Genomic DNA, 57,671 nt, shown 5'->3' with positions numbered 1-57,671 from the left:
CGGCATTGCGGGCGGCCACCGTGTGACGCCAGAGGTAGGACGGGAAGGGCGGGCCCGCCCAGACCGCGCCGGCGACCGGTTCATCCAGCATCTGGAACACATTGAAGGAGTACATCGACGACCACGCGCCGAGACTGATTCCATGCATGTAGAGTTCCGGACGGCTGTCTTCCGGCAGGGTCCGCCAGTAGCGATAGACCTCTTCCATGGTCGCGGTGGCCTGCCTGAGGCCGGTATCGGTCTCGAAGATCAGCGCCAGCGGCGATTGCAGGAAGGAGTACTGAACCGCGACCGTCGCGACATCGCCATTATGCATGTATTCGAACGTATCGTGGGCGCCGGGATCAAGCCAGCCGGTGCCGGTCGGGCTCGCGATCATGAGGTAGGCGCGATCGAAGGCCCCGAGGCGCTGCATTTCCTCAAGCGCGATCTTCGCCCGCTCATGCGGCTCGTCGGCCTGCGACCGGCCGACATAGACGCGGATCGGCCGTTCGGCCGGGCGGCCGGTGAAGGTCTCGATATCCTCGGCCGACGGCGCGCTGGTGACGAAGTTGCGGCCGGGCTGGCCCATCGCCTCCCAGCTCGCCAGCGAGCCGGGGCCGCCCGCGATGAAGGAATCGGTCGGCGGCGGCGGGGCGGTTTCGAACAGGTCCTGCGCGGTCTCGTAGCTTTCGTCGAGGAAGTCGAAGATCGCGGGCACCACCCAGTCGCGGCTGGCCACGAGCACGACCAGCAGCACGATGACGACGCCGGCCAGATTGGCCGCGCGCGGCGACATCACCCGGTAAAGCCGCAGCCGGACGATATCGAACGCCTTCTGAAACAGGGCGCCGATCAGGAACAGCACGATGAAGACGGCAAGCCCGACGGCTAGGATGCCGAGCACCGTGCCGCCTTCCAGCAGCTCCATATTGACGCGGGAGCGCACCGAATTCTGCCATTCGGTCATCATCGACAGGCAATAGACGAGAAGGATGAGCGCCGCGGCGTTCACCACCGCGAGGCTGATGGCGCGCCAGCGACCGCGCGGCTCGGGGATCTGCAATCCGCGCCACAGCGCCACGAAGAACCGCCCGATCATGTAGCCAAGCGCCATCACGAGGCCGGCCAGCACGGCCTGCAGCGGCCATGCCCGCGGGATCAGCGATGGTGTCAGGGACGCGGCGAAGAATGCCAAGCCGAGCGCCAGGGAAAAAAGGCTGATTGAGAACCAGCGCGCGGTTGTTGGCGTTTCCGTCTGCATTGCGGCTGACCCGTCCTTATCTGTTCTGCTCTGAGAGCTCTTCCATCTGCCGCTTGAAGGCATCCTGATCCTTGTCAACGGTCGAAAGGATCGTCTCGATATTGAAGAAATCCAGAGGCTGATAACGCCCGACATTCGGCGCCACGAAAAGGTCCGGCGCCGCGTTTTTGAGTTTTTCCACCACGATCGAGTGCTCGGTGATCGAAAACGACCCGGCCCAGGTCTCGAAAGACCCCGGAATGCTGCCGTCATTCTCGATCGTCGATCCGGTCACGTCGATGCCGATGGTGATGTAGCGGTCGGCGTCGAGAAGGTCGAAGGGCGTCGGGTTCACGAAGCCGCCATCGATCAGCACCCGGCCGTCGCGTTTGACCGGCGTCAGCAGAACGGGCAGGGCGGAGGACGCGGCGATCGCCGACAGCAGCGGACCGTCCCGCATCACATATTCGTTCTGTTCGTAGAAGTCGGTCGCGACGATTGCAAGCGGTATCTCCAGCCCGGCGAAATCGGCGGGCAGGTCTGCCGGAAGAAGCGCCGCAAACAGCACCTCCGGCTCGATCACCGCCGGCCGGAACAGGTTGAACAGCGAGCCCCAGGTCTCACCGGTATCGATCAGCAGGCGCTTCAGCAGCGACTGGCGCTGGGTCAGCAAGTCGACGGCATATTCCCGGATTTCGTCGCCGCTCATACCGCTGGCGTAGAGCGCGCCGATGATAGAACCCATCGATGTGCCGGTCATCTCTCTCGGCTTGATGCCGAGTTCATCCAGGCTTTGGAGATAGGGGATATGGGCGAAGGCCTTGGCCGCGCCGCCGCCGAGCGCCAGCGCAAAGCCATCGCGACCGACAGGCTCAGCCTCCAGCGCGACGCCGGGCAGATTGCGGGTAATCGTTCCCGGTCGGGTTTCGGCCCTGGCAAGACCGGTCGCGCCGGCCAGACCGGCGGCAGAGGCGATGATGAAGTTTCGGCGCGAAGTCATTGTTTCACAGAGCTTTTCTTTTTTGTCAGGCACAGACTATAGAGAGCGTATCCATGCCCGACAAGCGCGGAAACCGGCTCATTCGTGGTGTTTGCGGAGAAACTGGTTTAAGTCGTTGTTACCATGGATTGAGTTTCTTCCGTAACGCCATGTTTATTAAAGATATAATTAACCTTAACACCAGCTTTTTCGCAACCCGAGCGGGGCCGCGTTTCACGGTGACGCGGCCCCGCCTCATCAATTCGGCCAGCGCCGTCTCAGCGGTTCAGACCGGGCAGGCTTTCGATCCTGAAAGCCAGGAACTGGGTCTTCTGTTCGGCATTGAAATTGTTGTCGGAGGCCAGCAGCAGGAGCGGCGATCCGTCTTCGGCGCGGCCGATCGTCATTGCCTCGATATTGTCCGGCTCAAGGCCGATGGCGCCGAGATCGAGGATCTGGGTCTTGGCGACCGGCACGATGGTCTCGTCGCTTTCGGCAAGCGAGGGGATGGCCGAAACATCGGTCGCGCCATCGAGATCGATCATGAAGATCCGTATGGTAAAGCCGCGGTTTTCGGCGAAGCTGCGCTCGGAAACCAGAAGGCGGGTGTCGTCGAGCGGCATCATGTCGGAGAGGCCGTTATCGTTCCATGCGCCGCCATCGACCGGTGCGTGGGGAATCGGGTCGATCATGTAGATGTACTGCGCCGTCGGCTCGCCGGTTTGGGCATCGTAGCGCACGATCCGGGCGGGGCTCGCCGTGGTCAGAGATGAGGCGGGGCCGTCCTGATAGAGCGCTGCCTCATTGGCCACCAGCACGTCGCCTTCGGGCAGCACAGCAATGCTCTCGAAGGCATTGTTGTTGCGGATGCCGGTGGCATGATCCTCGCTCGGCGCGAAGCCGTCCGGCAGGGCGAATTCACGCACGAAATCGCCGTCGGCCGATGTGACGCGCACGAACGGCGCGATCATCGCCTTGCCGTCGCCCTCGCTGGACCAGATCAGATTGTCGCCGAACAGGCGGATCTGCTCCGGGTCGACCGTCTTTTCCGCGAAGGGCGATCCGTCCTTGTCCTTCAGCGTAACGGTCCGCACGACGGAGACATCCTGGATACCGTCGGCACCGGATTTGATGTCGAGTTCGTAGAACCGGGCGGGGGCCTTTTGCGAACGGTCGTCGGAGATCGCGATGTAACGGCCGGTTGCGGCATCGTAATCGATCCCGGAAATCCCGCCGAACTCGACGCCGTCGACCATGGTCCCGGTATCGATGGCGAATTCACCGGCGAATATCAGGTTGACGGGGGCGGCGCAGTCGTTGATCGGGCAATCGACGGCAATTGTCTTGCCGATATCGGCGGCATGGGCGCCGGCGGCGAGCACGGCGATAAGGGCAGTGGCGGAAAGCAGGGATTTCATGGCAGCACCTCGTTTCAGACGGCGGGAGTTGACCGTCATGGAGGTAGTGCCCTCGCTCGTTATCAGGTGTATGACACCGGCCCCGTGAGAACGTCTCCGGGCCGGCGCTCCTCGTCAGATATCCAGATTTTCCGCAAACGCCGCGTTTTCCTGGATGAAGCGGAAGCGGGCTTCCGCCTTGGTGCCCATCAGGTCTTCGACGGCGGCTTTGGTGCCTTCGAAATCGACGTCGTCGATGTCGACGCGCAGAATCGTGCGCTTCTTCGGGTCCATCGTGGTTTCCTTGAGCTGGGCCGGCAGCATTTCCCCAAGCCCCTTGAAGCGGCTGATCTCGACCTTGCCGCGGCCTGAAAACATGGTCTTCATCAGCTCTTCGCGGTGGGCGTCGTCGCGGGCATAGGCCGTCTTGCCGCCCTGGGAAAGCTTGTAGAGCGGGGGCACCGCCAGATAGAGGTGGCCCTGGCGGATCAGCTCCGGCATCTCGGTATAGAAGAAGGTGATCAGCAGCGAGGCGATGTGCGCGCCGTCGACATCCGCATCGGTCATGATCACGATGCGTTCGTAGCGCAGGTCTTCCTCGCGGTATTTGGTGCGCGTGCCGCAGCCGAGCGCCTGGATCAGGTCGGCGAGCAACTGGTTCGAGGTGAACTTGTCGCGCCCGGCGCTCGCCACGTTCAGGATCTTGCCCCGAAGCGGCAGGATCGCCTGATTGGCGCGGTTGCGCGCCTGCTTGGCGGAGCCGCCAGCCGAATCGCCCTCGACCAGAAACAGTTCCGCGCCGGCGGCGGTGTTCTGCGAACAGTCGGCGAGCTTGCCGGGCAGGCGCAGTTTCTTGACTGCGGTCTTGCGGTTGACCTCGCGCTCCTTGCGCCGGCGCAGCCGCTCCTCGGAGCGTTCGACCACCCAGTCGAGCAGCTTTTCGGCTTCGGCGGGATTGGCCGAGAGGTAAAGGTCGAAGGGGTCGCGCAGTGCGTTTTCGACAATCCTCTGCGCCTCGACGGTGGCGAGCCTGTCCTTGGTCTGGCCGACGAATTCCGGCTCGCGGATGAACACGGAGAGCATGCCGACGGCCGATATCATCACATCGTCGGTGGTGATCTGCGCGCCGCGCTTGTTGCCGATCATCTCGGCATAGTTCTTCAGCCCGCGCATCAGCGCCTGGCGCAGGCCGGCCTCATGGGTGCCGCCCTCGGGCGTAGGGATGGTGTTGCAGTAGGAATGGACATTCGGGTCGCCGCCATACCAGGCGACCGCCCATTCGACAGCGCCGTGGCCGCCGGTCTTCTCGTTCTTGCCTGCGAAAATCTCGCGGGTGACGGTGAAGTCCTTGCCGATGGTGGCGGCGAGGTAATCCTTCAGCCCGCCGGGGAAATGGAACTCTGCCTTTTCCGGCAGATCCTCCTTGCCTTCCACCAGCGAGGGGTCGCAGGACCAGCGGATTTTCACGCCGCCGAACAGGTAAGCCTTGGAGCGCGACATCCGGAAGATGCGGGCCGGATCGAATTTCGCGCGCGGCCCGAAGATTTCGGCATCGGGATGGAAGCGGATTTTGGTGCCGCGCCGGTTCTGGGTCGGGCCGCAATCCTCGAGTTCGCCCTGCGGCACGCCGCGCGAGAAGGAAAGCCGGTAGAGCCGCCGGTCACGGGCAATCTCGACCTCCAGCACATCGGACAGCGCATTGACCACCGAGACGCCGACGCCGTGCAGGCCGCCGGAGGTCTCATAGGCCTTGCCGTCGAACTTACCGCCGGCATGCAGCTTGGTCATGATCACTTCGAGCGTCGACTTGCCGGGCACCTGCGGATGGTTTTCCACCGGAATGCCACGACCGTTGTCGGTAACCGTCAGGAAGCCCTCGGCGTCGAGATGGACGTCGATGAAATCGGCATGGCCGGCGACCGCCTCGTCCATGGAGTTGTCGATGACTTCCGCAAACAGATGATGCAGCGCCTTTTCATCGGTGCCGCCGATATACATGCCAGGGCGCATGCGCACCGGCTCCAGCCCTTCGAGCACGCGGATCGAGGATGCGCCGTAGTCGGCGTTTTCCACGGAGGCGGGGGCGGATGCTCGCGGCTTGGCCGCGCTCTTCCGCTCGGGCGGCGTGGTATCGGTTTCGGCCTTGCTGCCGCCAAGATCGGCGAAGAGGTCTTTGCTGTTGTCCATAGGGTCGGGCAGCCTGTAAAGATCGATTTGCGCTGGTGCCGGCGCTTTGCGGCGAATCACCCTGCTATTCTGGCAAAGTTTTGGTCGCGAAGCGATGCCGCGCCAAATTCTCGCTATAAGGGTGTGGATAGCATGGTGCGCCTTATAAAGCCGTGATTGCGCCTGCTGTCAAACTGCGGGCGGCAAAACGCCCTTTGACGGCGCGCGCAAAACGGACGACAAGGGAGAACCTTTGCCGGCCGGGCCGGCCTTGAAATAATGAACGGGAGAAAGACGAAGATGACTGCCGCAATACGCCCCATGGTCGCCGGTAACTGGAAGATGAACGGCACCCGCGACTCGCTGGCTCAGATCCGGGCCATCGCCGAAGGGGTGAGCGGCGGGCTCGCCGACAAGGTCGACGCGCTGATCTGCCCGCCGGCCACGCTGCTCTACGTCGCGACCACGCTGACGGAGGACACAAACCTCATGATTGGCGGTCAGGACTGCCATGAAAAGGCGCGCTCCGGGGCCCATACAGGCGATATCTCGGCGGAGATGATCAAGGACTGCCTCGCCACCCATGTCATCGTCGGCCATTCGGAACGGCGCGCCGAGCACCATGAAACCAACCGCACGGTCTGCACCAAGGCGCGCGCGGCCTACGACCAGGGCCTGACGGCGATCGTGTGCATTGGCGAGACCCGCGAGGAGCACGCCGCCGGGCTGACGATGGAGGTGCTGAAGACCCAGCTCTTCCAGTCGATGCCGGACGACGCCACCGCCGAAAACACGATCATCGCCTATGAGCCGATCTGGGCGATCGGGACCGGTCAGACGCCGGGCCCGGAACAGGTCGCCGAGGTCCACGCCGCCATGCGCGCGGATCTGGTCGAGCGTTTCGGCGAGGCGGGCGAAAAGATCCGGCTTCTCTATGGCGGTTCGGTGAAGCCGGCAAACGCCCGCGAACTGCTGAGTGTCGCCAATGTCAACGGCGCGCTGATCGGCGGCGCCAGCTTGAAAGCGGCCGATTTCCTCGCCATCTATCAGGCCTATGAGGATATCCTGTCCTCGACAAAGTAGGAATCGACGGCGGATCGGGCCGAAAACGGCCAGAAAAAGGGGTTGGATTGCTGGCCGGCCTCATGTAGAGAGACGCCAGTTATTCTAGCGGGCCCGGACCTTCAAGGCGGGGCCGGATTGGACATTCATGCAGACGGTATTGATCGTAATTCACCTGATAATCGTCGTTGCGCTGGCCGGTGTGATCCTCATCCAGAGGTCTGAAGGCGGCGGGCTCGGCATCGGCGGTGGTTCCGGTTTCATGACCGCGCGCGGCACGGCCAATGCGCTGACGCGCACCACGGCCATTCTCGCAACGCTGTTTTTCGTGACCTCGCTCGGTCTCGGCATTCTCGCCCGCTACCAGGGCAATCCGTCGGATATTCTCGACCGGATCGAGCAGAACGCCGAAACGGACGGGCAGGGCATTCTCGACCAGCTCGGCGGTTCCGTGACCACCACGACGCCGGCCGCGCCCAATGAGAGCGGCGTTCCGAGCGGCAGCGAAGGTTCTTCGGCTCCGGCCGTCAGCACGCCGGCGCAGAACTCGAACGCCACCGGCGTTCCCACCGGCGACTGATCGCCGCACTCGAACTGACATCAGCCGGCGGGCCATCCCGCCGGTATTTCTTTGGGCCGCTCGTCGCGCGCAAGCGTCGGCGATGCGGCATTGTTGTGACAATCGACCGGGGATGCATGGGCTTTTTTGCGCAAAGGCTCTGGCAGAATCGGTTTGAAAACGGTATCGGAATAAGCCCATGGCGCGATATATTTTCATCACAGGCGGCGTGGTTTCCTCCCTCGGAAAAGGCATTGCCGCGGCAGCACTCGGTGCATTGCTGCAGTCACGGGGCTATCGGGTCCGGCTCAGGAAGCTCGATCCCTATCTCAACGTTGATCCGGGCACGATGAGCCCGACCCAGCACGGCGAGGTGTTCGTCACCGATGACGGGGCGGAGACCGATCTCGACCTCGGCCATTACGAGCGCTTCACCGGCCGCTCGGCGACCAAGACCGACAACATCACCACCGGCCGCATCTACAAGAACATTCTCGACAAGGAGCGCCGCGGCGACTACCTCGGGGCGACGGTGCAGGTCATTCCGCACGTCACCAACGAGATCAAGGACTTCGTGCTCGAGGGCAATGAGGATTTCGATTTCGTGCTGTGCGAGATCGGCGGCACGGTCGGCGATATCGAGGCGATGCCGTTCATGGAGGCGATCCGCCAGCTCGGCAACGACCTGCCGCGCGGCAATGCCGTATATGTTCACCTGACGCTGATGCCCTATATTCCGGCGGCAGGCGAATTGAAGACCAAGCCGACCCAGCATTCCGTCAAGGAATTGCAGGCGCTCGGCATTCATCCCGATATCCTGCTGGTGCGCGCCGACCGGGAAATTCCCGAGGCCGAGCGTCGCAAGCTCTCGCTGTTCTGCAATGTGCGCGAATCCGCCGTCATCCAGGCGCTCGATGTCGCCAATATCTATGACGTGCCGCTCGCCTATCACCACGAAGGGCTTGACGACGAGGTGCTTCACGCCTTCGGCATCGATCCCGCTCCGGTGCCGCGCATGGATGCGTGGAAAAAGGTCAGCGAGCGCATCCGCACTCCCGAAGGCGAGGTAACGATCGCCATCGTCGGCAAATATACCGGGTTGAAGGACGCCTATAAATCGCTGATCGAGGCGCTGCATCACGGCGGCGTTGCCAATCGGGTCAAGGTCAATCTCGAATGGATCGAGTCGGAGATTTTCGAGAAGGAGGACCCGTCCCCCTATCTCGAAAAGGTCCATGGCATTCTGGTGCCGGGCGGCTTCGGCGAGCGCGGTTCGGAAGGCAAGATCCAGGCGGCCCGCTTTGCCCGCACCCATAAGGTGCCGTATTTCGGCATCTGCTTCGGCATGCAGATGGCCGTGATCGAGGCGGCGCGCAATCTGGCCGGCATCAAGGATGCCTCGTCCACGGAATTCGACCGCAATGCCAGCGAGCCGGTCGTCGGCCTGATGACCGAATGGGTCAAGGGCAACACGCTGGAGAAGCGGTCCGACACCGATGATCTTGGCGGCACGATGCGGCTCGGCGCCTACAAGGCCCATCTTGGCGCGGAGACCAAGATTGCCGAGATCTACGGCTCGACCGAAATCTCGGAACGTCATCGGCACCGCTACGAGGTGAATTTCGGCTATCGCGACAAGCTCGAGGCCTGCGGGCTGGTGTTCTCCGGCACCTCGCCGGATGGCGTTCTGCCGGAAACGATCGAATATGCCGACCATCCCTGGTTCATCGGCGTGCAGTATCATCCGGAACTGAAGAGCCGGCCGCTGGAGCCGCATCCGCTGTTTGCAAGCTTCATCGAGGCCGCTCTGGAGCAGAGCCGGCTGGTATAGGCTTACATTCAAAGCGGACGCTGCCGCTGGATCTATACCAGTTCGGTTTGCTCGCGCAGCACCTTCTCGAACTCGGCGGCCGGCATTGGCCGGCCCAGCCAGTAGCCCTGAAGAACGTCGCAGCCAAGCTTGGTCACGATCTCGGCGTGCCGTTTGGTTTCCACGCCCTCGGCGATCACCTTGATCTTCAGCGTCTTGGCGATGTCGATGATCGATTTGACGATCGCGCGCTGATCGGGCGAGTGCGGCAGCGGCAGGACCAGTTCGCGGGCGATCTTGAGACCGTTGGGCGCGACCTTCAAGAGGCCGCTGATCGATGTATATCCCGTGCCGAAATCGTCCACGTCGATCCCGATGCCGAGCCTTCTGAGCTGCTTCAGATTGTAGGCGCTGATGTCGTCGGGCTCGTCCAGAAAGATCGATTCCAGGAGCTCGAAGGTCAGCTTGCCCGCCGGAAGCTCGAATTCCTCCAGCGCGGAAACCAGCGCCGGATCGCTCAGACGGCGTGGCGAAAGGTTGAGCGATATGCCCGGCGGATCGAGCCCGAGATCGCTCCAGCGCCGGAAATCGCTGGTCGCCTGGGCGAGGATGCTGGTATCGATCATGTTCATCAGGTTCAGCGTTTCCGCCAGTGGCATGAATTCCGAAGGCTGGCCGAAACTGCCATCGGCGTGGCGCCAGCGCGCCAGCGTCTCGATGCCGGTCAGCCTCAGCGTCTTCGCGTCAAACTGCGGCTGGTAGAACGGGATGAAGTCGCATTGCTCCACTGCCTGCATCAGCCGGTCGGTGGGCGTGCGGTTGGCGGCAACCGCGCTTTTCAGATCGGGTGAGTAGAAGGCGATCCGGTTCTTGCCCTGCTGTTTTGCCAGCTTGAGGGCGAGGTCGCTGTTCTTCATGAGGCTGCCGGCGGACAGGTCTTCGCAGGCGTCCGCGGTGACGATGCCGACGCAGGCGCCAATGCGGATGCGATGCTCGCCCAATTCGACCGGTTTGGAAAGTTCCAGAAGCATGCGCTTTGCGACCTGTTCCAGACTGGTCGCGCCATTGCCATAGCTGCAGATGAAGGCGAATTCGTCGCCGCCCACGCGCGCGACGAAATCATTGTGCCGGCTGACGCTCAGCAGAACCTGCGCGGCATGGCGCAGCACCGCATCGCCGGCGCCATGTCCATAGCTGTCGTTGACGGCCTTGAAGTCATCGATATCGATCTGCATCAGCGCGAGCTTGCCGGCCGTTGTCGGCACCATCTCGACGCGGCGCGACAATTCATCGTCCAGAAAGCGCCGGTTGGGCAGGCTGGTCAGATAGTCGTGCAGGGCCGCCTGCTCAATATCGGATTTGGCGCGGTCGAGCTCGAAATTGCGGGCTTCGGCGAGCTGCTTCGCGGTGATCAGATCCTGGCGCAGCCGGACCTCTTCTGTCACGTCCCAGTTGATGCCCAGAATGTTTTGCTGCCCTTCATCATCGATCCGCATGGTCATCAGAGCGCGAACATGACGCACGGCGCCGTCGTCCTCCCGGTTGATCCTGAACTCGTCGGAAACCGGAGGGTCGCCGGGTTTCAGCGAACTCAATGCCGTCCTGATGCGATTCAGGTCTTCCGGGGCGGTGATCGCGCCGAGACGGCTGGCGTGGTAGGTTTCGGCCTCTTCCCCAAATCCGTAAATCTCGCAGATGCGCTTGTCGGCAATCACCAGGCCCGTCGCCGGATTGTACTCGAACACGCCTATGCGAGACGTGCTCAGGGCCAGTTCGAGCCGCTGTCTGGTCCGCGAAAGCAGCATTTCGGCATTCTTGCGGTCGGTGATGTCGCGATCCGTGCCGACGATCCGGGCCGGTTTGTGGTCGGAGAAACTCGATACCGCATCGCCCCGGCACTCGATCCAGATCCAGTGTCCGTCCGCATGGCGCTCGCGGTATTCGAAGTTCATGTATTGAGGATCGCCGGTCTTCTGGCGCTCGATCGCGTTGGCAACGAAGTCGCGATCGTCGGGGTGGACCAGTTGCAGCCATTCCTCGGTCGATCCGAAGGGCTGCGGGCCGCCGCCGGGATAGCCGCGCATCGTCAGCCAGGTTTGCGAATAGAAGAACTGGCCGCGCCGGTAATCATGGTCCCAGACGCCGAGCCCCGAGCTGACGAGCGCATAGTCCCAGCGATGGGCGCGTTCGTTGGCTTCCAGCTCGCGCAGCTTTTGTGCGTTGATATCCGTGCAGCTTAGCAGGGAAAGCGTTTTGCTGCCTTTGTGTTCAAGCGGCAAAACGGTGTTGGAACACAGCATCCATCGCTTGGGGCCATCGTGCCGCGGGCCGAACCGTATTTCCCGGGAAAGCGGTTTGCCGTTCTTGTCCGCCGTGGTCAGCAAGGATTGCAGCACCGGCCGGTCGTCACCGTGAACCCAATCGAGAATATTTGCGCCGACAAGGTCGCTTCCCTGAGCGATCGCCTTGAAGCTGTCATTGACGGCGCGGATCTTGAAACTGAAGACGTCAAGCACCGCCATCGCGACTGCCGAGCCTTCGATCGCGGCGGCCGCTATTCCGGATTTGCTCCAAAACTCACTCCTGTCCTCCGTCAACGTTTGCCCTCTTGCTGGAGGCGGTTTTGACAGATGCTGGACTTGCTTTGCTCGGCTGCAAGGCCGCATCAGCCCGGTTCGCGCGCTCCCCTCAATTTTCTATATTTGGCCGATCCGGATGCAAAAGTCATCATGGACCAACACTACAAGTGTGGTCCATGAATGGAGAAAGTCAATTCTGATTTGAAAGCCGCAATGATTTCAGTTCGCTGAAGCGGCGTTCGCGATATCGCGAATTCCCGGCGTCCTCCAGTCTTATCCTGCCCTCACAGATGCGACAGAAAACGCCCGAACATCAATATGCCCTCGGGCCAGGGGCCGAAGCCGTCTTCCTCGTTGATGTGCCCGGCCTCGCCGACATCGAAGAAGGCCGCCCCCCATGCATTGGCGATATCGCCGGCATGATCGAATGAGCCGAAAGAATCATTGCGGCTGGCGATCACGATGCTTGGAAACGGCAGCGGATCACGCGGATAGGGACCGAAGGTCTGGAGATGCTTCGGCCGGATCTTCGGATTGTCGACCTCAGGCGGCGCGACGAAGAAGCCGCCGGCCACCGGTTTCTCGAATTTGGGCAGCGCGAGGATGGCGGTGGGGATGCCAAGCGAGTGGGCGACCAGCACGACCGGGCGCGTCGAAGCGTTGACCGCTTCCACAAGCTTTTCGACCCAGTCTTCCACGACCGGCTTGTTCCATTCCGCCTGTTCCACCCGCCGGGCCGTCGAGAGCTTCTGTTCCCAGCGGCTCTGCCAGTGTCCCGGCCCGGCATTCTTGTAGCCGGGGATGAGGAGGATATCTGCTTCGGAGGCTTTCATGAGGATCGTCGTCTTGGATAGGAGCGGGCGTCAGGCTTCGCCGAAAACCCGCTTGAAAATGGTGTCGGCATGCTTGGTGTGATAGCCGAGGTCGAATTTCTCGCGGATCGTCTCTTCGGAAAGGGCGGCGCGCACTTCCTCGTCGGCGAGCAGTTCCTCGAGGAAATCCTTGCCTTCCTCCCACACGCGCATGGCGTTGCGCTGGACGAGGCGGTAGGCATCCTCGCGCGATACGCCTGCCTGGGTGAGGGCCAGCAGCACGCGCTGTGAATGAACCAGCCCGCGGAACTTGTTGAGATTGTTCATCATCGTCTCGGGGTAGACGAGCAGCTTATCGACAACGCCGGTGAGCCGCGCGAGCGCGAAATCGAGCGTTACGGTCGCATCGGGGCCGATCATCCGTTCGACCGAGGAGTGCGAAATGTCGCGCTCATGCCAGAGCGCCACATTCTCCATCGCCGGCAGCGCGAAGCTGCGCACCATGCGGGCAAGGCCGGTGAGATTTTCGGTCAGAACCGGATTGCGCTTGTGCGGCATGGCCGACGAGCCCTTCTGGCCCGGCGAGAAATATTCCTCGGCTTCCAGCACCTCGGTGCGCTGCAGGTGGCGGATTTCCGTCGCAAGCCGCTCCACCGACGAGGCGATCACGCCGAGCGTGGCGAAGAACATCGCATGACGGTCGCGCGGGATCACCTGGGTCGAGACCGGCTCGGGCTTCAGGCCCATGGCTTCAGCGACATGTTCTTCGACCCTGGGGTCGATATTGGCGAAGGTGCCGACGGCGCCGGAGATGGCGCAGGTGGCGATTTCCGCGCGTGCGGCGACAAGCCGGTCGCGGCAGCGGTCGAACTCGGCATAGGCTTGGGCGAGCTTGATGCCGAACGTGGTCGGCTCGGCATGGATGCCGTGCGAACGGCCAATCGTGACCGTGTCCTTGTGCTCGAAGGCGCGGCGCTTCAGGGCTGCCAGCAGCTTGTCGAGATCGGCCAGCAGCAGGTCGCTTGCGCGGGTAAGCTGGACGTTGAAACAGGTGTCGAGCACGTCCGACGACGTCATGCCCTGATGGACGAAACGGGCATCGGGGCCGACGATTTCGGCAAGGTGGGTGAGGAAGGCGATGACGTCATGCTTGGTGACGGCTTCGATCTCGTCGATGCGGGCGACATCGAAGGTCGCGGCGCTGCCCTTTTCCCAGATGGTCTTGGCCGCACTTTCCGGGATCACGCCGATCTCGGCCAGCGCGTTGCAGGCATGGGCCTCGATTTCGAACCAGATCCGGAATTTCGTTTCCGGCGACCAGATTTCCGTCATCTCGGGGCGGGAATAACGCGGTATCATCGAGGCTTCGTCCTTCACATTTCGATCTGGCAATGCGCATAGACCATTTCCGACGCAAATGAAATCTTTGCGCCGTCAAAATGCTCCGTGTCCCTGTATTTTAAGGGCGGAACGGCACGGCGATCCAGCGCCCGTTCGGTCCCTCGAAGCCTTGCGACAGCACGATCACCAGCGCGACGTGGACGGCATCCGGCCCGCCGCCGCCATAGGTCATCATGCCGCCAAGGCGGTAGTCGAGCGGACAGTTGCGGCTTTCCGGCAGGCGCGTGTCGGCGTGAATTTCCCGCTCCGCGCCCTCAGGGCTGCGATAGGTCAGGCGAAAGCCGCGGGCATCCGGCGTGATATCGGCGCAGGCGGGGTTCGGGGCGAGCGGGAAGGTTTCGAGGACCATCTCGCTGACGGGCGACAGGTTCGGGTGGGCGCGATACTTTATGGTGTCGCTATCGCCATTGTTCTCCGTCACCGGATTGAAGGCGGCGAGCCAGCCGGGATGGTCCAGCAACTGATAGTCCTGGATCATCTGCAGAGCCTCGCGCACGGCGAGCGCGCGGGCCGCGCTGATCGAGGCATTGTCGGTTTCGGTGCGAAGGCGGAAGGGTGTGCCGTCCAGAAAGGCGTCGTTTTGCGTGTCAATGAAGAAGATGTTGGAATAGGCGAAACCGGACCCGTCTTCCTGACCGTATTCCTCAAAGGCGAAGACCTTGCCGTCTTCCGAAAAACCGAGCGGAGTGAAGGCGGCGAAATCACCGGCGTTCGCGTTGGCGGCGGCAAGGGCGGAGACCACCGTTGCGCCGAGAAAGCGTTTAAGACCTGGCATTGCAGCTCCTGTTTATTGGCCGGCGCGGCGCCGGCATATCGGCAAACCTTATCGGGCCGGGCGCGTGACATCGCACCCGGCCGTTGACCCATTTCCAAGATACGCCTGAAACGCTGTACGCTAAACTGCGGCCGACCGCATCGCATCGATGGCCGGCCGGTAGCTGCCGCCCTCGGCCTTGCCGAAGATGGCCGAGCCCGCGACCAGCACATTTGCGCCGGCCTTCGTGACCGCCTCCACCGTATCCGGCGCGATTCCGCCATCAACCTGAAGCTCGATCGGGCGGTCGCCGATCAGCGCGTTGACCTGCTCGATCTTGTCGAGCATGGCGGAGATGAACGCCTGTCCGCCGAAACCGGGATTGACGGTCATCACCAGGATGAGGTCGAGATCGTCGATCACGTTTTCGATCGTCGAAACCGGGGTCGCCGGGTTCAACGCCACGCCCGCCTTTTTGCCCAGGTTGCGGATGGTCTGGAGCGAGCGGTGCAGGTGCGGGCCAGCCTCCTGATGCACCGTGATCCTGTCCGAACCGGCCTTGGCGAAGGCCTCGAGGTAGGGATCAGCGGGCGCGATCATCAGATGGCAGTCGAAGACGGCATCCGTGTGGCCGCGCAATTTGGCGATGATCGGCGGGCCGAAAGTGATGTTCGGCACGAAGTGGCCGTCCATGACATCGAGATGCACCCAGTCGGCGCCGTCATCGACGACGGCGCGCACATCCTCTCCCAGTCGGGAAAAGTCGGCGGAAAGTATGGAGGGGGCGATGCGCAGGGGACGTTTCACTGCATGTATCCTTCTTGGTATTACTGGCGGGCCGAATCGAACACCGGTACGAATTGATTACCCTGCCAGCGCAAAAGAAAATACGGACTGTCCGCAAGTTCGTGGCGGCCGGTGAAGGAAACGGGGCCGAGCGCGGTGTCGAACTGGCCGGCGGCAAGCATCGCGGCGAGACGGGCGGTATCGCCTTCCGCCGCCGCCAATGCCTGGGCGGCAACCTCGACCGCGCTTGCGGCAGGCACAACGTATCCTTCCGGGATGATGCCTTCACTTGCGGCAAGATCCACGAGCTCGGCGGCAGGGGGAAGCTCGCCATATTCGGGAATCCCGATCGCCAGAACGCCGGGTTCGAGCGGCACATCGGTTTCCCGGGCACTGAGCGCCTCGGTGCCGAGCAGCGTGAGATCGACGCCCTGCTTCAGCGCGTCCCGCGCCACGATGGCGACATCGCCGCGCGCGCCGCCGATGAAAACATGGGTGGCGCCGGCCTGGGAGAGGCGGCGGACCAGCGACAATTGCTGTTCCTGCGCGGGCCGGAACGTCTCGACGAGAACGGGCTGCAGCCCGCGCTCCTCCAGCGCGTTGCGCACGGCATTCACCATCTCGCGGAAATAAATCGTGCCGTCATCGAGCAGGGCGACCGGCTGGTCGATCCATTCGCCCATGATGAAATCGACGATCGCGTCGGTCTCGTCCTGATCATTGGGCGCCATGCGGAACAGCGGCCAGCCTTCCTTCAGCGCGGTGGCCATCAGTGGCATCGACCGGGCGGAAAGGGTGATCGCCGGAATGCCGGCATCCCGCAGCACCGGCATGGCCCCGCGCACGGTCTCGCTGCAGAAAAAGCCGATGGCGATATCGACGCCGGCATCGGCAAGCGTGCGGCCGATGTCCGCGCCGCTGCCATCCTCGCAGCTTTCATCCACGGGAGTGAGCGCGATATCACGGTTGCGGGCGGCAAGGCTCGCGCCATCGAGCGCCTGTTCGCCGAGAATGGCGTAGTCTCCGCTCACCGGCGCGACAACGCCGATCTTCAGGCTCTCGGCCGCAAGGGAAGGAGCGGCGGCGAGCCCGGTGATGGCGAGGCCAAGGAGACAGGCGTGAATGGATCTCATGATCGCGCGTCCTCTTCTCAAAACTTGCCGCAATGAACCCTGTCATAACCCTTGCCAGATGCAGGGGCAACGCCGTAAGTACCGCAACTGAATATCAAAGGGATGGTTCCTTGGCAGTTTTTTCCACGCATGAACGCGGCATTTCCCATGCATGATGATCCGCAGTTTTCCAAACACTATCGCGACGCAATGGCCCATTATGCCGGCCATGTTCAGATCGTGACGACCGCCAGCGGCGGCGTGATGCGCGGCGTGACGGCGACCGCCGCCTGCTCGGTATCGGACGCGCCGCCGACGGTGCTGGCCTGCGTCAATCGCCTGAACGAGCACAATGCGATATTTGAGGAAAGCGGCAATTTCGCGCTCAATACGCTTGCCGCCCATCATCGTCCGCTCGCCGATGCCTTCGCGGGCTTCACCGGGCTTTCGGCCGAGGAGCGTTTCGCCATGGCCGAGTGGGAAATCGAGGCAAGCGGCGCGCCGGTTCTGGCCGATGCGCTCGCCAGTTTCGACTGCAGGCTCGTCGAAGCCAAGGCGATGACGACGCACTGGATCCTGATCGGCGAGGTCGTCGGCGTGAAGATGAGCGCGCCCGGCGAAGCCTTGCTATACTACAGGCGCGGCTACCATTACTTGTCGTGAAGTTTGGCCGTCTCGAAAATACAATTGACCAATAGTGCGCATTTGTAGTATATAAAGTGCATACCAAATGAATATTGAGAGATTTTTATCTGTATGTATTGCTGTAAAGGCAAGCTTACTGACGATTTTTTGACGGCATATCGGGCATATGATGAGAGCCGCACCTCCTGAAGGAGATGCGGCTCTCATCATATTCAATGAATTGTCCCGGCGTCAGGCCTTGGCCGCGACCAGCATGAAGGCCGGGATGTCGTCGCCGAAGCCGACCGGCGTCTGGTCGTCATCGCGGTCGCGGCGGCGCGAACGCCGGCGATCGTCATTGGCGGGCTTCTTGGACGGGGTCGGCTTTTCGGCCGGCGCAGGTTTCGCAGCCTCGGCGGGGCGCGCGGCCTCTGTCTTTTCCTCGGCAGGCTTGTTTTCCTGCTTGCGGGATTTGCCCTTGCGGGTGCGCGCGGCGGGCTTTTCACCTTCGTCTTCAGTCGCGACCGTGCTGAGATCGCCGTCGATATACTCGATCTTGCGATCGATCAGCTTCTCGATGGCGTCGACGAATTTGGCGTCCTTGGGGGTAACCAGCGTGAATGACGCGCCCTTGCGCCCGGCGCGGCCGGTGCGGCCGATGCGGTGGACATAGTCCTCGGCATGGATCGGCACATCGTAGTTGAAGACGTGGCTGACATCGGGAATGTCGAGGCCGCGGGCGGCGACATCGGAGGCGACAAGCAGCGGCAGCTTGCCGTCGCGGAAATTCTGCAGGATCGTGGTGCGCGAATGTTGGTCCATGTCGCCATGGAGCGCGCCGCAGGGATAGTCGTGGCGCTGCAGCGAGCGTAAGAGATCGGCGACCGATTTCTTGCGGTTGCAGAAGATGATCGCGTTCTTCAGATCGTCCTGCTTGTCGATGATGGCGCGCAGGGAAGCGCGCTTTTCATAGTCCTTGCCGCCGGTGGCGACGAGCTTCTGTTCGACAGTTGCCGCAGTGGAGGAGGGCGGCGCCACCTCGATGCGGGCCGGGTTCTGCAGGAACCGGTCTGCAAGCTTCTGGATCTCCGGCGGCATCGTCGCCGAGAAGAACAGCGTCTGCCGGGTGAACGGAATGAGCTTGGCGATCCGCTCGATATCGGGAATGAAGCCCATGTCGAGCATGCGGTCGGCCTCGTCGATGACGAGGATTTCGACGCCGGTCATCAGCAGTTTGCCGCGCTCGGTGTGGTCGAGCAGGCGGCCGGGCGTGCAGATCAGCACATCGGCGCCGCGTTCAAGCTTGCGGTTCTGCTCCTCGAAGGAAACGCCGCCAATCAGCAGCGCGACATTGAGCTTGTGGTTCTTGCCGTATTTGTCGAAATTCTCGGCGACCTGAGCCGCGAGTTCGCGCGTCGGCTCGAGAATCAGCGTGCGCGGCATGCGCGCCCTTGCCCGGCCGCGCTCCAGAAGCGTCAGCATCGGTAGCACGAAGGAAGCGGTCTTCCCGGTGCCGGTCTGGGCGATACCGCAAACATCGCGGCGCTCCAGAGCATGGGGAATGGCGCCCGCCTGAATGGGCGTCGGTTCGCTGTAGCCGGCCTCGGTTACAGCGGAAAGTACTTTGGGGCTGAGCCCAAGATCGGAAAATGAGGTCAAAGGAAAACGGGTTCCGTGTTTTCGTGACAAATTCGACGGCGCTTTCACCATCGTCATGCGTACGAGGGGCGGGATAGTCGCAAACGGCCCGAGAGTCAAGAAAACCGGGCGATCAAGGGCATTTCAACGCAATGAAATGCCCTTTTTCGTCGGTTACCCGCCGTTGATGGCCTCAAGCACGGCTTCGGCATGGCCGTCCGCCTTCACCTTGCGCCAGATGCGCTTGAGCGTGCCGTCCGGCGCAATCAGGAAGGTGGAGCGTTCGATGCCCATATAGGTCTTGCCGTACATGCTCTTTTCCTTCCACACGCCATAGGCCTCGGCCACCGCATGATCCTCATCGGCGCCCAGCAGAACGGAAAGGTCGTGTTTCTTCGCGAATTTCGCATGGCTCTTGAGCCCGTCAGGCGAAACGCCCAGAACAATTGTGTTTGCGTTTTCAAAGGCTTCCGCAAGGGCGGTGAACGCAATTGCTTCAACGGTGCAGCCCTTGGTGTCGTCCTTGGGATAGAAGTAAAGCACCAGGTTCTTGCCCTTGGCGTCCGACAGCGCGAAGTTCTCTTCCTCGGAAACGGGAAGGGAAAAATCGGGGGCCTTGTCGCCTTCTTTCAGTTCGGTCAAATTCTCACTCCTTTGTTCATTTAGCGTTCAAGCGGCGGTCGGCATAAATGGCGACCGGATGGAGGGTTGCGCGCTTGCCAGCGATGCGCTTCGTCGTGAATATGCCTTCAGAGATTCGCGCCGGGCAGACCTGTGTCAGCGCAGTTTATACGCTTACGGAGCGGCTTTGGACGACAGCAAGCAAAAAGATTCACTGATCAGAGGCGAGCGTACCCGTTTCGGCCGCGGCGAAAATGTTTCGCTCCACAAGCTGCCCTCGGCCCAGGCGCATGAGCCGATGATCGTGCGCGCGTCGACGCATCGCAGCTTCACCCGTCACTGCTTTCGTTTCCTGACGTTTTTCGGACTGATTGCCGGCGGTCTTCTCCTCATCGTCTATTACGTGATCGAAAGCGGGTCGCTGGACCGGTTCCTGGCCGCCAAGGCCAATGAGCAGATCGCGGCGGCGATGCCTGAGGGCTATCACGCTCGCATTGAGACAGCGCGGTTAAGGCTGAGCGGTGATCTGGATTTGAACCTCAGCGTGCGCGGCGTGACGCTGCTCGGCCCGGCGGAGAAGCAGATCGCCTCGATCGGAACCATGGATTTTGCCGTCGACCCGGTAAAGCTCATCGGTGGGCAGGTCACCGTGAACTCGGTGTCGGTTGACGACATCGCGGTCGATTCCGCGGCGCTGCCCTCGACCGGCACGTTCCGCCTCACCGAGCACAGGGTCGACAGCCTTCCGGTTCTGGTCGAGCAGATGTTCACCCAGACCGATTTCGCCCGCGGCATTCTCACCGCCGCCGATACTCGCTCGATCTATCTGAGCGATATCGTGTTCCCGGTCGGCAGCGCGTCGCCGGGCAAATCCGTCAATGTCGATATCCGCGAGATCAACCTCAACCTCCTGGCCGACGGCATCCTGCGGGTCGATGGCGAAGTGCTACTGGACGGAACGGCCGCCGCGTTTTCGGCCGAATCGGTGGAACAGGATGGCCGCACGCAGAGCCTACAAGCCGAGGTTTCCAACCTGGTGCTGACGCCGTTCCTGCTCAGGACGAAGGAAGACGGCGAACCGATGCTCGGTCTTGAGGGGACGGCCGACCTCGTGCTTTCGCTCGAGCGGGCGCGTGTTGACGGCGAGCCCGCGGTTGCCGCGCAGATCGATGTCGGCGCCGGCCGTTTCATCGCGGATTCGATCGCTCGGCCGTTCAACGACGCCAATCTGAACCTGATCTACGATACCACCAAGAAATCGATCGAAATCAGCGATTCCTCGTTCGAATTCGACGGCAGCCGGTTTCCCTTCACCGCCGGGATCATCGATCTCGACCGCTATCAGCCGGATGCCACGGATGGCTATGCGCTGGACGTGCTGGTGCGCGGCGGACGGTTCAAGTCGCGCGAGCCGGGCCTGCCGCCGCTGATCTTCGACGCCAAGTTCACCGGGGAGTACCGCGCCTCGATCCCGCGCCTGCTGCTCGACGATATTTCGATCAGTTCTCCGCAGGGCATGATGGCGGCCTCGTTCAAGGCGGTGTTCGGCGATGCCAGCCCGGAACTCAGCTTCGGCGCGCGGATCGAGCGGATGGATACCGAGGCGGTCAAGCAGCTCTGGCCGTTCTGGATCGCCCGGAAGCCGCGCGAATGGGTCAGCCGCAATCTCCACGGCGGCGTGGTCACCAATGGCGATATCGCGATTTTCATGAAGGCGGGGCGGATCGAGGGGCCGGGAATCCCGGTCCAGCTCGACGAGACCGAGATGAAGGTCGCCTTCGATATCGATGACACAAGGATCACGCTCAGCGACCAGATGCCCGACGTCGAGCGCAGCGACGCCCGCGTCGCGATCAATGGCGGCAGGGTCGATGTCGAGATCAGGGACGGCTCGCTCAGCGTCGCCAAATCCCGCACGGTGAAGCTGAAGGAGGGCACCTTCGCGATCGCCGACACCTATTCCAAGCCGCTGACCGGCGTTGTCGACATCATGCTCGCCGGCGAAGTGCGCGATCTGGTGAAGCTCGCCGAGGCGCCGCCGATCAACGCGCTGAAATCGACGGATTTCACCTCCGACCAGTTTTCGGGAAACACCGAGGTCAATCTCAGGGCAAGCTTCCCGCTCGATCGGGACGTTGCCTTCGATCCGGTCTGGCATGTCGTCGCCGATGTCACCGATGGCGCGATCGCCACGCCGATCAACGGCCATCAGGTCAGCGGCCTCGACGGCCTTGTCGAGATCGTGCCCAGCCGGATATCCTACGAAGGCAGCGGCAGCGCCGACGGCATACCGCTTGAGGTGCAGTGGAGCATGCCGCTCGGCAAGCCGGAAGAAGGGGCGGATGGCGAGGACGCTCAGTCGGTGCTGTGGCTCGCCGGCAATCTGAGCGATGCCCAACGCAACCAGCTTGCGCCCGGACTTGAGGATTATGTCAGCGGCCCGGTTTCCGTCACGGTCGAAGGCAGTGATGAAGGTAATATGATCGCGGTCGACCTGCAGCAGGCGACCCTGTCTCTGCCCTTCATCGGCTGGCAGAAGCCGGCGGGTGTGCCCGCGACGCTGTCCTTCACGCTCACGCCCGGCGAAAACGGCGTGACGACGCTCGACGATCTGCGCCTGTCGGGCAGCGGGCTTGGCGCAAGGGGGCAGGTTACCCTCGACAAGGGCGGCCTTCTGGCTGCGACGCTGACCGATGTGGCGATCTCGCCCGGCGACAGCGTCAATGTCGGCATGCAGCGCGGCAAGAGCGGGCTCGACGTGACGCTGACCGGCCGGTCCTTCTCGGCCAAGCCGCTGCTCGATCAGCTTGTCAAAAGCGGCAATGGCGGTTCGATCGGCAGCGGGGGAAGCGGCGGCGGCAATGTCGACGTTCATTTCGATATTGCCCGGGTTTCCGGCGAAAACGACCGTCAGCTTTCCGGCGTCAATGGCGACATCAAGGTTCGCGCGGGCAAGATGGCGGATGCCACGCTGAAGGCGACCACCGCCTCGTCGCAGCCGATGGCGCTGACCGTGGCGCCAGACGGCGACCGGCAGTCGGTGTCGCTCAAGACCAGCGGCGCCGGCGCGCTGCTGCGCTTCCTTGGCATCTACCAGAAGATGACGGGCGGTTCGCTCAATCTCGACATGATCGAGACCGATGCCGGCTGGCAGGGCATGGCGACACTGACGGATTTCCGGCTGATCAAGGACGAGCAGCTCAAGAAAATCCTGACGGACCCCACGGTCGGCAACGGCAAGAGCCTGAACGCCGCCTACAAGAACCAGATCAACGAGACCGACCAGCGCTTCCAGCGCGCCCAGGCGGTGATCGATATCTCCAACGGCGTGCTGCGGGTCTCCGACGCCTTCGTGCGCGGCGATCAGGTGGGCGCGACCATCAAGGGCGTGGTGCGCGATGCCGCCGGCAATATCGACATGACCGGCACCTTCATGCCGGCCTACGGCCTCAACCGGATCTTCGCGGAAATCCCGATCTTCGGCCCGCTGCTCGGCAACGGCAACGACAAGGGCCTGTTCGGCATCACCTTCCGCCTCACCGGCAAGACCGAAAAGCCCGAGCTGATCGTCAACCCGCTCTCCGCCATCGCGCCCGGCGTGTTCCGAAAGATCTTCGAGTTTCAGTGACGGGAAGCGTCGCGGTTTGTCCTGATGATCACATTCAGGGGACTTATCCGCAGAGCCCCCAAGTCTTCTCGCCCCGGAGGGGAGAGATGTCGCGACAGCGACAGTGAGGGGGGAGACTATCACCGCGAACGCCCTCACGAGACGAGATGCCGCGCCACCCTCACTGCCCCTTTCGGGGCATCTCTCCCGCCAGCGGGAGAGAGTATCGGGAGCAAGCTGCAGGGCTGTGTCCGACACCCGGCCTTAGAGCAGGAGGCGAGTAGGGCGACCGCAGGACGCCGACACCGTCTCTCACACCGGCCGCACCAGAATGTGCTTCTTCTTGCCCACCGACAGCTTGGCAACGCCTTCCTGCGACAGCGCATCGGCGCCGACCGAGAGACGTTCGTCGGAGACGGCCTTGTCGTTCAGCTTTACCGCGCCGCCCTTGATATGGCGGCGGGCCTCGCCGTTGGAGCCGGCGAGACCGGCCTGGACCAGGAGCGTCAGAATGCCGATGCCGCCGTCGAGTTCGGCCTTCGCCACCTCGATCGTCGGCAGGTTTTCGGCAAGTGCGCCTTCCTCGAAGGTCTTGCGCGCGGTCTCGGCGGCTTCCTCGGCGGCGGCGCGGCCATGCAGCATCGCGGTCACTTCGGTGGCGAGGATCTTCTTGACCTCGTTGATCTCCGATCCGCCAAGGGCGGCAAGCCGCGCGATCTCGTCCATCGGCAGTGTGGTGTAGAGCTTCAGGAAGCGGCCGACATCGGCGTCCTCGGTGTTGCGCCAGTACTGCCAGAAATCATAAGCCGACAGCATGTCCGGGTTGAGCCAGATCGCGCCATTGGCCGACTTGCCCATCTTGGCACCCGATGCCGTGGTCAAAAGCGGCGAGGTCAGCGCGTAGAGCTGCGGGCAATCCATGCGGTGGCCAAGATCGATGCCGTTGACGATATTGCCCCACTGGTCCGAGCCGCCCATCTGCAACCGGCAGTCATAGCGCTTGCAAAGCTCGACGAAATCATAGGCCTGGAGGATCATGTAGTTGAATTCCAGGAAAGACAGCGACTGCTCGCGGTCGATGCGCATCTTGACGCTCTCGAAGGACAGCATCCGGTTGACCGAGAAATGGCGGCCGACATCGCGGAGGAATTCGAGATAGTTCAACCCGCGCAGCCATTCGCCATTGTTGATCATCAGCGCGGACGTCTCGCCGGCGTCGTAATCCATGTAATTGGCGAAGACGCGCTGGATCGAATTGATATTGTCCTCGATCATGTCGAGGGTCATCAGCTTGCGGGCCTCGTCCTTGAACGAGGGGTCGCCGACCATGCCGGTGCCGCCGCCCATCAGCGAGATCGGCCGGTGGCCGGTCTTCTGCAACCAGTGCAGCATCATGATCTGGATCAGCGAGCCGGCATGCAGCGACGGCGCTGTCGGATCAAAGCCGATATAGGCCGTCACCCGCTCCTTCGAAAGAAGGTCATCAAGCCCGGTCTCATCGGAAATCTGATGAATGAAACCGCGCTCGGAAAGCGTGTGCAGGAATTCGGATTTGAACGTCGACATGGCTATCTGCTTGTATTTTCGCTATAAGTAGTAACTACCTGATCCGCTTCGGCGCCGGTTCCGGCACCAGTTCGCCGTCGAGGCGACGGTCGAGGTAGTCCTCGCATTCGGCGAGCAACTCGTCATTTTTGCCGGAGAAGAAGTGGTTGGCGCCGGCCACCGTCTTCTGGGTGATCAGGATGCCCTTCTGGGTCTTCAGCTTTTCCACCAGCCCGTTGACGTCGCGCTGCGGGGCCACCTTGTCGGCATCGCCGTGGATGATCAGGCCGGAGGAGGGGCAGGGGGCCAGGAACGAGAAATCGTAGATATTCGGCTGCGGGGCGATCGACATGAAGCCCTCGATCTCCGGCCGGCGCATCAGAAGCTGCATGCCGATCCAGGAGCCGAAGGAATAGCCGGCGACCCAGCAGGTCTTCGAATCGGGGTGCAGGCCCTGCACCCAGTCGAGTGCAGCCGCCGCATCCGACAATTCGCCCGAGCCGTGATCGAACTCGCCCTGGCTGCGGCCGATGCCGCGGAAATTGAACCTGAGCGTCGTGAAGCCGCGCTTCTGGAACATGTAGAAAAGTTCGTAGACGATCGGATTGTTCATCGTGCCGCCGAAGCGGGGATGGGGATGCAGCACGATCGCGATCGGTGCATTCTTTTCCTTGGACGGCTGGTAACGGCCTTCAAGGCGACCGGCCGGACCGTTGAAAATCACTTCGGGCATTTGCTCTCCGGAAATTTCGGCTCAAACACTCCAACCGGCTTGCAGCGACCCGTTTGACTTGACTAATAGGGTCATCTTTTCTAAAACCAGTTTAGAATTGTTCGAAAGAAAGAGGTCTTCTGTTCTGCGGTCCAAATAGGGCAAGCGGGCAGTGAATTTCAAGGAAAATGCGTTGCCGGGCTGTTTTGCCCGTGTAAACAGGGCCGCCAAAAGAAAGAACATGAGCACGAACCGGATCTATCTCGACTGGAATGCCACCGCCGCGCTTCTGCCCGAAGCGCGCGAAGCGGTGCTGGACGGTCTCGATCTTTCCGGCAATGCCTCTTCGGTACACCGCGAGGGGCGGGCGGTGCGCACCCGCGTCGAGGCGGCCCGGCGTCAGGTGGCGGCGCTTGCGGGGGCGGACCCCGCGCATGTCACGTTCCTCGCCGGCGCCACGGAAGCGGCAAATCTGGTGCTGACGCCCGATTTCCGCATGGGCCGCAGGGCTGTGACGCTCGGCGGGCTTTATGTCTCGGCGATCGAGCATCCGGCTGTGTTTGAAGGCGGTCGTTTTCCCGCCGACAGGCGTCATGAAATTCCGGTCCTGCCGACAGGCGTCGTCGATCTCGATGCGCTTGACGCCATGCTCGCCGCCCATGACAAGGCCCGCGGCCTGCCGATGGTGGCGCTGATGCTGGTCAATAACGAGACCGGCATTATCCAGCCCGCCGCGGATGCGGCCGAGATCGTGCACCGGCATGGCGGGCTTTTGGTGGTCGACGCGGTGCAGGCCGCGGGCCGTATCCCGGTGTCCATCGAGGCGCTGGACGCCGACTTCCTGATCCTGTCGTCGCACAAGCTTGGCGGGCCGAAGGGCGTGGGCGCGCTGATCTCGCGCGGCGAGACGCTGATGCCGGCCCCGCTGGTGCGTGGCGGCGGTCAGGAAAAGGGCCATCATTCCGGCACGGAAAACGTGCCCGGCATTCTCGGTTTCGCCGCAGCCGCCGCCTTCGCCGCGGATGATATCGAGGCTCGGAATACGCGAATCGCGGCGCTGCGCGACCGGCTGGAGGATGGCATGCGCGCCGCGTGCCCCGATGTCGAGATTTACGGGGCCGACTTGCCGAGGGTTGCCAATACTTCGTTCTTTACCCTGCCGGGGCTGAAGGCGGAAACCGGCCAGATCGCCTTCGATCTCGAGGGTATAGCACTGTCCGCCGGCTCTGCCTGTTCCTCCGGCAAGGTCGGCGAAAGCCAGGTGCTGAAGGCGATGGGGCGCGACCCGCGCCTTGGCGGCTTGCGTGTCTCGCTCGGCTGGGCGACCACGGATCAGGATATCGATGCGGCGATCGCGGCTTTCGGCAAAATCGCCGCGCGACGCAGGGCGGCCGGACAGGCGGCCTGAAAAATTGACGAATCGCAGGCCGCGCGGGGTGTAATTGCCGCGCAGTCTGATTAAATAGAGCGGTGAACCCGCTTGGGAATACCAACCGCCGGACCTTGAACCCGGTTATGAGTGGAGTGACAATATGGTTGCCGTAAAAGAGACCGTCGATCAGGTCGCCGAGATCGACGTCGATCAGTACAAATACGGTTTTGAGACGATGATCGAAGTGGACAAGGCGCCCAAGGGCCTGTCCGAGGACATCATCCGTTTCATCTCGCACAAGAAGAATGAGCCCGACTGGATGCTGGAATGGCGTCTGGAGGCCTATCGCCGCTGGCTCACCATGGAAGAGCCGAGCTGGGCGCGCGTCAGCTACCCGAAGATCGATTTCAACGACATCTACTACTACGCCGCGCCGAAATCCTTCACCGGTCCGAAGACCCTGGACGAGGTCGACCCGGAACTGCTCAGGACCTATGAGAAGCTCGGCATTCCGCTGCAGGAGCAGGAAATCCTCGCGGGCGTCGAGGACAAGCAGTATCAGCCGAAGAGCCGCGTTGCCGTCGACGCCGTGTTCGATTCGGTTTCCGTCGTCACCACCTTCAAGAAGGAACTCGCCAAGGCCGGCGTGATCTTCATGTCGATCTCGGAGGCGATCCGCGAATATCCGGAACTGGTTCAGAAATATCTGTTCTCGGTCGTGCCGCGCGGCGACAATTACTATGCCGCGCTGAACGCCGCCGTGTTCACCGATGGCTCCTTCGTCTATGTGCCCAAGGGCGTTCGCTGCCCGATGGAGCTGTCGACCTATTTCCGCATCAACGAAAAGAACACCGGCCAGTTCGAGCGCACGCTGATCATCGCCGAGGAAGGCTCCTACGTCTCCTACCTCGAAGGCTGCACCGCGCCGCAGCGCGACGAGAACCAGCTTCATGCCGCCGTCGTCGAGCTGATTGCGCTTGATGATGCCGAGATCAAGTATTCCACCGTCCAGAACTGGTTTCCGGGCGACAAGGAAGGCAAGGGCGGCATCTACAACTTCGTCACCAAGCGCGGCGATTGCCGGGGCGACAATTCGAAGATCTCGTGGACCCAGGTCGAAACCGGATCGGCGATCACCTGGAAATACCCGTCCTGCCTGCTGCGCGGCGACAATTCGCGCGGCGAGTTCTATTCGATCGCGGTCTCCAACGGTCATCAGCAGATCGATTCGGGCACCAAGATGATCCATCTCGGCAAGAACACGTCGAGCCGCATCATCTCGAAGGGCATCTCGGCGGGCGTTTCCAACAACACCTATCGCGGCCAGGTCTCGGCCCACCGCAAGGCGGTAAACGCGCGCAACTTCACGCAATGCGACAGTCTGCTGATCGGCGACAAATGCGGCGCCCACACCGTGCCCTATATCGAGGCCGGCAATGCGTCCGCCCGTTTCGAGCATGAGGCCACCACCTCGAAGATTTCCGAGGATCAGCTGTTCTACTGCATGCAGCGCGGCATTCCCGAGGAAGAGGCGATCGCCCTGATCGTCAACGGCTTCGTCCGCGAAGTCATCCAGGAACTGCCGATGGAATTCGCGGTCGAGGCGCAGAAGCTGATCGGGATTTCGCTGGAAGGCTCGGTCGGCTGACCACTCTCTCAGGCGTCATCCTCGGGTCAAGCCCGAGGATGACTCAGAATTAGATGGAGCAGCGGCAATGATGCCGCGCCCTTGGAAAGATTGACAGCGACCGCCTCCGGTCTTGCCGGAATGCACGACAGAGCAGTCGCCTTGTGAAGGAAACGAAAAATGCTTGAGATCAAGAACCTGCACGCACGCATTGCCGAGGATGGCACGGAGATCATTCGCGGACTGAACCTGACCATCCAGGATGGCGAAGTGGCTGCCATCATGGGGCCGAACGGGTCCGGCAAGTCGACGCTCTCCTATATTCTCGCGGGCCGTGAGGATTACGAGGTCACCGAGGGCGAGGTGCTCTATAATGGCGAGAACATTCTGGAGCTCGATGCCGCCGAACGCGCTGCCAAGGGGCTGTTCCTGGCATTTCAGTATCCTGTCGAAATTCCGGGCGTCGCCACCATGCAGTTTCTGAAGGTCGCGATCAACGAGCAGCGCAAGGCGCGCGGCGAGGAAGAGCTTTCGACGCCGGACTTCATCCGCAAGGTGCGCGAGGCCTCCGCCGAGCTGAAGATCGATTACGACATGCTGAAGCGGCCGCTGAATGTCGGCTTTTCCGGTGGCGAGAAGAAGCGCGCCGAAATCCTGCAGATGGCGCTGTTGGAGCCGAAGCTCTGCGTCATGGACGAGACCGACTCGGGCCTTGATATCGACGCGCTGAAGATCGTCGCCGATGGCGTCAATGCGCTGCGCGCGCCCGATCGTTCGGTGATGGTCATCACCCACTACCAGCGCCTCTTGGACTACATCGTGCCGGACACGGTCCACGTGCTCTACAAGGGCCAGATCATCCGCACCGGCGGCAAGGAACTGGCGCACGAACTCGAAGCCAATGGCTATGCCGATATCATCGGCGAAGCGGCCTGAGGCGGGAGCGTTGTGATGAATGTGCAAAGCAAGATAACATTGACGGCTGCCGAGGAAGCGCTGGTCGCCGCCTTCGGGCGGCTCTCCGGCTCGCTGCCCGGCAATGCCGATGTAACGACGGAACGCGACCGGTTGGCGGGCGAACTGCGCAAGACCGGCCTGCCGACCCGACGGATCGAGGCCTGGCATTACACCGACCTGCGCAATCTGCTGCGCACGGTGCCTGAGGATGCCGGCGAGGCGGTGAACCCGTTGCCGGCCCTGCTGCAAGGCAGCGCCGTTCTGCCGCTGGTGCAGGGCCGCGCGGGTGACGGACCGGCTATCGATGGCGTCGCGCGAAGCAAGGTCTCCGACGCGCTTTCGGGCGGCGACAAGACGGTGCGGTTTGCGCTGTCGCATGCCGATGACGCGATCGGCCGGATCAATGGCGCGCTGGTCAGCGACGGCTACGTGCTTGATATCGCGGCCTCGCTCGAAGCGCCGCTGGAGCTGCAGGCCGTGCATGGCGGCGGGCAGGTGCATACCCGCAATCGCCTGAATTTCGCCGAGGGCGTGACCGGCACGGTGATCGAACGTCATGTCGCGCCGGCAGGCGCTGCGGCGCTCGTCAGCAACCTTTCGGCGCTGACGCTCGGCAAGGACGCCGAGATTACCTATGTGGTGATGCAGAGCCAGGGCGCAAACGACACCCATCTCGGAAAGCTGAAGATCGAACTCGGCGAAAACGCGAAGCTGAAGCTGCTGATCGTCAATGCCGGCGGCAAGCTGGTGCGCCACGAGATCGATTGCGCGGTTGTCGGCGAGGGCGCGGACCTGATGCTTCGCGGCGTCAACCTGCTCGGCGGCGAGACCCATACCGACATCACCTTCGACCTCGGCCATAACGTGCCCAACACGACCTCGACCGAGATCATCCGCAATGTGGTGTTCGACAAGGCAAAGGGCGTGTTCCAGGGGCTGATCCGGGTTGCGCCCGATGCCCAGAAGACCGATGCCAAGATGTCGTGCAACACGCTGCTGATGAGCGATTTCGGATCGTTCAACGCCAAGCCGGAGCTGGAAATCTTCGCCGACGACGTGCAGTGCGGCCATGGCGCGACGGTGACGGATATCGACCCGAACCATCTCTATTACCTGATGGCGCGCGGCATTCCGCGCAAGGTGGCCGAAGGTCTCCTGATTCACGCCTTCGTCGCCGAAGTTGTGGAGGAGCTCGAGAACGAAGCGCTGTCCGAGGCCGTAGAGGCGATCATCGCGGACTGGCTCGATCGCCATGAGTGACCGGCTCCGCGATCCGGACGGGACATTGACGGGGTTCATCGGTTATGGACACTAAGGTCTCCACCTATGACGTCGAAAAGATCCGGCAGGATTTTCCGATCCTCTCGCGCGAGGTCTACGGAAAGCCGCTGGTCTATCTCGACAATGGCGCGTCGGCGCAGAAGCCGCAGGTCGTGATCGACGCGGTTTCGAACGCCTACAGCCATGAATACGCCAATGTGCATCGCGGGCTGCATTTCCTCTCCAATGCCGCGACCGATGCCTATGAGGCCGCGCGCGAGAAGGTGCGCGCCTTCCTGAATGCCGGCTCGGTGAACGAGATCGTGTTCACCCGCAACACCACCGAGGCGATCAACACGGTCGCCTATGGCTGGGCGATGGAGCACCTGAAGGAGGGCGACGAGATCGTGCTCTCGATCATGGAGCACCATTCCAACATCGTGCCCTGGCATTTCCTGCGCGAGCGCATGGGCGTCAAGCTGGTCTGGGTCCCGGTGGATGATGACGGCGAGTTTCATATCGAGGACTTCGAAAAATGCCTGAGCGAGCGCACCAAGCTCGTCGCCATCACCCAGATGTCGAATGCGCTCGGCACCATCGTCGATGTGAAAGAGGTTTGCCGGATCGCTCATGAGCGCGATATCCCGGTGCTGGTCGATGGCTCGCAGGGCGCGGTTCACCTGCCGGTCGATGTCCGCGATATCGATTGCGACTGGTATGTGATGACCGGCCACAAGCTTTACGGCCCGTCCGGTATCGGCGTGCTTTACGGCAAGTATGATCGGCTCGCCGAGATGCGGCCGTTCCAGGGCGGCGGCGAGATGATTGCCGATGTGTTCGAGGACCGCGTGACCTATGCCGAACCGCCGCATCGCTTCGAGGCCGGCACGCCGCCGATCGTTCAGGCTATTGGACTGGGCGCCGCCCTTGACTATATGCAAGGGGTAGGCCGCGCGGCGATAGCTACCCATGAGGCGGATCTGACGGCTTACGCCCGCGAGCAGCTTGGCCACGTCAATGCGCTGCGGGTCATCGGCAATGCCGCGCAAAAGGGCAGCATCTTCTCCTTCGCGATCGAAGGCGTGCATGCCCATGATATTTCGACGATCATCGACCGGCGCGGCGTCGCCGTTCGCGCCGGCACCCACTGCGCCCAGCCGCTTCTGGCGCGTTTCGGGGTCACGTCGACCTGCAGGGCCTCGTTCGGCCTGTACAATACCCGCGCGGAGGTGGACGCGCTGGTGGAAGCGCTGGAATACGCGCGCACATTCTTTGCCTGATAGGGGCCTGACAGGGGTCGCAAAGGCCCGATAAGAGGATTGCCATGAGTGTCGAGGAAAAGACTGAAGACCAGACGGAAGCCGGGCCGGGCTCTTCCATCCCGCCGGAAGAGCTCGCGCGGCTGAGCGACGACATCATCTCCGCGCTGAAGACGGTCTATGATCCGGAAATCCCGGCCGATATCTTCGAGCTGGGCCTGATCTACAAGATCGATGTCGACGACGACCGGGTGGTCAAGATCGATATGACGCTGACCGCGCCCGGCTGCCCGGTCGCCGGCGAAATGCCCGGCTGGGTCGAAAATGCCGTCAGCACGGTCGAAGGTGTCTCCGGCGTCGAGGTCGAGATGACCTTCGATCCACCGTGGACGCCCGACCGGATGTCGGAAGAGGCCAAGGTGGCCGTCGGCTGGTATTGAGGCAGCAAGAGGGCAGGCGGCCAATGCCTGCTTAATTGCGTTGCTCCTGGCGGCAGCCCAACCCACGGGCGTCATCCTCGGGCTTGACCCGAGGATCCAACCACAGGGCCGGCAATGATGTGTGGGTTTGTTCGAGCGTGACTGGCAAGGCAGAATGCGACCCGGCACTCCGCTCGTATTGAGACGGGATTAGATCCTCGGGTCAAGCCCGAGGATGACGCAGAATGGAAGGAAAGGCTTCGGCAGGCAGCTCGATTAGACACGCAGAGCGCCTATTGACGCCGCCTTCGCGCGCTGATGCAATGCACCTCTAACGCCGGGCCTTGAACCCGGATGTTGATGGAGAATGGAAATGGGCTTTCAGGTCATCACCCTCACAGATGCGGCAGCGACCCGCATCAACGAAATCACCGGCAATGCCGGGCCGGATGCGCTCGGTATCCGCATATCGATCAAGAAGGGCGGTTGCGCCGGCTTCGAATATGCCGTGGACCTCGTCACGAGCGACAGCACGAAGGCCGGCGACGACACCGTCGAACATGCCGGCGCGAAGGTCTGGGTCGATCCCGCCGCTTCGCTCTATCTGCTGGGCACCGAGATGGATTTCGAGGTCACCAAATTGCGCACCGGCTTCGTGTTCCGCAATCCCAACGAAACCTCGGCCTGCGGCTGCGGCGAATCGGTGGAACTCAAGGCCGCCGACCTTGCCGAACTGGCACGGGCGCGCGAGGCCGCGCCGCACTGATCGGTGGGTCAGGCCTCAGCCACTGAGGCCATCATATTGTATCACGCAGATTTTCTCGCAGACGCCGTCCCCGTTGGAAACACGGTAGCTGCAGGAAATATAGAGCGTTCCGTCGTCTCCTTCCGTGACGGAAGGGTCGCCGATCCGGCTGCCGTCTTCCGCCGTCTCCAGGCAGACGGGTTCGAGCCAGGCGAGCGGCCGGTTGCCGCCGCTCGCTGTCGTGCCGAAGAACCCGACGCAAAGATGCAGGTTCCGGCAATCCTCGTCGGGCGTGTAGACCACGACGAACGGGCCGAGCGACGGGTCGAATCTCGAATGCTTCAGCGACAGGGCCGAGATGCCGGAATCTCGACTTTTGATGCTGGCATTGAGGATCGGCACGGCCGGTGACCACGTGATCCCGTAATCGCAGGAATCGCTCACGGCAATGCGGTCGAGATACAAATCCGGCGCCTTGGTGCGCAGAAAGGCCGTGAGTTTGCCGGACGGGCGCTGGACGATGCTCGGCTCGACGGTGCCGCGGCCGAGGATCGGCGTTTCGGCATAGTGCCAGTTCGCTCCGTCATCGTCCGAGTAAAGCACGACCGAGAGGTTGACGACGTCGGAATGGACCGGAAGCAGCAGACGGTCGGCGCCGTTTTCCAGTCTGATCTTTTGCGGCTGGGACCGCGTCTGCCAGCCCCGTTCATAGCGATCCGGGCTGAACATGTTGAACACCGTGAGCCGCATGACGACCATGTTGTAGGTGTCGTAGACCATGTACAGGAACACGATGAGCGTGTTTCTCCTCATATGCGCGTGCAGCGCATCGAAGAACCGCAGGATGTCGGAAAACCTGCGTAACCTGTCCAGTATGGGGCGGAGCGCCGGCCTGTTCTCCAGCAATTGCTGCTTGACGTCCTTGAGATAGGTGTTGTCGAATTCCCTTATCCTGGCGAACAGTGCATCGATCATCGCGTCGATTGCGGCGGCATCCACGTCCGGCGCTGCCAGATTGTGTCCCTTCTCGGCGCTGAACGACGGCGCTTTCTCGAAGCTCTTTTTCGGCTCGAACGCGCCGTTCAGAAGCGGCCAGGCGTTGGGATAGAGCGCTGCGGCGGCATTGAGGAAATCATCGCCGCTCACCGATGTCGTCAGAGGATCGCCATCGACCGGCGTGGTCCATCCCACCGAATGAATGCTGTCGAAGGCATCGGACATGTTTCCGGCGCGCATCCGAAGCTGGGCACTTGCCTGCGTTCCGTCACTGGTCACCTGCCAGAACAGGCGCATCTTCCCGGCATCGCAATGAAACACCGGGTTGGCGGCCGGATATTTGGAAACAGCGCCGCCTTCGCCATTGTCCGCGATTTTCGCCAGCGGTCGCCAGGCATAGTCCACGGGGTCCGCCGATGAAGCATAGATGGCGGAGGATTGGCCGTCACGCGCATGCTTGTGGGACCAGGATACAAGTAATTTTTCACCGAGAAACGATATGCTGCTGCCGTGATTTCCGGACGCCCAGAAATCACGATTATCATTGTCAATAAATACTAATTTCGTATTTTCCCTCATGATCATTTACCTGTAGTATATTTCCCCTATATATTCGTATATATTAAATATTAAACCCGGTAAAGTTGATTTTATTTTGGTTTATACATGTATTTTTACATGATTTATTTAGAGAAAATGCAAAAGGTCTGGTTGCTGCGCTCGGCTCGGCAGGAGGTTCGCTTCAAGGGGCATCGTTCCGAAGCGGTGCGTTGACAATGCCATGTGCTTTCCACTCCCACCGGTCAAGGGTAGTTTGGGCTCGAAAGGGAAGGGAGATGGCGGATCGGTCGACCAACAGCCAATTCTGTCTTGGATTGCAAACTCGCATTGAGGCCGTCTACCGTGAGTCTGGTTATAGACTTGGCTGGCGGCTGCTGTGCAGTCCGCCATCGGTTTTGGACGGTGCCTCCGTTGCGTTTATCGGTCTAAATCCTGGTGGTGCGATCCGCCGCAATGATCACGGCGAACTCGCTATGTCTCGTGGCAGTGCTTATGTGGATGAAGTGTGGGATCGAGCGAGCGCTGCGGGTGAAAATCCACTTCAAAAGCAGATTAGGGCTCTGTTTTTCGGGCTTTCATTGGTGCCCGAAGATGTTCTTGCTGGAAATCTTGTGCCCTTTCGGTCGCCGAGTTGGGCGAGCCTTGAAAATAAAGATTCAGCTCTCCTGTTCGGCGAGCAATTGTGGCGTGAGATTCTGGATCGCTCGGGACCGGAGCTTGTGATCGGCATGGGGCGGGAGTTGGCTGACCCCTTGAGACGTATCTTGGGTAGCCCGGAGCTGTCAAAAGTCGATGTGAATTGGGGGCGGGTGAAGGCGTTGAAAGGGCGTTTCCCAGGTGGCCAACTCGTGGTCTTGCCACACCTCTCTCGATTTTCGATCGTTGGGCGACACCAGAGCGCGGCGGCGATGAGGGCGCTTTTCGGTGACCGCTGGAATGTCGCCTGAGCAACGCCGCTCGGCGCGTGAAACCTTGCGCCATCGGCTATAACATGGTGAATTGAACGCGCCGCGTTTCCGGCGCAATCCATCACCTGCGAGGCTTATCCGTGACATCAGACAAGAATGCACTCTGGCGCGAATGGCCGATTGTGCTGATCTGGTGCGCGTTTGCCCTGTTTACCTTCGCGGGCAATTCATTGAAGCCTGACTATCTTGGGACGATGGCCTCGTTCGCTGTGCTTGCCGTGATCTTCGCGGTCATGCTGATGGCGGTGTTTCGGGTGGTGCATCACGCCGAATGTCTGGCGGCGATCTTTGGGGAGCCGCTTGGCACGCTGATCCTGACGCTTTCGGTGATCGGCATCGAGGTGGCACTGATCACCGCGGTGATGCTGACCGGGGACAACGTGCCGACGCTCGCGCGTGACACCATGTTTTCGGTGCTGATGATCGTGCTGAACGGCCTTGTGGGGCTCAGCCTCCTGATCGGCGGGCTGCGGCACGGGTTGCAGGTGTTCAACCTCTCCGGCGCCAATGCCTATCTGATCGTGCTTCTGCCGGTGGCGATTACCAGCCTGATCCTGCCGAGCTTCACCTCGTCGGCGCCGGGCGGCGGGCTGTCGACGCTTCAGACCGTGTTTCAGATCGTGATTTCGCTGGTGCTTTACGGCATCTTCCTGCTGTTTCAGACGGTGCAGAACCCCGTCAGCTTCCAGCAGCCGCGCCATGGCGATGAGGAGCCGGATGCGCATCACCATCATCTCCGCCCGAAAAGCGCGGGCTTTCATGCCGCGGGCCTGCTGCTGGCCTTGCTGCCGCTGGTGCTGATGTCGAAGAAGCTCGCGGTCTATGTCGATTTCGGCATTGCCCAGGTCGGCGCTCCGGTGGCGCTTGGCGGCTTCATCGTGGCGATCATGATCCTGACGCCGGAGGCGCTGGCGGCGCTGGAAGCCGCCCGCAAGAACCAGCTTCAGCGCGCCGTCAATATCTGTCTCGGCTCGGCGCTGGCGACGATCGGGCTGACGGTGCCGGCGGTGCTGATCGCCGCGCATTTCGTCGGCCTGCCGATCGAGCTTGGCCTGACGCCGGCCGGCGTCGTGGTGTTGACGCTGTCGCTCGCCATCAGCATCGTCACATTCGTCGGCACCCGCACCAATTCGCTTCAGGGCGTTGTGCATCTGGCGGTATTCTTCGCTTACGTTATCTTGATCTTCGACGGCGATTTCTAGACCCTGCGGGGGAAGGCAGAAGAGGGCATGCGAAACGACATCATCTTCGGCGCGGTCCTGCCCTATGTGGCGTTTCTGATCGCTCGGCATTTCGGCCTGTCCACCGTTCACGCGCTGGCGATCGGCTCGATCTTTCCGATCGCGGTGATCCTGATCACCTATGTCAGAAACCGCAGGCTCGCCCCGGTCAGCGTGATCACGCTTGCGGCGACGCTCGCCTCGCTCGTCGGCAGCCTCTATTTCAACAGCGCCTATCTGGCGCTTCTGAAGAATTCGCTGATCACCGGCTTCATCGGCCTGGTATTCGCCGGCTCGCTCCTGATGCCGCGGCCGCTGGTGTTCTATTTCGCGACCGAAAAGGGCGGGGAGGAGCGCGAGGACGGCAACCGGCTCTGGGCGGTCTCGCCGCCCTACCGGGCGCTGATGCGCCGGATGACGATCGCCTGGGCGGTCGTGCTGGTCTGCGAGGCGACGGCGCGCGCGTTGCTCATCCCGCTGCTGCCGGTCGATATATTCCTGGTGGTCTCGGAGGCGATGTGGATCGTGGTCTTCGCGCTGATGATCTCGTGGAGCCTGCGCTATGGCCACCGCAAGGGTGCGGAGATTGCCTCGGCCGCCGGAGAGGGCGGTGAGGGAGCGTAGCGACCGCTTCGCTGCCCTCTCATGCGTCATGCTCGTGCGTGACACGAGCATGCATGCCGTGCGGGGAATGTCGCTTGGACCCTCGGGTCAAGCCCGAGGGTGACACCGGAGAGTGCCGAGGGAGCCGCAAGGGCTTCCAATAATGCTCAGGCGCGCTCTTCCAGCAGCGCCTCGCCCTTCTTCTCGCGCACAAGATTGATGAAGCGGCGGAAGAGGTAGTGGCTGTCCTGCGGGCCGGGGGAGGCTTCCGGGTGGTGCTGGACGGAGAATACCGGCTTGCCGGCAAGCGCGATGCCGCAATTGGAGCCGTCGAACAGCGACACATGGGTTTCTGCAACGCCCTCCGGCAGCGAGGCCGAATCGACCGCGAAGCCGTGGTTCATCGAAACGATCTCGACCTTGCCGGTGGTGTAGTCCTTCACCGGATGGTTGGCGCCGTGATGGCCCTGATGCATCTTCACCGTCTTGCCGCCGAGCGCGATGGCGAGAATCTGGTGGCCGAGGCAGATGCCGAAGATCGGCAGGCCGCTGTCGATCAGCGCGCGAATCACCGGCACGGCGTATTCACCGGTCGCGGCCGGGTCGCCCGGGCCGTTCGACAGGAAAACGCCATCGGGCGAAAGCGCCAAAATCTGTTCCGCCGAGGTCTTGGCCGGCACGACCGTGACCTTGCAATCAAGGCCGGCGAACAGCCGCAGGATGTTGCGCTTCACGCCGTAGTCGACGCAGACGATGTGATAGCGGGCCTCGTCTTCGGCGAGCGTGTCATAGCCTTCGTTCCAGACCCACGGCTTCTCGTCCCATTTCGACGACTGGCCGGACGTGGCTTCGATGGCGAGGTCGAGACCTTCAAGCCCGCCCCACGCCTTTGCCTTGGCCTTCAGCGCGTCGAGATCGAACTTGCCGGACGGCTCGTGGGCGATCACGGCATTGGGTGCGCCATGCTCGCGGATCCAGGCGGTCAGCGCGCGGGTGTCGATGCCGGAAAGGCCGATAATGCCGCGCTTCTTCAGCCAGGCATCAAGGTCTTCGCTCGAGCGGTAGTTGGAGGGCGCGGTGATATCGGCCCTGAAGATCGCGCCCACGGCGCCGCGGCGGGCGGCGGGCACAAGATCCTCGATATCCTCGCCATTGGCGCCGATATTGCCGATATGCGGGAAGGTGAAGGTGACGATCTGGCCGAGATAGGAGGGGTCGGTCAGGATTTCCTGATAGCCGGTCAGCGCGGTGTTGAAGCATACCTCCGCCTCGACGCTGCCTGTGGCGCCGACGCCCTTGCCGTAGATTACCGTACCGTCGGCCAGAACCAGCGCGGCCGTCGGCGTTTCCTGTGTCCATGGGGCAGTCATGATCATTCCTTGCTAGTCGCCGGCCCGGGGCCGATTGAACGGGCCCCGTCCCGATCCTATATATGAGCCCGAACCAAAGGGTTCGCGGGCAAGCTGCGTTCGGGTAGGCCACTTTTTGATGCGGTTGCGGGAAAATAGAGAAACCGCGCTTGCGGGTCAATTGCTCTTAAGGCAGACTTGTGGCATCTGCTCAAAATAAATGACGCGCCCGAAGATTTGATTTGATCGCAGCCCCGGTATTCGGTAAACGCCGCCGCCATTCGGCATGTGTCGATGCGGTACCTTGAAGATGGCGTTGCCAGGAGTGAATGAATGTTGCGCGATAAACTCGCACTTGCACAAAAAGACGCTTCGAAAGAGGAAGATCCGGTACGCTTCTGCACATTGAGACTGGTTCACGCGGCCATCAAGGATCGCGACCTGGCTCATCGCGCCAACGGCAAGGACCCCGTCAGCGATGACGATATCGCCGGGATTCTGTTCCAGATGCTGAAGCAGCGCAAGGAATCCTCCCGCCTCTACGAAGAGAAGGGCCGGCCCGACCTTGCCGCGCAGGAGCGTCAGGAAATGGCGGTGATTCGCGAATTCCTGCCCGCCCAGTTGCCAGAGGACAAGATCCGCGAAGTCTGCGCCTCCGTGGTCGAGGAGACCGGCGCGCAGGGCCTGCGCGACATGGGCAGGTGCATCGAAACGCTGAAGGACCGCTATTCCGGCCAGATGGACTTCTCCAAGGCCTCCGGCGTGGTCAAGGACATGCTGAAATAGCATTCTGTTGCCGGACCGCTGTGGATATCAGCAGTGGATATGTGGGATAACCCGCCCCGCGCCCGCTAAACCGTTGCGGGGCCTGTAGGCTGTCAGGCCTGCCGGCACACCCGAGGACCTCATGCGTTTTCCGCCATCCTTTCTCGATGAAATCCGCGACCGCGTGCCGATCTCGGCGCTGATCGGCCAGCGGGTCACGTGGGATCGCAAGAAGACCAATGTCGGGCGCGGCGATTACTGGGCCTGCTGCCCGTTCCACGGCGAAAAATCCCCGAGCTTTCACTGCGAGGACCGCAAGGGTCGCTACCACTGTTTCGGCTGCGGTGTCTCCGGCGATCATTTCCGCTTCCTCACCGATCTCGACGGCATGAGCTTTCCCGAAGCCGTGCAGCGCGTTGCCGATATGGCGGGCGTTGCGATGCCGGAGCGCGACCCGCAGGCCGAACGGCGCGAGGAAAAACGCCGCACGCTCATCGATGTCATGGAGCTTGCCGCAGGCTTCTTTCAGGATCAGCTTCAGACCGGGGCAGGGGCAAAGGCGCGGGCTTACCTGCGCGAACGCGGCCTTTCGGCGCGCACGATCGACACGTTCCGCCTCGGTTACGCCCCGGAAAGCCGCAACGCGCTGAAGGAATTTCTGGCCTCCAAGGGCGTCGAGAAGCAGGAGATCGAGGCCTGCGGGCTGGTGGTCCACGGGCCGGATATCGCGGTTTCCTATGACCGGTTCCGCGACCGGATCATGTTCCCGATCCTGTCATCGCGCGAGCAGGTGATCGCCTTTGGCGGCCGGGCGATGCGGCCCGACGCGCCGGCGAAATATCTCAATTCCAACGAGACCGAGCTGTTTCACAAGGGCAATGTCCTGTTCAACTTCGCCCGCGCCCGCCGCGCGCTTTCCGGCGCGGAGGGGGCGAAGACGATCATCGCGGTCGAAGGCTATATGGATGTGATCGCGCTCCATCAGGCCGGCATCGAAAACGCCGTCGCGCCTCTCGGCACGGCCTTGACCGAAAACCAGTTGCAACTGATCTGGCGCATGACCAGCGAGCCGGTGCTGTGTTTCGACGGCGATGGCGCCGGCATCCGCGCCGCTGAACGCGCCGCCGGCCTGGCGCTGCCGATGCTCAAACCCGGCCATTCGCTGAAATTCGCGCTGCTTCCCGGCGGCAAGGACCCCGACGATCTGGTGCGCGAGGGCGGACGGCAGGCGTTTGACGCCGTGATCGCCCAGGCCCGTCCGCTGGCCGATACCGTGTTCGAGCGCGAGGCAGGCAGCCCGGAGGCCGGCGAGACGCCTGAGCGGCGGGCGGCGATCGAGGCCCGGGTCAACGCGCTGGTGGCGACGATTGCGGACGAAAGCGTGCGCCGGCACTACCAGCAGGATTTCCGCAACCGGCTTTACCAGCGGTTTCGGGGTCCATCGCGCGGCGGCGGGAGTTTCGCCGGCGGCAGGGGCAGTTTTTCCGGGTCCGCCAAGGGGGGCGGGCGGTTCAACGCGCCGCGCGGCAACGGCCTTCTCTCGGCGTCCGAACGCCTGTCGCGCTCGCCGCTTGCGAGCCTGCGCCCGGTTACAGCCAATCTCACCTTTCGCGAATGCCAGCTCGTGTTCTGCCTGATCTCGCATCCCGAACTGGTGCGCGAGGATTTCGACAGTGTGTCGACGCTTTCCTTCGAGGCAGCGGAGATGCGCGCGTTCTGGCCGGTCTTTCTTGCCGAAGCCTCGCGCCCCGACATGGGCCGGGAAAAGCTGCGACAGCGGCTGGAGGAGGCGGGCTTTGCCGGCCTTGTCGATCAGATCGCCGCCCATGTTGGGCGCAATGTCCACTGGATCGCTGGGCCAGATGCCGCGCTTGAGGATGTCCGCGAGGTCTACCATCAGGCGCTGGCGCTGCATAACCGCGCCCGTTCGCTGGCCCGTCACAAGAGCGAGCTGGAACGCGAGATCGCGGAGGCGACGGAGGAGGGCAATGCGGATCTGCTGGCCGAACTGATGCCGGCGCTGGTTTCGGTTCAAAACGAAATCGCCCGCATCGACAATCAGGAGGCCGAAATCGACGGTTTCGGCCTGATGTCGGGACGCGGCGGAAAGTCCGGAGCGGGCGGATAAGGGACCTTCAAACGGCAATTCCGGGATGCGTCCGAACCGATTCCTTTCGCCCGCCACTTGTATTTGTGGCGAAGCATTCTAAATTAAGCGGTCTAGGGCCGACAGAGAAGCTGCATCGGTTCCTGTCATCGTCAGAAGCGTCTCATCGGCGGATTTTCGATATGAAATCGCGCAAATACGGAAATGATGCTTGACGGATGGCGAAAATCTGGGAATCACCAGTTCGGATGGCAGTGAGCAGCACATTTTCATGATCTGGACAGCATTCACCGGGGGTAATGAAAACCGCCGCGTTGAAGACTGTCCTGTTCATGTGTGGTTTTTTAAATCCGGCAGGCCTCGCAAAAGAGGTCCTTAATCATTTGCCGGTATGCCGCTTGGCAACAGCGACAAAGCGTCAGGGAAACAATATTTATGGCTACGAAAGTCAAGGAAAACGAAGAAGCCGAAACCGAACGCGAAGGCGGTACCGACGGCCCTCTCCTGGACCTTTCCGATGACGCCGTCAAGAAGATGATCAAAGCCGCCAAGAAGCGCGGCTATGTCACCATGGATGAGCTGAATTCCGTGCTCCCGTCCTCGGAAGTGACTTCCGAGCAGATCGAGGACGTGATGTCCATGCTCTCCGAAATGGGCATCAATGTCGTCGAGGACGAGGACGAAGTCGACAACGACAACAATGCCGATGACAGCGCCGACGACAGTGACGGCGACAATGAAAGCGACAGCACCGAGGTTGCGACCACGACCGGTTCGGCGGTAGCGCAGACCAAGAAGAAAGAGCCTACCGACCGCACCGACGATCCGGTGCGCATGTATCTGCGCGAGATGGGCTCGGTCGAGCTGCTGTCGCGCGAGGGCGAAATCGCGATCGCCAAGCGCATCGAATCCGGCCGCGAGACGATGATCGCAGGGCTTTGCGAAAGCCCGCTGACCTTTCAGGCGCTGATCATCTGGCGCGACGAACTGAACGAAGGCACGACGCTTCTGCGCGAGATCATCGATCTTGAGACCACCTATTCCGGTCCCGAGGCCAAGGCTGCCCCGCAGTTCCAGAGCCCGGAAAAGATCGAGGCCGACCGCAAGAAGGCCGAGGAAAAGGAACAGGCCCGCAAGAAGCGCTCCGACGACGTCACCGATGTCGGCGGCGAAGGAATCCAGCCGGAGGAAGACGACGAGGAGGATGATGAATCCAACCTGTCGCTTGCCGCCATGGAGGCCGAACTCCGTCCGCAGGTGATGGACACGCTCGACCTGATCGCCGAGACCTATGTGAAACTCCGCAAGCTGCAGGACCAGCAGGTGGAAGCGCGTCTTGCCGCCACCGGCACGCTGACCAACGCCCAGGAGCGCCGCTACAAGGAGCTCAAGGAAGGGCTGATCACGGCTGTGAAGTCGCTGTCGCTCAACCAGAACCGCATCGACCTTCTGGTCGAGCAGCTCTACGACATCAACAAGCGGCTCGTGGAAAACGAGGGCAAGCTTTTGCGCATGGCGACCCACCGCGGCGTCAAGCGCGACGACTTCCTCGAGCATTACCATGGCGCCGAGCTTGATCCGAACTGGATGAAGTCGATCGGCAATCTTTCCGGCAAGGGCTGGAAGGAATTCGCCAGCCAGGATGGCGCCGACATCAAGGTGCTGCGCACCGAGATCCAGAGCCTTGCGACCGAAACCGGCATTTCGATTGCCGAGTTCCGCCGCATCGTGCACATGGTCAAGAAGGGTGAGCGCGAGGCGCGCATCGCCAAGAAGGAGATGGTGGAAGCCAATCTGCGTCTGGTGATCTCGATCGCGAAGAAATACACCAATCGCGGCCTGCAGTTCCTCGACCTCATTCAGGAAGGCAATATCGGCCTGATGAAGGCGGTCGACAAGTTCGAGTATCGCCGCGGTTACAAGTTCTCGACCTATGCGACATGGTGGATCCGGCAGGCGATCACCCGTTCGATCGCCGATCAGGCCCGCACGATCCGCATTCCGGTGCACATGATCGAGACGATCAACAAGATCGTCCGCACCTCGCGCCAGATGCTGCATGAGATCGGCCGCGAGCCGACGCCCGAGGAGCTTTCCGAAAAGCTCAACATGCCGCTGGAAAAGGTCCGCAAGGTGCTGAAGATCGCCAAGGAGCCGATCTCGCTCGAAACCCCCGTGGGCGACGAAGAAGATTCCCATCTCGGCGACTTCATCGAGGACAAGAACGCGCTGCTGCCGATCGATGCGGCGATCCAGGCGAACCTGCGCGAGACCACCACCCGTGTTCTCGCCTCGCTCACCCCGCGCGAGGAACGCGTGCTGCGCATGCGCTTCGGCATCGGCATGAACACCGACCATACGCTGGAAGAGGTCGGCCAGCAGTTCTCGGTCACCCGCGAACGTATCCGCCAGATCGAGGCCAAGGCGCTGCGCAAGCTGAAGCATCCGAGCCGCAGCCGGAAGCTCCGGAGCTTCCTGGATAGCTGAGATGGCGCTCGTTCGGACCTTTAAAGAGAAAGAACCTAGACGCTTGTCACTTCACGATGAAGTGGAGGCGTCTATTTCCTCATTTGAGGTAGATGGTCGCGCTCTGTTGCAGATCGACACCTATGGTCGTCCCGACCGAGAAATTCCCGGCAAGACGAGCCAGACAATTCAGTTCGATAAAGAAGGCGCCGAGCAGTTGTATAAACTGCTTCAACGCACGTTTAATCTTTAATTTGGTTCCACCAATGACCGATGGCTGCCAGACCACCAACAAACCGGCGCCCTGCCGCGCGCCGGTTCAAGGCGTTGTGGCGCAGGGAACAGAAACCTATTCCGTGACCTGCAGATTGACGGCCTTGGGGCCCTTGCCGCGGCGGTCCGGCTCGGTGTCGTAGCTGACCTTCTGATTTTCGGTCAGGCCCGTCAGCCCGGATGACTGCACGGCGGAGATATGGACGAAGATGTCCGCGCCGCCATTGTCCGGCTTGATGAAACCGTACCCCTTGTCGGTATTGAAAAACTTTACGATGCCAGTTTCGGCCATGCTTCAAGGTCCTTTTCTCGCCCATCCGCTTGCTGATGGAGGGGCAGATATTTCGATGCTCGTTTTGCCCTAAGGGGCAGCGCAGGCGTTTCTCGAATTTGGAGGAAAGGTGCCTTTTATTACCGCGGGTTCCGATTTGCCTGGACAACGAAAGCAGGCCAAATCAAGGTCCGCCCGAAAAATTAGCGTTTCCGGCGCGCATCAGATTATATGGTCTTCCCGTGCTCGCAAAATGCCCGAACATGAACAGAATGCGGTGTTTGCGGGTTTTTGGCAAGCGAAACTTTGGAATCGGACCTGCAGGCTGCGTTCTCGGCCGGGTATTTGTGTATTATCCGGCTCTAATCAGATGATTAGACGGAACTAGTTTGGGTTATACTGTGTCAAAGCGTTCGCCCTGTGCTACCCTTGGATGAGGGGAGTTCTACAAAGCCTGTGGCCTAACCGGGCCGGGCCTAGCTTTTGCCGACGAAGCTGGTGTAGGAGCGAATAACCGGCCAAGCATGACGAGCGCGCGGGCGGTGCGCAAATACTTGACTGGCAAATATCGGGGGTCCGCCATGCGTCGTGACATGTTCATACGCTTTCTTGCGTCTGTTGTCTTGGTTTGCTCTTTCCCGTCTGACGGCGCGCGCGCGTTCGAGTATCGCCAGATCGAGGGTTGGGCGGTCAGCTGCAACAATGCCTATACCTGCAACATTTCCCTGACCTCGGCCGCCGGCGCGAGCGGCGGCGCCACGCTTGCCGCGATCCAGTGGCAGCGCTCGGTCGCGCCATCGGCCCCGCTCACCCTCAGCATTCCTTATCCGCCCGGATTCCTGCCGCGGGGCGATGCCTCCGGCGCGATCACCATCGCGGTCGACGGCGTCACGGGATTTTCCGCCGATATAGCGAACCTCGTGCGGGAGGATGCGCTTGGCATGTTCGGCGTCAACGAGCCCGAGGTTCTGGTGGCGCTGTTCCGCAAGATGGCCGACGGCGCCAGGGCGACGATCCGCTATGAGGGCGGGATCGGATCGTTTTCCTCCGGGATCGTGCTGACCGGGCTTTCCGATGCCGCCCGTTTCATCGATGATTGGCAGGGCCGCGGCGGCCGCACCGATGCCCTAATCGATGTCGGGGAGAAGACGCCGCCAGAAAGCGTCGATGTCTGGACGATCGACAGCTATGATGAGCTCCCGCCCTCGATCCTGCGTAATCTGAGCGATCCCGAAAGCGCGTGCTATACCGATCAGTCCCATATCGATCAGGCGGATGCCTTCGCCTTCAGCACCGGCAAGAGCACCATCATGCTTCTGCCCTGCGGGCCTTCCGGCGCCTATAACCAGCCCTACCAGCTCTATGTCGGCAAGGATGACGAGTTCCATCGCGCGGAATTTCCCAATGTCAGCGATGCCGGGATCACCGTTCTCGATACCGTCTACAACGTCAATTTCGATCTGAAGGAAAAGCTGTTGTCCTCGGTCTATCTCGGCCGCGGGCTCGGCGATTGCGGGCTGGCGCATTACTGGACGATCAACGAGGCGGCCGCCGGCAACCCGCTGGCGCTCACGCTGGAGCGCTCCAAGACGGCGTGTGACGGCGTCGATATCGGCCCGGAAAACTGGCCGGAGATCTGGCGCCCGCAGATGACGGCGGACGAGAGGGAGGAGCGCTGACGCTCACTCCGCCCGGTAGACCCGCAACAGCGCGCCGTCGGGCTCGTCCGTCAGCAGCAGAACCGCGCCGTCGGGCGCGACCTTGACGTCACGCAGCCGGCCGAATTCGCCGGCAAACAGCCGGTTTTCGGTCGCGGGCATGCCGCTCTCGTCAAGGCCGATATGGGCCAGCAACTGGTCCTTCAGCGCGGTGACCAGGAAATCGCCGTCCCATTCCGGAAACATCGCGCCCCGGTAGACCGCGATCGCGCCTGGCGCGATCGACGGGTCCCAGTAGTAGAGCGGCTGTTCAAGCCCCGGCGCCTTCGTGCCCTGTCCGATCTTCGCGCCCGAATAATGCACGCCGTAGGAGATTTCCGGCCAGCCATAGTTCTGGCCGGCGCGCGGTATGTTGATCTCATCGCCGCCGCGCGCGCCGTGTTCAACGGTGTAGAGCGTGCCTGTCTCCGGATCGATGGTGATGCCCTGCGGGTTGCGGTGGCCGATCGACCAGATTTCCGGCTCCCAGCCATCAGGCGTGGGGTTGTTTTGCGGGATCCCGCCATCGGGCGTGATGTGGAGGATCGAGCCGGCGTGATCGCCCGGGTCCTGCGCCCGCTCGCTTTCGCCGCGATCGCCGATGCCGAAGAACAGATTGCCGGCGCTGTCGATCGCAATGCGCGAGCCGAAATGACGGTTGGTGCCGGAAAACCGGTTCATCGCGAAAATCTGGCTGACGTTTTCAAGGCGCGCCTGCTGACGGTCGAGCGTTGCGCGGAAGACCGCCGTTCCCTGGCCGCCGTCGCCGGAAACGGAGGCGGTCAGATAGATGCGGCCGTTTTCGCCGAAGGCGGGATCGAGCGCGACATCGAGCAGGCCGCCCTGGCCGGCGGAATAGACCTCGGGAACACCGCTCACCTCCTGCGTCGCGCCGTCCTTTGAAACGATGTTGAGGCGGCCGGGCCGCTCGGTGACCAGATAGGCGCCATCGGGCAGAACCTCGACGGCCCAGGGGTGGACAAGCCCATCGGCGATACGCTCGACCTCGAGCGGCGGGGTCGCCTCCTGCGCTACCGAAGGAAGCGGCGAAAATGCAAGGGCCGCGATCATGCCGGCCAGGACGGGGGTGGCTTTCATCAAAGTCTCCTCTCGTTTTACCGGTGACCTATGGCGCTTTACCCGCCGCTCAAGTGGCGCGGCCTACACAAACCCGTGAACCGCGACACTTCTGTTCAGAAGTCTTCGAGGTCGTTGCGTTGCCTGCGTTCGGCGTCGGCCTTCAGGTGGCTCACATTTTCGCGCCAGAGATAGGACGCACCGAAGACCATGGCGAGGCAGATTGCGAACATCGCCGCGATCATCAGGTCGCGCGCGGCGGTGTGGGACAGAAGGCCCTGCAGCGCGCTGCCGCCCGGCGAGGAAAAGGGCAGGTAGCCGTCGAACAGCATCGCCCCGCCATTCGTTCCCGAAAGAGGGGCGGCCTGCCATGATTGCTCGGCCGAAGCCCCGGCCGGCGCGAACGCCGTCAGGACCGGCAGCGCCGCAAAAGCAAAAATCCCGCGTTTGATGAGAATCGAGCGCCTGGCGATCCCTCTCGCCATCCGTTTGACCATCCTCATATGCCTTCTCCTTCGGCAATGTTTCAGCGCATGGCCATAACGCCATGTAAATGCGTCGTCTTCTGGGTGAAAGGTGGTCCAACACGAACCATTTTGAGGCGGAATCATGGGAGGGGATTTGTGCCGTCACAGGCGTTGAGGCGTCGGAATATCTGCGGTTGCGCCCTGAAACGGTCAATCCGCGACGATAGCGCTTGAAACCGCAGGCGAATTGCGTTTAGACCAAACGCTTGGAAGTTGTCGCTTGCTACAGCGCTTTCCAAGGATCAATCTAGATATCAGGACATTGAAAATGGCCCTTCTTGCTGACGCTCTCTCTCGTGTGAAGCCTTCCGCCACCATCGCCGTGGCGCAGAAAGCGCGCGAACTCAAAGCGAAAGGCCGCGATGTCATCAGCCTTGGCGCGGGCGAGCCGGATTTCGATACGCCCGACAACATCAAGGCCGCCGCGATCGACGCGATCAACCGCGGCGAGACGAAGTATACGCCGGTGGCCGGCATCCAGCCGCTGCGCGAGGCGATTGCCGCCAAGTTCAAGCGCGAGAACAACCTCGACTACACGGCCGCGCAGACGATTGTCGGCACGGGCGGCAAGCAGATCCTGTTCAACGCGCTGATGGCGACGCTGAACCCCGGCGATGAAGTCGTGATCCCCGCGCCCTACTGGGTCTCCTATCCGGAAATGGTGGCGCTTTGCGGCGGCACGCCGGTGTTCGTCTCGGCCACGCAGGAGCACGGCTTCAAGCTTCAGGCCGAAGATCTCGAAAAGGCGATCACGCCGAAGACCAAATGGTTCATCTTCAACTCGCCGTCCAACCCCTCGGGCGCGGCCTATACCCATGACGAGTTGAAGGCGCTGACCGATGTGCTGATGAAGCACGAGCAGGTCTGGGTCCTCACCGACGACATGTACGAGCACCTGACCTTTGGCGACTTCAAGTTCGTGACGCCGGCGGAAGTGGAGCCCGGCCTCTATAACCGCACGCTGACGATGAACGGCGTCTCCAAGGCCTATGCGATGACCGGATGGCGTATCGGCTATGCCGCAGGCCCGGCCGAACTGATCAACGCGATGACCACGATCCAGAGCCAGCAGACATCCGGCGCCTGCTCGATCGCGCAGTGGGCCGCCGTGGAGGCGCTCAACGGCAATCAGGACTTCGTGACCGAGAGCAAGAAGGCCTTCGAAAAGCGTCGCGATCTGGTGGTCTCGATGCTCAACCAGGCCCCCGGCATCGAATGCCCGACGCCCGAAGGCGCGTTCTACGTCTATCCGTCCTGCGCCGGGCTGATGGGCAAGACCTCGCCGGGCGGCAAGGTGATGGAGACCGACGAGGATTTCGTCACCGAGCTTCTGGAAGCGGAAGGCATTGCGGTCGTTCACGGCTCGGCCTTCGGTCTCGGCCCCAACTTCCGCATTTCCTATGCGACGTCGGAAGCCGAGCTGGAAGAATCCTGCATGCGCATCCAGCGTTTCTGCAACGCCTGCAGGTAAGGCCCGCGCTCCGGTTTCGTGACGGAAGCAATTTGAAAACGGGGCGTGCCGCAAGGCGCGCCCTCAGTTTGTTCCCAAACGTCTCCCCATATTCCGAGTCATCCTCGGGCTTGACCCGAGGATCCAGGCCGCCCGGCAGGGGCTTTGTAAATCGTAGCAAATTCAAGGGGCTAATTCGCCTGGATGCTCGGGTCAAGCCCGAGCATGACCCAAGAACGAAGGGTCGATGACAGATGATGGACCAAGCTTGGTGCTTCGTCAGCAGCCTCGTGGGCGTGCCGCAAGACGCGCCCTTTTTCGTTGCGGGTCGCGGCGTGATGCAGCTATAGACTGTCACCGCGTTTGCCGGACTTGCTTCAGGCGGCGCGGGGTCTGAATGAGTGCGGGAGATCATGCGCAACGCCTTCCACGACAATCTCTTGCTGCGCCGCCTTGTTGCGGCGGGATTTCTGGCGGCGTGCCTGCTGCTGCTCGCCGCCATCGGTCCCGCCGTCGCCCAGAGCGCGCCAGCGCCACAGGCAACCGTCGACGCGCCGATGACGGTCGGCGTGCATGCCCTGCCGCCCTATGTCATGCAGAACAAGGATGGCAGTTGGTACGGGCTCGGCATCGACATGCTGAACACGATGGGCGGTCGGCTCGGCAAGACGTTCCGTCTGGTGGAAGTCCTGCCGGAGACGATGGTGCAGGATGTGGCGGGCGGCAAGCTCGACATGGCGCTGGGCGGAGTGCCGATCAATGCGGCCGACGAGGCGGTGATCGATTTCTCGGTTCCCTATTACAGCGGCGACCTTGGCGTCGCGCTGCGCGTGGTCGACAAGATCGGCCCGACGATGATGTTCCAGCTTCTGACGTCGCCAGCCTTTCTCTATATGCTCGGCCTGCTCACCGGGCCGGTCTTCGTCATCGGCGCGTTGATCTGGCTCCTGGAGCGGCGGGCCAATCCCGAACAGTTCGAGCCGCGTCCCGCGCGCGGCGTCTTTTCCGGCTTCTGGTGGGCGACCGTGACGATGACCACGGTGGGCTATGGCGACAAGGCGCCGGTGACCTTCTTCGGCAGACTTCTGGCGATGGCCTGGATGTTCACGGCGCTTATCCTTGCCGCGATCACCACCGCGCAGCTGGCTGCCGGGCTGACTTCGTCGCTGCACACCAATTTCGTTGATAACATCCACGATCTCTCCGGGCTGACGGTCGGCACCATCGCCGATTCGCCGGCCGCCACCGAACTCGGCCTGCTCAACCTTTCCTTTACCACTTTCGAGACCGTTCCGGACGGCCTCGATGCGCTTGAAAACCACGATATCGACGCGCTCGTCTATGACCGGGCGATCCTGCAATGGTCGCTCGACAACTACCGTGACCTTTATCTGAGCAATCTGGAGTTCATGCAGCAGAACTACGCCCTGATCCTTCCCCAGAACGATCCGGAGCGCGACGCGATCAACGTCGCGATCCTGCAGACGCTCGAGTCCCAGCAATGGCATCTCATCCTTGAGCGCTATCTGGCGTCGGGCGTGCGTTAGGCACCCTTGACCGATCTGCCGATATAGGCGGACATGCCTTTGACCAGCGCATCGAAGACGACGCGGCAGCGGGGCGAGCGACGCAGGTCCTCGTGCATGGCGATCCAGAGCGGGAGGTGGAACGGGATCTGGCCGTGCAGCACCTCCGTCAGCGCGGGATCGCGCTCGCCGAGCGGCCGCTGGCAAAGGCCGAACCCGCAGCCGGCGCGAATGGCGGCAAGCTGGGCGAGGTTGCTGTCGGAGCGGAAGGTGAAACCGGGCACGGCGAAGTCCGGAAAGGCCTCCAGCACATCGCGCACATAGGAAAGTTCGCGGTCGAAGCCGATTGTGGGCCGGCCCATCAAATCCCCGATCGTCTGCGGCACGCCGAAGCGGGCGATGATATCCTGCCGGGCGAAACACCCGATCGGGATCTTGCCGATATGGCGCACCACCAGCGCCGCCTGGCTGGGCTCCACCAGCCGGAGCGCGATGTCCGCCTTCCGGTTCAAAAGGTCCTCGACCGCATCGGAAACCGAAAGTTCGAGTTCCAGCCTGGGGTAAGCGGTCATGACCGGCGCCAGGATATCCGGCAGGACTTCCACCGCAATGACATCGGAAGCGCTGATGCGTACGCTCCCGGAGACTTCGTCGCGGGTCTCGGAGGAGGCCCGGCGCATGGCGTCGGCCGAGGCTGCCATGGCCTCGGCCAGCGGTTTCATGGCGCGTGCCGTGTCGGTCGGCTCCAGTCCGCGCTGCGAGCGGGTGAAAAGCTGCTGGCCGGCGTCGCGCTCCAGCGCCTCGATATGGCGGCCAACGGTCGGCTGGGTCAGGCCCAGACGCCGCGCGGCGCCGGAAAGCGATCCGCTTTCAAGCACCGCCAGAAAGGTGCGGTAATAATCCCAACTCTGCGTATCCATAAAATTATGTATACCAATGGAACGATTTTATACAATTCCGTTTAATGAGATTTACCCCGATATTGCGGTCACACTCGAATGAAGGAGACGGAAATGTCAGACATGAACAGACAACCCGTGGCGCTTGTTCTTGGAGCCACGGGCGGCGTTGGCGGCGCTGTGGCCCGGGCGCTCAATGATCGCGGCTACCATATCCGCGCGCTCAATCGCGACCCGTCCAGATTGGACGGACGTCTGGCGCATTATGAATGGATCAAGGGCGATGCGATGCGCCGCGCGGACGTGGAGAACGCGGCGCGGGGCGCTGAGCTGATATTCCACGGCGTCAACCCGCCCGGTTACAAGGACTGGGACAGACTGGTGCTGCCGATGCTGGAGAATACCATCGGCGCGGCGCGCCTTGCCAATGCCCGCATCCTGTTTCCGGCCACGATCTATAATTTCGGGCGCGATGTATTTCCCTATCCGAACGAGGACAGCCCGCAGAACCCGCACACCCGCAAGGGACGCATTCGGGTCGCGGTGGAAGAGCGTCTCAGGGAAGCGGCCTTTGAGGGCACCCAGGTCATTCTGGTGCGCGCGGGCGATTTCTTCGGCGGCGGCGCCGCGGGCAATAGCTGGTTCGGGCAGATGGTCAAGCCGCATGCGCCGCTCACCCGGGTCACCAATCCGGCAACGCCCGGCGTCGGCCATCAATGGGCCTATCTGCCCGATCTCGCCGAAACCTTCGCTGGGCTCAATGACAGGGCAGGGCAGTTGCCGAAATTCGCCAATTTCCATTTCGAGGGCTTTTACGATGCCGACGGCATGCAGATGATCGAGGCGATCCGCCGGGTTTCCGGCGACCCGAAGCTGAAAGTCAGCCGGTTTCCCTGGTTCATCGTGCCTCTGCTTGCGCCGTTCATGACCCTGATGCGTGAGGTGCTGGAGGTGCGCTATCTCTGGAAGGAGCCGATGCACATGACCAACGAAAAGCTGGTTGCCGTTCTGGGCCGCGAGCCGCGCACCCCGCTCGATACCGCGATCCGCAATGCGCTTGAGGATATCGGCGTCACCCTGCCGCGCTCCTCCGCCCCGGAACCGCTGCGCATCAAAGGCCCAGTATCGAGAGCATGATGAAGGTGGCAAACAGCACGAAATGGGTCATGCCCTCGATCGCATTGGTCTCGCCGTCATTGATGTTGATGGCGGCGACGACCAGCGTGATGGCGGTCATGGTGATCTGAACCGGGGTCATCGCCATTGTGAAGGGCTGGCCGGTGAAAAGCGCGATTGCCTCGATCACCGGAACGGTCAGGATCACCGTTGAAAGTGACGCGCCAAGCGCGATGTTGACGACCGCCTGCATGCGGTTGGCGAGTGCTGCGCGCAGGGCGGTCAGGATTTCCGGTCCGGCCGCGATCGCCGCGACCAGTATGGCGGTCAGCGCCAGCGGCGCGCCGGTCCCTTCCAGCCCGTCATTGAAAAAGGCGGCCATGAACTCGGCGAGAAGCCCGATCACGGCCACGCCGGCGATGAGGGTGATGACGGAGACGGTGGTCGAGCCTTCCTCCGCTGCATGACCGGTCTCGCCTTCGGTGGCCTTCTTCATGCGCGGATAGCGATAGGCGAAGAAATAGCTGTGCTGGCCGACCTGCAGCTTCAGGAACAGCGCATAAAGCGCGATCATGGCGGCAATGGTGAAGCCGGAATAGATATGCCAGCTTGCCTGCGGCACGAAATCGGGCACGACCATGGAAATGCCCATGGCGGTCATGATCATCACCGAATAGGTTTTTCCCGAATCATCATTATAGGGCTGTTCGCCGTGCTTCAGCCCGCCCAGCAGCGCCGCCAGCCCGAGAATGCCGTTAATGTCCAGCATGACGGCGGCATAGATCGTGTCGCGCACCAGCGTCGGCTGCTGGCTCTCGCGCATCATGATCACCAGGATGATCACCTCCACCAAGACTGCGGACAGCGTGAGAATCATGGTGCCATAAGGATCGCCGGCCTTGGCGGCGAGGATTTCGGCGTGGTGGGCGACGCGCATCGAGGCGCAGGCGATCGACACGACCAACAGGGCGGCGGCCAGAAGCGAAAAGATCTGCCCGGCATGCATCACGTCATGTTCCAGGAACAACGCAAGCGCGCCAACAGGAAGCGCCTGCAGCAGCAGGATTTCACCGCGCAGAAAGGTCAGCATCGATTGACAAGGCCCCCGTGATGGCGCCAATGGCGGCGCATTGATCCGTGAGCGCTTCTGGTGATCTTAGCCGCCGAGGGGAGGGTAGTCGACATAACCCTTGGCATCGCCGCCAAAAAGCGTTCTCTGATCCAACGCATTAAGTTGGGCATTGATCCGCAGCCGGCGCACCAAATCCGGATTGGCGATGAAGGCGCGGCCGAAGGAGATCAGATCGGCCCGCTCCTTTTCAAGCGCGTCGATGGCGAGCTGGCGGTCATAGCCATTGTTGAGCATCCACGCGCCGGACCCATCTGTGCGGTAGTAGGTCTGGCGCATTTCCTCGTAGTCGAAAGGCCGCGGGCCCTGGCTGTAATTGCGGTCCCCGCCGGTCGCGCCCTCGATGACATGGATATAGGCGAGGTCGTAGGCGCTGAGCTGGCTTGCCAGGTAATTGAACAGAACCTGCGGATTGTCGTCATGCACATCGTTGGAGGGGGCCACGGGCGAAAGCCGGATCGCCGTGCGGCCGGGCCCGATCTCCCGCGAAATCGTGCCGACGACGTCGAACATGAAGCGCGCCCGGTTCTCGATCGGGCCGCCGTAGAGATCGGTGCGCTGGTTGCTGCCGGAGCGCAGGAACTGGTCGATGAGATAGCCGTTGGCGGCATGGATCTCGACACCATCGAATCCGGCCTCGAGCGCGCGGGCGGCGGCGCGGCGGTAATCGTCGATGATTCCCGAAATTTCGAACGGCTTCAGCGCGCGCGGCATCGAGGTCTCGATGAAGTCGCTGGTCGCGTCGGAATAGACCACGAAGGTCTTGGCGCGGGCCTGCAGGGCCGATGGCGCCACCGGCGGGTCACCGAAGGGCTGGAGCGATTTGTGCGATACCCGGCCGACATGCATCAACTGGCAGAAAATCTTGCCGCCGGCCTCGTGCACCGCCTTGGTGACATTCCGCCAGCCTTCAACCGCGGCATCGCTGTAGAGGCCCGGCGCGTTGGAATAGCCCTGGCCCTGTTCGGTGATCGCGGTGGCTTCCGAAATGATCAGGCCCGCGCTTGCCCGCTGGCGATAATAGTCGACATTGAGCTCGTTCGGAACGGCTTCAGGCGAGCGATTGCGCATCAGCGGCGCCATAATGATCCGGTTCTCGATTGTGACATCGCCGATCGTTATGGGGTCAAAGAGGTTAGCCATCAAATTCCTTCCGGTGCCTACTTGTAGCGGAGGCCCGGCGCAGGTGCAATTTACAGCCTCCGTCCCGGCTTGCCGTTGCGACGGCGGCTTTTGCAAGCTTGCCTGCCGTCTTTCTACATGGCTTACGCTCTAATGTATAAACCAAAAGAAAGCGTTTACGCACCTCAAAGGTAAGCGGTTCGAAGGATGCTGGCGATGCACAAAAAAAAGGGCCTCCGAAACGGGGCCCTTGTAAGTGTGAAGGTAAAACCTCCAGAGGGGAACAGCTGCTGCAATACGGCTGGGATGCCGTATCGAACGCATCAGCTATAATCGATATGGTTCTTTTTTGTGCGCGTTGCAATAGTTTTCATCGCAGATTGCGGAAAAAAACAACAAATTCGTGCGGGCAAAAAAAGAGGGCCACCGGAAAAACCGGGGCCCTTTGAGTTAGAAGGTCTCTCAAAACCTCCAGAGGGGAACAGCTGCTGCGGTGCACCAGGGAGAAGTTGGGCACCACCTGCATCAGCTGCGAGCTATATGCCCCTGAATTAGGCATTTCACAATGCATCTTTGTGCATGGCTGCCATGCGAAAGATGAAAAATGCAGCAGATTTTGCTTAAAATTAGGACGAACGACGATACAGCCTAAAAAATAGGCGGAATTCACCAAGGTGTTGACAACCCTCTTCACCCCCTCGGCGTCATCCTCGGGCTTGACCCGAGGATCCAGGCAGGTTGGTACAGCGTTAAAACAAACCTATAATTCAATTGGTTGGTCAGTATGGATGCTCGGGTCAAGCCCGAGCATGACCCCTTTGGCGGGATCAGCAAGCATCAACACCTCTGAAGCCGCGGTTCTGTCAGCAGTTTGAATTTAGACGCATGTTTTTCATGATAACGCGGCTGCGAGCGAAGGATCAACGCCGCAGCCGAAGGGGAGGGAGCTCAGTAGCTCCAGTTGCGGGCCTTGGCGACGATGAAATCGCGGAAGACTTTCAGCTTGGCGGAGTTCTTGAGTTCGTCCGGATAGCAGAAATAGGTGTCGAAACTTGGCACATCGGCGTGGGTGACGAGCTGCAGCAGGCCGGGATCGCGGCCGACGATATAATCCGGCAGCATGACGATGCCGATTCCTAAAAGCGCCGCCCGCTTGATCGAGGTCAGCGAGTTGATCTGCAGATGCGCCGGACGCGGGCTGTCGGGCGAGCGACCGGCGATCTCCAGCCAGTTCACGTCGAGCAGATAGGCGGGCGCCGGTTCGCCGAAGGTGATGATTCGGTGGTTGTCGAGGTCTTCCAGCGACTGCGGCTCGCCATGCCGGTTGATATAGGAGGGCGAGGCGTAGACATGCATGTGCACGGTAAACAGCTTGCGCTGGATCAGGTCCGGCTGCTGCGGCTGGCGCAGGCGGATCGCGCAATCGGCGTGGCGCATGTTCACGTCCAGCTCCTCATTGTCGAGGATGAGCTGGATCTGCATGTCGGGATAGAGCTGGAGGAATTCCTGCACCTTATCGGTAAGCCAGCCCTGGCCGAGGCCGACCGTGGTGGTGACCCTGAGCTTGCCCGACGGCTTTTCCTTGGTCTCGGTCAGCCGTGAGCGCACGCTTTCGAGCTTCAGCAGCACATCGTTGGCGGTGCGGTAAAGCAGTTCGCCCTGTTCGGTGAGAATCAGGCCGCGGGCGTGGCGGTGAAACAGCTTGACGCCGACATCCTGTTCCAACGCGGAGACCTGCCGGCTGATCGCTGACTGCGAAAGATGGAGCTTGTCGGCGGCATGCGTGAACGATCCTGCCTCCGCCGCGGCATGAAAGATCCTGAGCTTGTCCCAGTCCAGAGGCATGCTCGTGCTTTTCATTTACCCTACTCCGCGGCAGCCAGCGTGCCGGTCTTTTGCCCTGTCAGAAAGCGTTCCGCCTCAAGCGCCGCCATGCAGCCCATGCCGGCCGCCGTCACGGCCTGACGGTAATTGTCGTCGGTGACATCGCCGGCGCCATAGACGCCCTCAATGCTTGTCTTGGTGGTGCCCGGCTCGGTCCACAGATAGCCGTTGGGCTTCAGGCGGAGCTGGTCGCGGATCAGGTCGACCTGCGGCGTGTGCCCGATCGCGATGAAAACGCCATCGGCGGGGATGGTCTGCTTCTCGCCGGTCTTGACGTTCTTCACCGCGACGCCGGTCACTGATGGCGGAAGCGGCGGCACGGCGCTGGTGCCGACGATTTCCTCCACCGCGTGATCCCAGACGATCTTCACGTTTTCCAGCGCGAACAGCCTTTCCTGAAGGATCCGCTCGGCGCGGAACGTGTCGCGGCGGTGCACGACCGTCACGGTCTTGGCGATATTGGCGAGGTAGAGCGCTTCCTCCACCGCTGAATTGCCGCCGCCGACCACGACCACATCCTTGCCGCGATAGAAGAAGCCGTCGCAGGTGGCGCAGGCCGAAACGCCGCCGCCATTGAAGGTCTGCTCGCTCTCGAGACCGAGCCATTTGGCCTTGGCGCCGGTCGCGAGGATGACGGTAT

47 protein-coding genes (2 of these 47 cut by a window edge) are annotated in these 57,671 nt (G+C 61.9%); 23 read left to right on the top strand and 24 right to left on the bottom strand.

From position 1 onward, the window contains the following. The 4 genes from K7H91_RS03705 to parE all read right to left on the bottom strand — a co-directional run. A protein-coding gene (locus K7H91_RS03705; protein ID WP_230718869.1) for an alpha/beta hydrolase crosses the window boundary here: on the bottom strand, positions 1-1,177 show its 5' portion. Its footprint begins 431 nt before the window's first position; the window shows 1,177 of its 1,608 coding nt (coding positions 1-1,177); its start codon is at positions 1,175-1,177; the stop codon falls past the left edge of the window. An 82-nt stretch (positions 1,178-1,259) separates the two neighbouring features. After that, positions 1,260-2,222, bottom strand: a complete 963-nt coding sequence (locus K7H91_RS03700; protein WP_018066361.1) for a patatin-like phospholipase family protein — start codon at positions 2,220-2,222, stop codon at positions 1,260-1,262. 257 nt (positions 2,223-2,479) lie between these two features. Continuing rightward, on the bottom strand, positions 2,480-3,658 hold the full coding sequence (locus K7H91_RS03695) for an esterase-like activity of phytase family protein (RefSeq protein WP_230718868.1): 1,179 nt from the start codon (positions 3,656-3,658) through the stop codon (positions 2,480-2,482). A gap of 75 nt (positions 3,659-3,733) precedes the next feature. Continuing rightward, a complete protein-coding gene (gene parE, locus K7H91_RS03690) occupies positions 3,734-5,785 on the bottom strand; it encodes a DNA topoisomerase IV subunit B (protein WP_230718867.1) in 2,052 nt (683 codons plus the stop codon). A 279-nt stretch (positions 5,786-6,064) separates the two neighbouring features. On the opposite strand from parE, the gene tpiA reads away from it, so the two are divergent. The 3 genes from tpiA to K7H91_RS03675 all read left to right on the top strand — a co-directional run bounded on the left by tpiA (position 6,065) and on the right by K7H91_RS03675 (position 9,216). After that, the gene (gene tpiA, locus K7H91_RS03685; RefSeq protein WP_230718866.1) at positions 6,065-6,847 is read left to right on the top strand and encodes a triose-phosphate isomerase; all 783 of its coding nucleotides are present in this window, start codon (positions 6,065-6,067) and stop codon (positions 6,845-6,847) included. 127 nt (positions 6,848-6,974) lie between these two features. Next, complete coding sequence (secG, locus tag K7H91_RS03680) at positions 6,975-7,406, top strand: preprotein translocase subunit SecG (protein WP_230718865.1); 432 nt, start codon at positions 6,975-6,977, stop codon at positions 7,404-7,406. Positions 7,407-7,584: 178 nt separating this feature from the next. Next, positions 7,585-9,216 (top strand): CTP synthase, encoded by a 1,632-nt coding sequence (locus K7H91_RS03675; protein WP_230718864.1) that lies wholly within the window; start codon positions 7,585-7,587, stop codon positions 9,214-9,216. Between the two features lie 32 nt (positions 9,217-9,248). Here the strand turns inward: K7H91_RS03675 and K7H91_RS03670 are convergent, their stop codons facing one another. From K7H91_RS03670 to K7H91_RS03645, 6 genes are all read right to left on the bottom strand, one after another. Beyond that, positions 9,249-11,792, bottom strand: coding sequence for a bifunctional diguanylate cyclase/phosphodiesterase (locus K7H91_RS03670; protein WP_230718863.1), 2,544 nt, complete (start codon positions 11,790-11,792; stop codon positions 9,249-9,251). 266 nt (positions 11,793-12,058) lie between these two features. Then, the gene (locus tag K7H91_RS03665; protein WP_230718862.1) at positions 12,059-12,607 is read right to left on the bottom strand and encodes an RBBP9/YdeN family alpha/beta hydrolase; all 549 of its coding nucleotides are present in this window, start codon (positions 12,605-12,607) and stop codon (positions 12,059-12,061) included. A gap of 30 nt (positions 12,608-12,637) precedes the next feature. Continuing rightward, the gene (gene purB / locus K7H91_RS03660) at positions 12,638-13,945 is read right to left on the bottom strand and encodes an adenylosuccinate lyase (protein WP_230719012.1); all 1,308 of its coding nucleotides are present in this window, start codon (positions 13,943-13,945) and stop codon (positions 12,638-12,640) included. Positions 13,946-14,045: 100 nt separating this feature from the next. Further along, on the bottom strand, positions 14,046-14,762 hold the full coding sequence (locus K7H91_RS03655; protein WP_230718861.1) for a DUF2259 domain-containing protein: 717 nt from the start codon (positions 14,760-14,762) through the stop codon (positions 14,046-14,048). Positions 14,763-14,882: 120 nt separating this feature from the next. Further along, a complete protein-coding gene (gene rpe / locus K7H91_RS03650; protein WP_230718860.1) occupies positions 14,883-15,548 on the bottom strand; it encodes a ribulose-phosphate 3-epimerase in 666 nt (221 codons plus the stop codon). 20 nt (positions 15,549-15,568) lie between these two features. Continuing rightward, the gene (locus K7H91_RS03645) at positions 15,569-16,660 is read right to left on the bottom strand and encodes a branched-chain amino acid ABC transporter substrate-binding protein (protein WP_230718859.1); all 1,092 of its coding nucleotides are present in this window, start codon (positions 16,658-16,660) and stop codon (positions 15,569-15,571) included. Positions 16,661-16,807: 147 nt separating this feature from the next. Between K7H91_RS03645 and K7H91_RS03640 the strand changes: the two genes are divergently transcribed. Continuing rightward, positions 16,808-17,302 (top strand): flavin reductase, encoded by a 495-nt coding sequence (locus tag K7H91_RS03640; protein ID WP_230718858.1) that lies wholly within the window; start codon positions 16,808-16,810, stop codon positions 17,300-17,302. A 213-nt stretch (positions 17,303-17,515) separates the two neighbouring features. On the opposite strand, the gene K7H91_RS03635 is transcribed toward K7H91_RS03640, so the two are convergent. Both K7H91_RS03635 and bcp read right to left on the bottom strand, forming a co-directional pair. Continuing rightward, a complete protein-coding gene (locus K7H91_RS03635) occupies positions 17,516-18,922 on the bottom strand; it encodes a DEAD/DEAH box helicase (protein WP_230718857.1) in 1,407 nt (468 codons plus the stop codon). A gap of 153 nt (positions 18,923-19,075) precedes the next feature. Continuing rightward, a complete protein-coding gene (bcp, locus tag K7H91_RS03630; RefSeq protein WP_230718856.1) occupies positions 19,076-19,543 on the bottom strand; it encodes a thioredoxin-dependent thiol peroxidase in 468 nt (155 codons plus the stop codon). A 166-nt stretch (positions 19,544-19,709) separates the two neighbouring features. Between bcp and K7H91_RS03625 the strand changes: the two genes are divergently transcribed. Further along, complete coding sequence (locus K7H91_RS03625; RefSeq protein ID WP_230718855.1) at positions 19,710-23,150, top strand: DUF3971 domain-containing protein; 3,441 nt, start codon at positions 19,710-19,712, stop codon at positions 23,148-23,150. Positions 23,151-23,441: 291 nt separating this feature from the next. On the opposite strand, the gene tyrS is transcribed toward K7H91_RS03625, so the two are convergent. Together tyrS and K7H91_RS03615 are read right to left on the bottom strand one after the other, a co-directional pair. Beyond that, positions 23,442-24,695 (bottom strand): tyrosine--tRNA ligase, encoded by a 1,254-nt coding sequence (gene tyrS, locus K7H91_RS03620; RefSeq protein ID WP_230718854.1) that lies wholly within the window; start codon positions 24,693-24,695, stop codon positions 23,442-23,444. A gap of 34 nt (positions 24,696-24,729) precedes the next feature. Then, entirely contained in the window at positions 24,730-25,407 is a 678-nt protein-coding gene (locus tag K7H91_RS03615) for an alpha/beta hydrolase (RefSeq protein WP_230718853.1), read from the bottom strand. 220 nt (positions 25,408-25,627) lie between these two features. Here K7H91_RS03615 and K7H91_RS03610 point away from each other — a divergent pair, with 220 nt between their 5' ends. The 7 genes from K7H91_RS03610 (at position 25,628) to sufA (ending at position 33,046) form a co-directional block, all read left to right on the top strand. After that, positions 25,628-26,794, top strand: coding sequence for a cysteine desulfurase family protein (locus K7H91_RS03610; RefSeq protein ID WP_230718852.1), 1,167 nt, complete (start codon positions 25,628-25,630; stop codon positions 26,792-26,794). A 124-nt stretch (positions 26,795-26,918) separates the two neighbouring features. Continuing rightward, on the top strand, positions 26,919-28,406 hold the full coding sequence (gene sufB, locus K7H91_RS03605) for a Fe-S cluster assembly protein SufB (protein ID WP_230718851.1): 1,488 nt from the start codon (positions 26,919-26,921) through the stop codon (positions 28,404-28,406). A 159-nt stretch (positions 28,407-28,565) separates the two neighbouring features. Beyond that, complete coding sequence (gene sufC, locus K7H91_RS03600) at positions 28,566-29,321, top strand: Fe-S cluster assembly ATPase SufC (protein ID WP_018066385.1); 756 nt, start codon at positions 28,566-28,568, stop codon at positions 29,319-29,321. Between the two features lie 15 nt (positions 29,322-29,336). Further along, the gene (gene sufD, locus K7H91_RS03595; RefSeq protein ID WP_230718850.1) at positions 29,337-30,602 is read left to right on the top strand and encodes a Fe-S cluster assembly protein SufD; all 1,266 of its coding nucleotides are present in this window, start codon (positions 29,337-29,339) and stop codon (positions 30,600-30,602) included. Positions 30,603-30,646: 44 nt separating this feature from the next. Beyond that, positions 30,647-31,882 carry a cysteine desulfurase gene (locus tag K7H91_RS03590; protein ID WP_230718849.1) on the top strand — a complete coding sequence of 412 codons (1,236 nt, stop codon included), beginning with the start codon at positions 30,647-30,649 and terminating at the stop codon, positions 31,880-31,882. A gap of 44 nt (positions 31,883-31,926) precedes the next feature. Then, on the top strand, positions 31,927-32,301 hold the full coding sequence (locus K7H91_RS03585) for an SUF system Fe-S cluster assembly protein (protein WP_230718848.1): 375 nt from the start codon (positions 31,927-31,929) through the stop codon (positions 32,299-32,301). A 352-nt stretch (positions 32,302-32,653) separates the two neighbouring features. Further along, positions 32,654-33,046, top strand: a complete 393-nt coding sequence (sufA, locus tag K7H91_RS03580) for a Fe-S cluster assembly scaffold SufA (protein WP_230718847.1) — start codon at positions 32,654-32,656, stop codon at positions 33,044-33,046. 15 nt (positions 33,047-33,061) lie between these two features. On the opposite strand, the gene K7H91_RS25670 is transcribed toward sufA, so the two are convergent. Continuing rightward, on the bottom strand, positions 33,062-34,426 hold the full coding sequence (locus tag K7H91_RS25670) for an exo-alpha-sialidase (protein WP_230718846.1): 1,365 nt from the start codon (positions 34,424-34,426) through the stop codon (positions 33,062-33,064). A 431-nt stretch (positions 34,427-34,857) separates the two neighbouring features. Here K7H91_RS25670 and K7H91_RS03570 point away from each other — a divergent pair, with 431 nt between their 5' ends. The 3 genes from K7H91_RS03570 (at position 34,858) to K7H91_RS03560 (ending at position 37,394) form a co-directional block, all read left to right on the top strand. Then, complete coding sequence (locus K7H91_RS03570) at positions 34,858-35,529, top strand: hypothetical protein (protein ID WP_230718845.1); 672 nt, start codon at positions 34,858-34,860, stop codon at positions 35,527-35,529. Positions 35,530-35,630: 101 nt separating this feature from the next. Beyond that, positions 35,631-36,752 carry a calcium:proton antiporter gene (locus K7H91_RS03565; protein WP_230718844.1) on the top strand — a complete coding sequence of 374 codons (1,122 nt, stop codon included), beginning with the start codon at positions 35,631-35,633 and terminating at the stop codon, positions 36,750-36,752. 27 nt (positions 36,753-36,779) lie between these two features. Further along, entirely contained in the window at positions 36,780-37,394 is a 615-nt protein-coding gene (locus tag K7H91_RS03560; RefSeq protein WP_230718843.1) for a VC0807 family protein, read from the top strand. 146 nt (positions 37,395-37,540) lie between these two features. Here K7H91_RS03560 and carA read toward each other — a convergent pair whose 3' ends face one another. After that, positions 37,541-38,749: a glutamine-hydrolyzing carbamoyl-phosphate synthase small subunit gene (gene carA / locus K7H91_RS03555; protein ID WP_230718842.1), complete on the bottom strand. Its 1,209-nt coding sequence runs from the start codon at positions 38,747-38,749 to the stop codon at positions 37,541-37,543. Positions 38,750-39,055: 306 nt separating this feature from the next. On the opposite strand from carA, the gene K7H91_RS03550 reads away from it, so the two are divergent. The 4 genes from K7H91_RS03550 (at position 39,056) to K7H91_RS03535 (ending at position 44,313) form a co-directional block, all read left to right on the top strand. After that, positions 39,056-39,508, top strand: a complete 453-nt coding sequence (locus K7H91_RS03550; RefSeq protein WP_033410820.1) for a GatB/YqeY domain-containing protein — start codon at positions 39,056-39,058, stop codon at positions 39,506-39,508. Positions 39,509-39,629: 121 nt separating this feature from the next. Then, positions 39,630-41,615, top strand: a complete 1,986-nt coding sequence (gene dnaG / locus K7H91_RS03545; protein WP_230718841.1) for a DNA primase — start codon at positions 39,630-39,632, stop codon at positions 41,613-41,615. A gap of 414 nt (positions 41,616-42,029) precedes the next feature. Beyond that, positions 42,030-44,081, top strand: coding sequence for an RNA polymerase sigma factor RpoD (gene rpoD, locus K7H91_RS03540; protein WP_230718840.1), 2,052 nt, complete (start codon positions 42,030-42,032; stop codon positions 44,079-44,081). A gap of 1 nt (position 44,082) precedes the next feature. Continuing rightward, positions 44,083-44,313, top strand: coding sequence for a methionyl-tRNA formyltransferase (locus K7H91_RS03535; RefSeq protein ID WP_230718839.1), 231 nt, complete (start codon positions 44,083-44,085; stop codon positions 44,311-44,313). A 96-nt stretch (positions 44,314-44,409) separates the two neighbouring features. On the opposite strand, the gene K7H91_RS03530 is transcribed toward K7H91_RS03535, so the two are convergent. Then, on the bottom strand, positions 44,410-44,625 hold the full coding sequence (locus tag K7H91_RS03530) for a cold-shock protein (protein WP_018066559.1): 216 nt from the start codon (positions 44,623-44,625) through the stop codon (positions 44,410-44,412). 560 nt (positions 44,626-45,185) lie between these two features. On the opposite strand from K7H91_RS03530, the gene K7H91_RS03525 reads away from it, so the two are divergent. Beyond that, positions 45,186-46,283: a DUF1176 domain-containing protein gene (locus tag K7H91_RS03525; RefSeq protein ID WP_230718838.1), complete on the top strand. Its 1,098-nt coding sequence runs from the start codon at positions 45,186-45,188 to the stop codon at positions 46,281-46,283. 3 nt (positions 46,284-46,286) lie between these two features. Here K7H91_RS03525 and K7H91_RS03520 read toward each other — a convergent pair whose 3' ends face one another. Beyond that, complete coding sequence (locus K7H91_RS03520) at positions 46,287-47,399, bottom strand: PQQ-dependent sugar dehydrogenase (protein WP_419197441.1); 1,113 nt, start codon at positions 47,397-47,399, stop codon at positions 46,287-46,289. 95 nt (positions 47,400-47,494) lie between these two features. Then, positions 47,495-47,881 (bottom strand): hypothetical protein, encoded by a 387-nt coding sequence (locus K7H91_RS03515; RefSeq protein ID WP_230718837.1) that lies wholly within the window; start codon positions 47,879-47,881, stop codon positions 47,495-47,497. 292 nt (positions 47,882-48,173) lie between these two features. On the opposite strand from K7H91_RS03515, the gene K7H91_RS03510 reads away from it, so the two are divergent. Beyond that, complete coding sequence (locus tag K7H91_RS03510; RefSeq protein WP_230718836.1) at positions 48,174-49,376, top strand: pyridoxal phosphate-dependent aminotransferase; 1,203 nt, start codon at positions 48,174-48,176, stop codon at positions 49,374-49,376. A 392-nt stretch (positions 49,377-49,768) separates the two neighbouring features. Beyond that, complete coding sequence (locus K7H91_RS03505) at positions 49,769-50,902, top strand: transporter substrate-binding domain-containing protein (RefSeq protein ID WP_230718835.1); 1,134 nt, start codon at positions 49,769-49,771, stop codon at positions 50,900-50,902. On the opposite strand, the gene K7H91_RS03500 is transcribed toward K7H91_RS03505, so the two are convergent. Continuing rightward, entirely contained in the window at positions 50,899-51,801 is a 903-nt protein-coding gene (locus tag K7H91_RS03500; protein WP_230718834.1) for a LysR family transcriptional regulator, read from the bottom strand. The genes K7H91_RS03505 and K7H91_RS03500 overlap by 4 nt on opposite strands. 102 nt (positions 51,802-51,903) lie before the next feature. Between K7H91_RS03500 and K7H91_RS03495 the strand changes: the two genes are divergently transcribed. Beyond that, positions 51,904-52,917 (top strand): NAD(P)H-binding protein, encoded by a 1,014-nt coding sequence (locus K7H91_RS03495; protein ID WP_230718833.1) that lies wholly within the window; start codon positions 51,904-51,906, stop codon positions 52,915-52,917. Here the strand turns inward: K7H91_RS03495 and K7H91_RS03490 are convergent. The 4 genes from K7H91_RS03490 to trxB form a co-directional block, all read right to left on the bottom strand. Continuing rightward, complete coding sequence (locus K7H91_RS03490; RefSeq protein WP_230718832.1) at positions 52,892-53,986, bottom strand: calcium:proton antiporter; 1,095 nt, start codon at positions 53,984-53,986, stop codon at positions 52,892-52,894. The genes K7H91_RS03495 and K7H91_RS03490 overlap by 26 nt on opposite strands. 66 nt (positions 53,987-54,052) lie before the next feature. Beyond that, positions 54,053-55,168: an alkene reductase gene (locus K7H91_RS03485; RefSeq protein WP_230718831.1), complete on the bottom strand. Its 1,116-nt coding sequence runs from the start codon at positions 55,166-55,168 to the stop codon at positions 54,053-54,055. A 927-nt stretch (positions 55,169-56,095) separates the two neighbouring features. Further along, complete coding sequence (locus K7H91_RS03480; protein WP_018066549.1) at positions 56,096-56,992, bottom strand: LysR family transcriptional regulator VtlR; 897 nt, start codon at positions 56,990-56,992, stop codon at positions 56,096-56,098. Positions 56,993-57,012: 20 nt separating this feature from the next. Then, a protein-coding gene (gene trxB, locus K7H91_RS03475) for a thioredoxin-disulfide reductase (RefSeq protein WP_230718830.1) crosses the window boundary here: on the bottom strand, positions 57,013-57,671 show its 3' portion. It continues 319 nt past the right edge of the window; only the last 659 of its 978 coding nucleotides appear in the window; its start codon lies off the right edge, out of view; its stop codon occupies positions 57,013-57,015.

The sequence above is a fragment of the Martelella mediterranea genome, assembly GCF_021021415.1.
GTDB classification, from domain to species: Bacteria; Pseudomonadota; Alphaproteobacteria; order Rhizobiales; family Rhizobiaceae; genus Martelella; species Martelella mediterranea_C.
This window is presented reverse-complemented; position numbering and strand designations above follow the sequence as displayed.

Coding starts and splice junctions, on each gene's coding strand:
- K7H91_RS03700 (WP_018066361.1), bottom strand. CDS start 2,222: ATGACTTCGCGCCGAAACTTCATCATCGCCTCTGCCGCCGGTCTGGCC.
- K7H91_RS03695 (WP_230718868.1), bottom strand. CDS start 3,658: ATGACGGTCAACTCCCGCCGTCTGAAACGAGGTGCTGCCATGAAATCC.
- parE (WP_230718867.1), bottom strand. CDS start 5,785: ATGGACAACAGCAAAGACCTCTTCGCCGATCTTGGCGGCAGCAAGGCC.
- tpiA (WP_230718866.1), top strand. CDS start 6,065: ATGACTGCCGCAATACGCCCCATGGTCGCCGGTAACTGGAAGATGAAC.
- secG (WP_230718865.1), top strand. CDS start 6,975: ATGCAGACGGTATTGATCGTAATTCACCTGATAATCGTCGTTGCGCTG.
- K7H91_RS03675 (WP_230718864.1), top strand. CDS start 7,585: ATGGCGCGATATATTTTCATCACAGGCGGCGTGGTTTCCTCCCTCGGA.
- K7H91_RS03665 (WP_230718862.1), bottom strand. CDS start 12,607: ATGAAAGCCTCCGAAGCAGATATCCTCCTCATCCCCGGCTACAAGAAT.
- purB (WP_230719012.1), bottom strand. CDS start 13,945: ATGATACCGCGTTATTCCCGCCCCGAGATGACGGAAATCTGGTCGCCG.
- K7H91_RS03655 (WP_230718861.1), bottom strand. CDS start 14,762: ATGCCAGGTCTTAAACGCTTTCTCGGCGCAACGGTGGTCTCCGCCCTT.
- K7H91_RS03645 (WP_230718859.1), bottom strand. CDS start 16,660: ATGAGATCCATTCACGCCTGTCTCCTTGGCCTCGCCATCACCGGGCTC.
- K7H91_RS03640 (WP_230718858.1), top strand. CDS start 16,808: ATGCATGATGATCCGCAGTTTTCCAAACACTATCGCGACGCAATGGCC.
- tyrS (WP_230718854.1), bottom strand. CDS start 24,695: ATGTCGACGTTCAAATCCGAATTCCTGCACACGCTTTCCGAGCGCGGT.
- K7H91_RS03615 (WP_230718853.1), bottom strand. CDS start 25,407: ATGCCCGAAGTGATTTTCAACGGTCCGGCCGGTCGCCTTGAAGGCCGT.
- K7H91_RS03610 (WP_230718852.1), top strand. CDS start 25,628: ATGAGCACGAACCGGATCTATCTCGACTGGAATGCCACCGCCGCGCTT.
- sufB (WP_230718851.1), top strand. CDS start 26,919: ATGGTTGCCGTAAAAGAGACCGTCGATCAGGTCGCCGAGATCGACGTC.
- sufC (WP_018066385.1), top strand. CDS start 28,566: ATGCTTGAGATCAAGAACCTGCACGCACGCATTGCCGAGGATGGCACG.
- sufD (WP_230718850.1), top strand. CDS start 29,337: ATGAATGTGCAAAGCAAGATAACATTGACGGCTGCCGAGGAAGCGCTG.
- K7H91_RS03590 (WP_230718849.1), top strand. CDS start 30,647: ATGGACACTAAGGTCTCCACCTATGACGTCGAAAAGATCCGGCAGGAT.
- K7H91_RS03585 (WP_230718848.1), top strand. CDS start 31,927: ATGAGTGTCGAGGAAAAGACTGAAGACCAGACGGAAGCCGGGCCGGGC.
- sufA (WP_230718847.1), top strand. CDS start 32,654: ATGGGCTTTCAGGTCATCACCCTCACAGATGCGGCAGCGACCCGCATC.
- K7H91_RS03570 (WP_230718845.1), top strand. CDS start 34,858: ATGGCGGATCGGTCGACCAACAGCCAATTCTGTCTTGGATTGCAAACT.
- K7H91_RS03560 (WP_230718843.1), top strand. CDS start 36,780: ATGCGAAACGACATCATCTTCGGCGCGGTCCTGCCCTATGTGGCGTTT.
- carA (WP_230718842.1), bottom strand. CDS start 38,749: ATGATCATGACTGCCCCATGGACACAGGAAACGCCGACGGCCGCGCTG.
- K7H91_RS03550 (WP_033410820.1), top strand. CDS start 39,056: ATGTTGCGCGATAAACTCGCACTTGCACAAAAAGACGCTTCGAAAGAG.
- dnaG (WP_230718841.1), top strand. CDS start 39,630: ATGCGTTTTCCGCCATCCTTTCTCGATGAAATCCGCGACCGCGTGCCG.
- rpoD (WP_230718840.1), top strand. CDS start 42,030: ATGGCTACGAAAGTCAAGGAAAACGAAGAAGCCGAAACCGAACGCGAA.
- K7H91_RS03535 (WP_230718839.1), top strand. CDS start 44,083: ATGGCGCTCGTTCGGACCTTTAAAGAGAAAGAACCTAGACGCTTGTCA.
- K7H91_RS03530 (WP_018066559.1), bottom strand. CDS start 44,625: ATGGCCGAAACTGGCATCGTAAAGTTTTTCAATACCGACAAGGGGTAC.
- K7H91_RS03525 (WP_230718838.1), top strand. CDS start 45,186: ATGCGTCGTGACATGTTCATACGCTTTCTTGCGTCTGTTGTCTTGGTT.
- K7H91_RS03520 (WP_419197441.1), bottom strand. CDS start 47,399: ATGAAAGCCACCCCCGTCCTGGCCGGCATGATCGCGGCCCTTGCATTT.
- K7H91_RS03515 (WP_230718837.1), bottom strand. CDS start 47,881: ATGAGGATGGTCAAACGGATGGCGAGAGGGATCGCCAGGCGCTCGATT.
- K7H91_RS03510 (WP_230718836.1), top strand. CDS start 48,174: ATGGCCCTTCTTGCTGACGCTCTCTCTCGTGTGAAGCCTTCCGCCACC.
- K7H91_RS03505 (WP_230718835.1), top strand. CDS start 49,769: ATGCGCAACGCCTTCCACGACAATCTCTTGCTGCGCCGCCTTGTTGCG.
- K7H91_RS03500 (WP_230718834.1), bottom strand. CDS start 51,801: ATGGATACGCAGAGTTGGGATTATTACCGCACCTTTCTGGCGGTGCTT.
- K7H91_RS03495 (WP_230718833.1), top strand. CDS start 51,904: ATGAACAGACAACCCGTGGCGCTTGTTCTTGGAGCCACGGGCGGCGTT.
- K7H91_RS03490 (WP_230718832.1), bottom strand. CDS start 53,986: ATGCTGACCTTTCTGCGCGGTGAAATCCTGCTGCTGCAGGCGCTTCCT.
- K7H91_RS03485 (WP_230718831.1), bottom strand. CDS start 55,168: ATGGCTAACCTCTTTGACCCCATAACGATCGGCGATGTCACAATCGAG.
- K7H91_RS03480 (WP_018066549.1), bottom strand. CDS start 56,992: ATGCCTCTGGACTGGGACAAGCTCAGGATCTTTCATGCCGCGGCGGAG.